The sequence below is a fragment of the Rhizobium mulingense genome, assembly GCF_029194105.1.
GTDB lineage: Bacteria > Pseudomonadota > Alphaproteobacteria > Rhizobiales > Rhizobiaceae > Rhizobium > Rhizobium mulingense.
The window spans coordinates 166390-222494 of record NZ_JARFVE010000008.1 but is presented as its reverse complement, the minus strand read 5'-3'; the positions used below and the strand labels follow the sequence as shown (position 1 = coordinate 222494).

General features: G+C 61.5%; 54 protein-coding genes and 2 pseudogenes (2 of these 56 only partly in view). 24 read left to right on the top strand and 32 right to left on the bottom strand.

The features are described from left to right. Positions 1-2033 carry the 5' portion of a putative monovalent cation/H+ antiporter subunit A gene (locus PYR71_RS20005; RefSeq protein ID WP_275620593.1) on the bottom strand. 334 nt of this gene lie to the left of the window's left edge, so the window shows 2033 of its 2367 coding nt (coding positions 1-2033); its start codon is at positions 2031-2033; its stop codon lies beyond the left edge, outside the window. Between the two features lie 127 nt (positions 2034-2160). Further along, a complete protein-coding gene (locus tag PYR71_RS20000; RefSeq protein WP_183915364.1) occupies positions 2161-2376 on the bottom strand; it encodes a hypothetical protein in 216 nt (71 codons plus the stop codon). 186 nt (positions 2377-2562) lie between these two features. Here PYR71_RS20000 and msrB point away from each other — a divergent pair, with 186 nt between their 5' ends. The 3 genes and pseudogenes from msrB (at position 2563) to PYR71_RS19985 (ending at position 4249) form a co-directional block, all read left to right on the top strand. Then, positions 2563-2976 (top strand): peptide-methionine (R)-S-oxide reductase MsrB, encoded by a 414-nt coding sequence (gene msrB / locus PYR71_RS19995; RefSeq protein WP_183915366.1) that lies wholly within the window; start codon positions 2563-2565, stop codon positions 2974-2976. 53 nt (positions 2977-3029) lie between these two features. After that, a pseudogene (locus tag PYR71_RS19990) lies at positions 3030-3559 on the top strand (GNAT family N-acetyltransferase). Between the two features lie 390 nt (positions 3560-3949). After that, positions 3950-4249 (top strand): DUF982 domain-containing protein, encoded by a 300-nt coding sequence (locus tag PYR71_RS19985; RefSeq protein ID WP_275620671.1) that lies wholly within the window; start codon positions 3950-3952, stop codon positions 4247-4249. A 973-nt stretch (positions 4250-5222) separates the two neighbouring features. Here the strand turns inward: PYR71_RS19985 and ftsH are convergent. The 7 genes and pseudogenes from ftsH to PYR71_RS19945 all read right to left on the bottom strand — a co-directional run bounded on the left by ftsH (position 5223) and on the right by PYR71_RS19945 (position 11157). Continuing rightward, positions 5223-7054, bottom strand: a pseudogene (gene ftsH / locus PYR71_RS19975) (ATP-dependent zinc metalloprotease FtsH). Between the two features lie 13 nt (positions 7055-7067). Next, positions 7068-8453 carry a DegQ family serine endoprotease gene (locus PYR71_RS19970; protein WP_275620591.1) on the bottom strand — a complete coding sequence of 462 codons (1386 nt, stop codon included), beginning with the start codon at positions 8451-8453 and terminating at the stop codon, positions 7068-7070. 87 nt (positions 8454-8540) lie between these two features. Beyond that, positions 8541-8906 carry an SPW repeat protein gene (locus tag PYR71_RS19965; RefSeq protein ID WP_275620670.1) on the bottom strand — a complete coding sequence of 122 codons (366 nt, stop codon included), beginning with the start codon at positions 8904-8906 and terminating at the stop codon, positions 8541-8543. Positions 8907-8909: 3 nt separating this feature from the next. Beyond that, entirely contained in the window at positions 8910-9254 is a 345-nt protein-coding gene (locus PYR71_RS19960; protein WP_275620590.1) for a DNA-directed RNA polymerase subunit omega, read from the bottom strand. A gap of 9 nt (positions 9255-9263) precedes the next feature. Continuing rightward, entirely contained in the window at positions 9264-10013 is a 750-nt protein-coding gene (locus PYR71_RS19955) for an NADH dehydrogenase ubiquinone Fe-S protein 4 (RefSeq protein ID WP_275620589.1), read from the bottom strand. Positions 10014-10083: 70 nt separating this feature from the next. Beyond that, positions 10084-10593 carry an Hsp20/alpha crystallin family protein gene (locus PYR71_RS19950; RefSeq protein WP_183915374.1) on the bottom strand — a complete coding sequence of 170 codons (510 nt, stop codon included), beginning with the start codon at positions 10591-10593 and terminating at the stop codon, positions 10084-10086. Between the two features lie 90 nt (positions 10594-10683). Continuing rightward, a complete protein-coding gene (locus tag PYR71_RS19945; RefSeq protein ID WP_275620588.1) occupies positions 10684-11157 on the bottom strand; it encodes an Hsp20 family protein in 474 nt (157 codons plus the stop codon). Between the two features lie 215 nt (positions 11158-11372). Between PYR71_RS19945 and PYR71_RS19940 the strand changes: the two genes are divergently transcribed. Beyond that, positions 11373-11594, top strand: a complete 222-nt coding sequence (locus PYR71_RS19940; protein WP_183915376.1) for a hypothetical protein — start codon at positions 11373-11375, stop codon at positions 11592-11594. 38 nt (positions 11595-11632) lie between these two features. On the opposite strand, the gene PYR71_RS19935 is transcribed toward PYR71_RS19940, so the two are convergent. The 5 genes from PYR71_RS19935 to groES all read right to left on the bottom strand — a co-directional run bounded on the left by PYR71_RS19935 (position 11633) and on the right by groES (position 17547). Next, positions 11633-13843, bottom strand: a complete 2211-nt coding sequence (locus tag PYR71_RS19935; protein ID WP_275620587.1) for an amylo-alpha-1,6-glucosidase — start codon at positions 13841-13843, stop codon at positions 11633-11635. A gap of 15 nt (positions 13844-13858) precedes the next feature. Beyond that, a complete protein-coding gene (locus tag PYR71_RS19930; protein ID WP_275620586.1) occupies positions 13859-14953 on the bottom strand; it encodes a glycosyltransferase family 4 protein in 1095 nt (364 codons plus the stop codon). A gap of 84 nt (positions 14954-15037) precedes the next feature. Then, positions 15038-15457: a hypothetical protein gene (locus PYR71_RS19925; protein ID WP_275620585.1), complete on the bottom strand. Its 420-nt coding sequence runs from the start codon at positions 15455-15457 to the stop codon at positions 15038-15040. A 94-nt stretch (positions 15458-15551) separates the two neighbouring features. After that, on the bottom strand, positions 15552-17180 hold the full coding sequence (gene groL / locus PYR71_RS19920; RefSeq protein ID WP_275620584.1) for a chaperonin GroEL: 1629 nt from the start codon (positions 17178-17180) through the stop codon (positions 15552-15554). A gap of 52 nt (positions 17181-17232) precedes the next feature. Beyond that, a complete protein-coding gene (gene groES, locus PYR71_RS19915) occupies positions 17233-17547 on the bottom strand; it encodes a co-chaperone GroES (protein ID WP_064706626.1) in 315 nt (104 codons plus the stop codon). A 279-nt stretch (positions 17548-17826) separates the two neighbouring features. On the opposite strand from groES, the gene PYR71_RS19910 reads away from it, so the two are divergent. Further along, complete coding sequence (locus PYR71_RS19910) at positions 17827-18099, top strand: usg protein (protein WP_275620583.1); 273 nt, start codon at positions 17827-17829, stop codon at positions 18097-18099. Positions 18100-18149: 50 nt separating this feature from the next. On the opposite strand, the gene PYR71_RS19905 is transcribed toward PYR71_RS19910, so the two are convergent. The 4 genes from PYR71_RS19905 to PYR71_RS19890 form a co-directional block, all read right to left on the bottom strand. Further along, a complete protein-coding gene (locus tag PYR71_RS19905; protein WP_183915385.1) occupies positions 18150-18848 on the bottom strand; it encodes a pentapeptide repeat-containing protein in 699 nt (232 codons plus the stop codon). 183 nt (positions 18849-19031) lie between these two features. Then, complete coding sequence (locus tag PYR71_RS19900; protein WP_275620582.1) at positions 19032-19574, bottom strand: GNAT family N-acetyltransferase; 543 nt, start codon at positions 19572-19574, stop codon at positions 19032-19034. A 111-nt stretch (positions 19575-19685) separates the two neighbouring features. Further along, a complete protein-coding gene (trhA, locus tag PYR71_RS19895; protein ID WP_183915389.1) occupies positions 19686-20354 on the bottom strand; it encodes a PAQR family membrane homeostasis protein TrhA in 669 nt (222 codons plus the stop codon). A gap of 156 nt (positions 20355-20510) precedes the next feature. Continuing rightward, a complete protein-coding gene (locus PYR71_RS19890) occupies positions 20511-20930 on the bottom strand; it encodes a universal stress protein (RefSeq protein WP_275620581.1) in 420 nt (139 codons plus the stop codon). Between the two features lie 213 nt (positions 20931-21143). Between PYR71_RS19890 and PYR71_RS19885 the strand changes: the two genes are divergently transcribed. After that, positions 21144-22097, top strand: a complete 954-nt coding sequence (locus tag PYR71_RS19885; protein ID WP_416340340.1) for a VOC family protein — start codon at positions 21144-21146, stop codon at positions 22095-22097. A 7-nt stretch (positions 22098-22104) separates the two neighbouring features. Here the strand turns inward: PYR71_RS19885 and PYR71_RS19880 are convergent, their stop codons facing one another. After that, positions 22105-22488, bottom strand: coding sequence for a hypothetical protein (locus PYR71_RS19880; protein WP_183915396.1), 384 nt, complete (start codon positions 22486-22488; stop codon positions 22105-22107). 216 nt (positions 22489-22704) lie between these two features. On the opposite strand from PYR71_RS19880, the gene PYR71_RS19875 reads away from it, so the two are divergent. Next, complete coding sequence (locus PYR71_RS19875) at positions 22705-23871, top strand: AI-2E family transporter (protein ID WP_275620579.1); 1167 nt, start codon at positions 22705-22707, stop codon at positions 23869-23871. A gap of 18 nt (positions 23872-23889) precedes the next feature. After that, positions 23890-25182, top strand: a complete 1293-nt coding sequence (locus tag PYR71_RS19870; RefSeq protein ID WP_275620578.1) for an NAD(P)/FAD-dependent oxidoreductase — start codon at positions 23890-23892, stop codon at positions 25180-25182. A gap of 76 nt (positions 25183-25258) precedes the next feature. Here the strand turns inward: PYR71_RS19870 and PYR71_RS19865 are convergent, their stop codons facing one another. Continuing rightward, positions 25259-26047 carry a polysaccharide deacetylase family protein gene (locus tag PYR71_RS19865; protein WP_275620577.1) on the bottom strand — a complete coding sequence of 263 codons (789 nt, stop codon included), beginning with the start codon at positions 26045-26047 and terminating at the stop codon, positions 25259-25261. Between the two features lie 91 nt (positions 26048-26138). Further along, on the bottom strand, positions 26139-26528 hold the full coding sequence (locus PYR71_RS19860; RefSeq protein WP_183915405.1) for a DUF930 domain-containing protein: 390 nt from the start codon (positions 26526-26528) through the stop codon (positions 26139-26141). Between the two features lie 242 nt (positions 26529-26770). On the opposite strand from PYR71_RS19860, the gene PYR71_RS19855 reads away from it, so the two are divergent. Beyond that, entirely contained in the window at positions 26771-28879 is a 2109-nt protein-coding gene (locus PYR71_RS19855) for a S9 family peptidase (protein WP_275620576.1), read from the top strand. 43 nt (positions 28880-28922) lie between these two features. Beyond that, the gene (locus tag PYR71_RS19850; RefSeq protein ID WP_275620575.1) at positions 28923-29444 is read left to right on the top strand and encodes a DUF1697 domain-containing protein; all 522 of its coding nucleotides are present in this window, start codon (positions 28923-28925) and stop codon (positions 29442-29444) included. Here PYR71_RS19850 and PYR71_RS19845 read toward each other — a convergent pair. Continuing rightward, the gene (locus PYR71_RS19845) at positions 29441-30118 is read right to left on the bottom strand and encodes a TetR/AcrR family transcriptional regulator (RefSeq protein ID WP_275620574.1); all 678 of its coding nucleotides are present in this window, start codon (positions 30116-30118) and stop codon (positions 29441-29443) included. The genes PYR71_RS19850 and PYR71_RS19845 overlap by 4 nt on opposite strands. Before the next feature lie 222 nt (positions 30119-30340). Here PYR71_RS19845 and PYR71_RS19840 point away from each other — a divergent pair, with 222 nt between their 5' ends. Then, positions 30341-31288 carry a homocysteine S-methyltransferase family protein gene (locus PYR71_RS19840; RefSeq protein WP_275620573.1) on the top strand — a complete coding sequence of 316 codons (948 nt, stop codon included), beginning with the start codon at positions 30341-30343 and terminating at the stop codon, positions 31286-31288. Between the two features lie 264 nt (positions 31289-31552). Here the strand turns inward: PYR71_RS19840 and PYR71_RS19835 are convergent, their stop codons facing one another. Next, positions 31553-33007 (bottom strand): MFS transporter, encoded by a 1455-nt coding sequence (locus PYR71_RS19835; protein WP_275620572.1) that lies wholly within the window; start codon positions 33005-33007, stop codon positions 31553-31555. A gap of 236 nt (positions 33008-33243) precedes the next feature. On the opposite strand from PYR71_RS19835, the gene PYR71_RS19830 reads away from it, so the two are divergent. Together PYR71_RS19830 and PYR71_RS19825 are read left to right on the top strand one after the other, a co-directional pair. Beyond that, on the top strand, positions 33244-34746 hold the full coding sequence (locus PYR71_RS19830; RefSeq protein ID WP_275620669.1) for a protein adenylyltransferase SelO: 1503 nt from the start codon (positions 33244-33246) through the stop codon (positions 34744-34746). 177 nt (positions 34747-34923) lie between these two features. Continuing rightward, positions 34924-37263 carry a glucose/quinate/shikimate family membrane-bound PQQ-dependent dehydrogenase gene (locus tag PYR71_RS19825; RefSeq protein ID WP_275620571.1) on the top strand — a complete coding sequence of 780 codons (2340 nt, stop codon included), beginning with the start codon at positions 34924-34926 and terminating at the stop codon, positions 37261-37263. A gap of 535 nt (positions 37264-37798) precedes the next feature. Here the strand turns inward: PYR71_RS19825 and bla are convergent. The 3 genes from bla to dmeR form a co-directional block, all read right to left on the bottom strand. Beyond that, entirely contained in the window at positions 37799-38689 is an 891-nt protein-coding gene (gene bla, locus PYR71_RS19820) for a class A beta-lactamase (protein ID WP_275620570.1), read from the bottom strand. 88 nt (positions 38690-38777) lie between these two features. Further along, the gene (dmeF, locus tag PYR71_RS19815) at positions 38778-39782 is read right to left on the bottom strand and encodes a CDF family Co(II)/Ni(II) efflux transporter DmeF (protein ID WP_275620569.1); all 1005 of its coding nucleotides are present in this window, start codon (positions 39780-39782) and stop codon (positions 38778-38780) included. Between the two features lie 17 nt (positions 39783-39799). Further along, on the bottom strand, positions 39800-40072 hold the full coding sequence (dmeR, locus tag PYR71_RS19810; protein WP_275620568.1) for a Ni(II)/Co(II)-sensing transcriptional repressor DmeR: 273 nt from the start codon (positions 40070-40072) through the stop codon (positions 39800-39802). Between the two features lie 279 nt (positions 40073-40351). On the opposite strand from dmeR, the gene PYR71_RS19805 reads away from it, so the two are divergent. Together PYR71_RS19805 and PYR71_RS19800 are read left to right on the top strand one after the other, a co-directional pair. After that, positions 40352-40846, top strand: coding sequence for a GNAT family N-acetyltransferase (locus tag PYR71_RS19805; RefSeq protein ID WP_183915424.1), 495 nt, complete (start codon positions 40352-40354; stop codon positions 40844-40846). Positions 40847-41013: 167 nt separating this feature from the next. Next, positions 41014-41643 (top strand): glutathione S-transferase family protein, encoded by a 630-nt coding sequence (locus PYR71_RS19800; protein ID WP_275620567.1) that lies wholly within the window; start codon positions 41014-41016, stop codon positions 41641-41643. Positions 41644-41710: 67 nt separating this feature from the next. On the opposite strand, the gene PYR71_RS19795 is transcribed toward PYR71_RS19800, so the two are convergent. The 3 genes from PYR71_RS19795 to PYR71_RS19785 all read right to left on the bottom strand — a co-directional run bounded on the left by PYR71_RS19795 (position 41711) and on the right by PYR71_RS19785 (position 44364). Continuing rightward, complete coding sequence (locus PYR71_RS19795) at positions 41711-42625, bottom strand: cytochrome c (protein ID WP_275620566.1); 915 nt, start codon at positions 42623-42625, stop codon at positions 41711-41713. A gap of 220 nt (positions 42626-42845) precedes the next feature. After that, entirely contained in the window at positions 42846-43286 is a 441-nt protein-coding gene (locus PYR71_RS19790; protein ID WP_183915430.1) for a c-type cytochrome, read from the bottom strand. A 196-nt stretch (positions 43287-43482) separates the two neighbouring features. Then, a complete protein-coding gene (locus PYR71_RS19785; RefSeq protein ID WP_275620565.1) occupies positions 43483-44364 on the bottom strand; it encodes a LysR family transcriptional regulator in 882 nt (293 codons plus the stop codon). A gap of 96 nt (positions 44365-44460) precedes the next feature. Between PYR71_RS19785 and PYR71_RS19780 the strand changes: the two genes are divergently transcribed. Together PYR71_RS19780 and PYR71_RS19775 are read left to right on the top strand one after the other, a co-directional pair. Beyond that, positions 44461-45129 carry a DsbA family protein gene (locus tag PYR71_RS19780; RefSeq protein WP_275620564.1) on the top strand — a complete coding sequence of 223 codons (669 nt, stop codon included), beginning with the start codon at positions 44461-44463 and terminating at the stop codon, positions 45127-45129. 244 nt (positions 45130-45373) lie between these two features. Beyond that, positions 45374-46279 carry an MBL fold metallo-hydrolase gene (locus PYR71_RS19775; protein WP_275620563.1) on the top strand — a complete coding sequence of 302 codons (906 nt, stop codon included), beginning with the start codon at positions 45374-45376 and terminating at the stop codon, positions 46277-46279. An 83-nt stretch (positions 46280-46362) separates the two neighbouring features. On the opposite strand, the gene PYR71_RS19770 is transcribed toward PYR71_RS19775, so the two are convergent. After that, the gene (locus PYR71_RS19770) at positions 46363-47397 is read right to left on the bottom strand and encodes a LacI family DNA-binding transcriptional regulator (protein WP_323115748.1); all 1035 of its coding nucleotides are present in this window, start codon (positions 47395-47397) and stop codon (positions 46363-46365) included. A gap of 152 nt (positions 47398-47549) precedes the next feature. On the opposite strand from PYR71_RS19770, the gene PYR71_RS19765 reads away from it, so the two are divergent. The 6 genes from PYR71_RS19765 to PYR71_RS19740 all read left to right on the top strand — a co-directional run bounded on the left by PYR71_RS19765 (position 47550) and on the right by PYR71_RS19740 (position 53615). Beyond that, a complete protein-coding gene (locus tag PYR71_RS19765) occupies positions 47550-49124 on the top strand; it encodes a sugar ABC transporter ATP-binding protein (protein ID WP_275620561.1) in 1575 nt (524 codons plus the stop codon). Next, positions 49124-50134 (top strand): ABC transporter permease, encoded by a 1011-nt coding sequence (locus PYR71_RS19760; RefSeq protein WP_275620560.1) that lies wholly within the window; start codon positions 49124-49126, stop codon positions 50132-50134. Before PYR71_RS19765 ends, PYR71_RS19760 begins: the two co-directional genes overlap by 1 nt. A 101-nt stretch (positions 50135-50235) precedes the next feature. After that, positions 50236-51159 carry a sugar ABC transporter substrate-binding protein gene (locus PYR71_RS19755; protein ID WP_275620559.1) on the top strand — a complete coding sequence of 308 codons (924 nt, stop codon included), beginning with the start codon at positions 50236-50238 and terminating at the stop codon, positions 51157-51159. 107 nt (positions 51160-51266) lie between these two features. Continuing rightward, positions 51267-52271 (top strand): Gfo/Idh/MocA family oxidoreductase, encoded by a 1005-nt coding sequence (locus PYR71_RS19750; protein ID WP_275620558.1) that lies wholly within the window; start codon positions 51267-51269, stop codon positions 52269-52271. Then, a complete protein-coding gene (locus PYR71_RS19745; RefSeq protein WP_275620557.1) occupies positions 52268-53227 on the top strand; it encodes a sugar phosphate isomerase/epimerase family protein in 960 nt (319 codons plus the stop codon). The genes PYR71_RS19750 and PYR71_RS19745 overlap by 4 nt, the downstream gene beginning before the upstream one ends. Before the next feature lie 103 nt (positions 53228-53330). After that, positions 53331-53615 (top strand): MurR/RpiR family transcriptional regulator, encoded by a 285-nt coding sequence (locus PYR71_RS19740; RefSeq protein ID WP_275620668.1) that lies wholly within the window; start codon positions 53331-53333, stop codon positions 53613-53615. Positions 53616-53667: 52 nt separating this feature from the next. Here the strand turns inward: PYR71_RS19740 and PYR71_RS19735 are convergent, their stop codons facing one another. Further along, on the bottom strand, positions 53668-54303 hold the full coding sequence (locus tag PYR71_RS19735) for a LysE family translocator (RefSeq protein WP_183915450.1): 636 nt from the start codon (positions 54301-54303) through the stop codon (positions 53668-53670). A 130-nt stretch (positions 54304-54433) separates the two neighbouring features. On the opposite strand from PYR71_RS19735, the gene PYR71_RS19730 reads away from it, so the two are divergent. After that, positions 54434-55126, top strand: coding sequence for a helix-turn-helix transcriptional regulator (locus tag PYR71_RS19730; protein ID WP_275620556.1), 693 nt, complete (start codon positions 54434-54436; stop codon positions 55124-55126). 396 nt (positions 55127-55522) lie between these two features. Here PYR71_RS19730 and PYR71_RS19725 read toward each other — a convergent pair whose 3' ends face one another. Beyond that, positions 55523-56105 carry the 3' portion of a metallophosphoesterase gene (locus PYR71_RS19725; RefSeq protein WP_275620555.1) on the bottom strand. 263 nt of this gene lie beyond the right edge of the window, so 583 of the gene's 846 nt are visible here — the last part of the coding sequence; its start codon lies off the right edge, out of view; it ends in the stop codon at positions 55523-55525.

Sequence of the window (56105 nt, the reverse complement as noted above, 5' to 3'; positions counted from 1 at the left end):
GAGAGCCGAAGCCTGGTCATGACGAGGGCGAGGATGACCACCGAAAGCGTTTCGACCATGAACTGAGTGAAGGACAGGTCCGGCGCACCAAACAGCAGAAAGATGACGGCGACGGCAAAGCCCTGGATGCCGAGCGAGACGATCGCCGTCAGCCGGTCGCGGGCGACGAGCACGGCGGCAAGGCCGAACGCGGCGATCAGAAACACCGCCCATTCATACAGCCTGACATCTGTCGGCCAGGCGGGAAGGTGCGGCAGTTCGCCATAGAGGATCGGGGGAATGATGAGGATGGCGGCGAGGCAGAGGAAGGTGCAGGCGACATAGATCTCCAGCCGCCCCGGCTGGACAAAGCGGATGAGGCGGCCGGCGAAACGGACAAGGCCCACCATGGCAAGGTCGAAACCATGGTCCGGCCCGCGCCCGGCCGCGCGCAGAAAAACCGCCATCCAGAAACGCGCCCGATCGAGCTGCCAGTAGACGCCGATGCCGAGCAGCACGGTCAGCAGCGAAAGGGCCAAGGGCAGGCCGATATGCGGCGCCAACGAAATGGAAATCTCAACCGGGGTCCCGCGGATCGCGGCTGCGATCGGCGAGGACAGAGCGACATGGGTGAAGCTCGCAAAAACCGCCGACAGCAGGCCGAGGATGGCGAGAACGGCCGGGCCGAGCCAGAGCAGGACGGGCGCCTCGTGCACGGCTTTCGGCATCTGCGCCGGCCGGCCGAGGAAGGGTTTCAGCGCCACGGCAAGGGCGACGGCGAGCATCAGCGCGTTGCCGAAGACGGCGATCGCCGTGAAGGTGATGGCGCGGATGTCGCCGCCGGCGAGCGCTGTATAGATCTCCTCCTTGGCAAGAAAGCCGAAGAAGGGCGGCAGGCCGGCCATGGAAAAGGCCGCGGCAAGGGCGATGATCCATGTCAGCGGCATCGCCCGCCTGAGGCCGCCGAGCCGGGTGATGTCACGCGTGCCGGTTTCGTGATCGATGATGCCGGCGACCATGAAGAGCGCCCCCTTGAACAGGGAATGCGCCACCAGATAGAGCGCCGCCGCCTCCACCGCATGGTCGGAACCGAAGCCGATCAGCATGACGAGCAGGCCGAGCGAGGAGACGGTGGTATAGGCGAGCTTGAGCTTCAGGTCGGTCTGGCGGATAGCGAGCGCGGTGCCGACCACCAGCGTCAGCCCGCCGAAGAAAGGCAGAAGGATTTCCCAAGCGGACGTTGCGCCCATGACTGGATTGAGCCGCATCAGCAGATAGACGCCGGCTTTCACCATGGTGGCCGAGTGCAGGTAGGCCGAAACCGGCGTCGGCGCCTCCATGGCGTTCGGCAGCCAGAAATGAAAGGGAAACTGCGCCGACTTGGTGAAGGCGCCGCCGAGCACCAGAATGAGGGCCGCGAGATAGAACGGGCTTTCGCGCAGCATATCGCCCAATCCGATCAGCTGCGACATCTGCGTGACGCCCGACATGTTCCAGAGTATGAGCAGGCCGGCAAGCAGGCAGAGCCCTCCTCCGCCGGTGACGACAAGCGCCTGCAAGGCAGCGCGACGGGCCGCCTCGCGCTCGTGATCGAAGCCGATCAGCAGGAAGGAGGTAATCGACGTCAGCTCCCAGAAGATGAAGAACATCAGGAAGCTGTCGGACACCACGATGCCGAGCATCGCGCCCATGAACAGAAAGATGAAAGAGAAGAAGCGGCCCTGATCCTTATGTCCCCGGAGATAGGCGCCGGCATAGAGCACGATCAGCGTGCCGATGCCGGTGATCAGCAGCGCGAAAGCCAGCGACAGCCCGTCGAGGAACCAGGAAAAGGAGAGCTGGTAGCTCGGCACCCAGGCATAACCGCCGGTTACGATCTGACCGCGCGCGACCTGCGGAAGCAGGCGCAGAAAATGCAGGAAGGCAAACAGCGGAGCGGCCGCCAGCAGCCAGGCGCCATTTGCGCCGAGGATGCGGATGACGAAGGGAGCGGCAAGAGCGCCGGCGAGCGGCAGACACAGGGCCAGAAATGTCAGAGCCGTGACATCGGCCATGTCTCCTCCTCTACCAGCCAGACGGAAATCCGATCTCAAATCGGCTCGTCTTCTGACTTAGGCGAAACGGCAGGGCGTCTCAAGCGATTTCGGTCGCAGCAAAGGCGCGCTGTAATTTTCCAAGCCCTCAGGCCATCGATCGGGAAAGACGCGTCAGCAGCCGGACGGCGCAGCCGTGCAGGACGAAGGCCAGAAGCGTCAGCGGCCACAGCAGGCAAGCGATCAGCCCGGCGAGACGATGGAACGTCAGGCCGTCATGATTGGCCCAGCCTTCCAGCATCGTGATCGCGATGGCGACCGCGGCCACGAGACCGTAGAGCAGGACGATTGCCGCTTCAAACACGAATGTTTCCTCAATGCACGTAACATTAACCCTAACAGAAAACCCTTAATAGATGTAAAAGAAACGTCTTCCCTGAATTTCTGCATGTCGCGATTCTAGTGGCGCGGCGCCGGAGGCTTGATGAAGCAAGGCCGGCGCCCCACATTTTCTCACAAACGGAACGCCCCTCGCCGAAAGGAGCACGTCATGTCCGAAACTGCAACCACCGCCAAGATCAATAAAACCGATGCCGAATGGAAAGAGCAGCTGACGCCGGAGCAATACCGCATCACCCGCCAGCACGGCACGGAACGCGCCTTCACCGGCCCCTACTGGGATTCCTTCGAAATCGGGCTTTACCGCTGCGTCGGCTGCAACGCGCCGCTCTTCCGCTCCGACACGAAATTTGATGCCGGCTGCGGCTGGCCGAGCTATTTCGAAGCCGTGTCGCCCGATGCGGTGACCGAGCATCGCGACACGACCTACGGCATGGTGCGCACCGAAATCCGCTGCGGCACCTGCGACGCCCATCTCGGCCACGTCTTCCCCGACGGCCCGCCACCGACCGGCCTGCGCTATTGCATCAACGGCCACGCCATGGTGTTCGAGCCGGGGAAATAGGCGCTCGCTTCCGGAAATCGGCGAGCATGCGATCCCGCAGGCAGGAGAGGCAGATGGCGCCCGACATCATCCTTCATGCCGACCGGCTGATCCTGCGGGAAATCACGCCTGCCGATCTGCCCTATCTCCACCGCATTTTCGGCGATGCCGAATGCATGCGTTATTACCCTGGGATAAAAAGCTACGACAAACCGCGCGCTGGTTTCAGCGTCTCGCCTTCGACAGCTATAGCAGCCACGGTTTCGGCCTCTGGGCGGTGACCGACCGGCAGAACGGCACATTGCTCGGCGATTGCGGCATCACGCTGCAGGAAACGTCCCGAGGGCTGGAGCCCGAGCTCGGCTATCATCTACGGCGCGATTATTGGGGCAAGGGCTATGCAGCGGAGGCGGCGAGCGCCTGCCGCGACCAAGCGCTCAATACGCTGGACCTGGAACGCATCGTCTCGATCGTCAGGCCGGATCACATCCGCTCGCAACGGGTCGCTGAGCGAGTGCATCAGCGGCGGGAAACATTCTTCAAAGCTGCTGGCCCCGATGACGGCAAGGTGGAATTCCACCTCCATATTACGGAGAAGGCGTAGGGCGTAGCAGACAAGGCCGATCTGCGCCTGTTCGAACGGGGGGACAAGGAGACGCCGATCCCTAGAATTGGCTCGCCCGGCAAGAAAGGAAAGTGCGTCATCAGTTGAGCATCGTTCAACTCGACCGCGACGTTTGCAGCCGATGTCATTGCACGACCTTGCGCAAGGATCGACGCGATGTCGCTTCAGATACGACCTCGGTGCGCGCTTCTGGTTGGAAAATCCGCCAATTTTCCCTTCATTCCTATTGAATTGAAAGCCTGCAACGACCAATTAATCTACCGCCAGCCGAGCACCGCCTAAGAGGCCGCCGCCTCATCGCTGATCGCAGCTTGGAGGCCGCTTGGCACAGATTGCTCGTTCAACATCGCGGTAGGGAAGGAGCGAATGATGAAACCCGATGTGTTCAAACAGCCTGTCACAATTTTTGTCGGCCTTGGATTTCCAGCAGAAGTCCGAACAGTCATGGAAGCGTATCGGCATCTTGCCGAATGGCCGGCGACACTCAGAGATGCGGCCCATTCGATTGCCCTCAAGGCCTGCACTGCCGCACTCCGCGGCGAAATCGAGGTGGAAACCGCCCGTGGTCCGTTCGTCGCGTTTGCTGAGAAACACGATTTGCTGGCGCCGGAGAGCGCAGCCTCGATGACGTCGCTTTCGCAGCGGAACAAGGAACCGCACGTTCGTTGAAACCTTCGGGGCATGAGTTCCCAGCTGGCCGATTGGCCCGCGGTGTAGAAACACTACACCCAGCGGGACGGCAGCGCGTTAACATCACGAGCGGGACGAGTTACTCTGAATGTCGCCCCCAGGGACCGGGCAAAAAAGAACGGGCTCGGGCACCCGAGCCTGTTCACACTGGACAAATGCGCAGATGCTGCCTTCGGCGAGGACAGCGACCACAATGCCGCCAATCGCATGCGCCCACATGGCTGCCGTCACGGCCGAGAAGCCGGGAATGATGACCAATGCAACTTGCGGGGCGCGCAGGCCCCGCGACCCGTCCGACTCCGTTTCGGGCGGTCCGCCTCTTTTTATTTGATCACACCAGGCCTTCCACGATTGGCGACCCACTATGGCGTGGGCAAACCTTAAAACCCGACGCGAGGATTATTTCCTGCACATCAGGCCGGTGAGCCTAAGAGACCCCGACGCGCGAGTGACGCTCCGCGTGTCGGGGAATAGCAAGGGGGGTGTTTTCTAGGGCAACAACATCGGATCGCCTTGTGATAGATCTATGACAACACACGTTATTTTGCAATTCATATTATTTTTGAAGTATAGTTTCCTCTCTGCACCAAGGCTCAGGCGGTTGCTTTCGAAAGTGTGCGGTTTAAGACAAAAGCTCTGACGCGGATAATAAAAGTAAAACTGTCTCTTGTTCTTTGGTATTGAAGACAAGGCCGCTCAGCGCTCTGTTGCTATCACCCCATGCATCCAATTCTCCTGTGCGTTGAGCGGCCGCTTGATCTGTCGTGCGTGATAAAAGCGTACGTACCCGCAGTGCTGCAATGGTTTATACTTATCTCTGAGGCTAGACCTGCGTTAGCTCAAACACCTTCGAGCTCATTTTTACCTCACTGAAAACGGTGGTGATCAACAAGGATGGGCAAGTCGAAGGTCCACGACGGAAACACAATACCAAAACAGATCCGTTTGTCATTCAAGCGAGCTGATCAGCAGGTTCGGCCGGAACCAGAAGCGACTTCAAGTCGGTCTCGCTGAAAGTCTCTTTTTCGAGAAGAAGCCGCGCCGCCCGCTCCAGTGTCTTCTTTCGCGCTTCAAGCAATCCGACCGTTCTATCGAAAGCCTCATCGACAATTCTGCGGATCTCTTCGTCAATCGTTGCTGCGGTCTCGTCGGAATATTCGTGTTCCTGTGGGCCGTAGAAAGGCTGGTCGGTGGAGAGTAAGGAGCGTCGGTCCTTCTCCAACGCCACATGGCCAAGCTTTTCGGTCATGCCATAGCGAGTGACCATCGCGCGAGCGATGTCGGTCACCTTGACCAGATCGTCCGCGGCGCCGGTTGAAAGATGACCATAGATGATCCACTCCGCCGCGCGGCCGCCAAGCAGGACCGCCATCTTATTCTCGAGCTCCTCGCGGGTCATGAGAAATCCTCGGTGGGGCGTTGGATCGTGTAGCCGAGCGCGCCGATGCCGCGCGGAATGATGGAAACCTTGTGGACTTGATCGACGCCTGGCAGCGCCATGGCAACGAGCGCATGTCCCATCTCGTGATGAGCGACGATTTCGCGCTCTTTCGGATTGAGCAGCCGGTTTCGCTTTTCGAGGCCGGCTATGATGCGCTCAACCGCGTTGTTGAAATCTTCCATGGCAACCGCATCTGCCTTGCGCCGGGTGGCCAATAGCGTCGCCTCGTTGACAAGATTGGCGAGATCGGCGCCCGTGAAGCCCGGTGTCAGCGCGGCGATCTTCTCTACTTCGACTTCCGGTTCCAGCTTCGTCTTCGTCAGATGCACCTTGAGGATCTGGATACGGCCCGCCTTGTCGGGGCGGTCCACCAATACCTGGCGATCGAAGCGCCCCGCCCGAAGGAGGGCGGGATCGAGGATTTCCGGCCGGTTGGTCGCCGCGAGCAGCACGAGACCGGTAGAAGAATCGAAGCCATCGAGCTCCACCAGAAGCTGGTTCAGCGTCTGCTCCTTCTCATCATGTCCTCCCGCCATCGGGCCAATCCCGCGAGCACGCCCCAGGGCATCAAGTTCATCGATGAAGATGATGGCCGGCGCCTTGGCACGCGCCTGTTCGAAAAGATCGCGGACGCGAGCGGCACCGACGCCCACGAACATTTCGACGAATTCAGAGCCGGAGATCGAAAAGAAGGGTACGCCAGCCTCACCGGCGACCGCTTTCGCCAGCAGGGTCTTGCCGGTGCCGGGTGGGCCGACCAGCAAAACACCCTTCGGCATGCGGCCGCCAAGCCTGCCGTAAGCTGCCGGGTCCTTGAGGAAATCGACGATTTCCTTGAGTTCTTCCTTTGCCTCATCGACGCCGGCTACGTCATTGAAGGTCACGCCGGTGTCGGATTGGACGTAGATCCTCGCTTTGCTCTTGCCAATCTGCATAAGGCCGCCGCCGATCCCGCCGCCCATGCGCCTCAGCATGAACATCCAGACGCTGGCGAAGAGAGCCACCGGGATGAGCCAGGACAGGAGATCACGCAAAAAGGTGCTTTCGATCTGGCCGGCTACGATCACGCCGTGTTGTTGAAGCTGCTGAGCGAGATCCGGCTCCACACGGGTCGTCACGAAATATGCATTGTCGTTCTGCGGCTGCTTGTAACGCCCCTGGATAAATCTGTCAGAGACGGCAACTTCGGCGATTTTGCCGTCACGCAGGTCCGCTTCGAACTGGCTGTATGGAATGCGCGCCACCTGCGTCGCCGTTGCAAAGAAATACTGGATCGCCATCAGGATGAAGAAGGCGGCGATCCAATACCAGATGTTGAATTGCGTTTTCTTGTTCATCTCCATGCCGCCGCTCCCGTCACCGGATGACCAACAGCAAGTGGCCGCCATCGCGGATCAATTCAAGCGCCACGATGGCTGGATTCTTGGCAACGGCCCGTCGTAGGTCGGCGACGGAGGCAACCGGAATCCTGTTCACCGCGACGATTATATCGCCAGGTCGAAGGCCGGCGCGAGCGGCCGCGCTGCCAGACGCCACGCTCTCGATCACCACGCCGAAGCCGCCAAACTGAGATCCAGCCTCGGATGCATCTCTCATTTTGGCGCCTTCGAGCAGCGTTCCGGAGACGTCTGCCACGACCTTGTCCTCGGCCGCGATCGTGACGGCGATCACCTGCTCGTCATCGCCACGCTTCACCGTCAGACTGACCTTGCTGCCCGCGGGCGTGAGCCCGATGCGGTTCCTAAGGTCGGTCGAGCCATGGATGGGACGCCCGTCGATTGCAGTCACGACGTCTCCGGTCTTCAGTCCGGCGCGTTCGGCCGCGGAACCCGGTTCGATATTCGCGATAAGCGCGCCTCGCAGGTCGCCGAGTCTGAGAGCTTCAGCCAAGTCCGGCGTAAGATCCTGGATGCCGATGCCGAGTCTACCGCGCTCGACCTTGCCATGGGCGATCAGCTGGTTCATCACCGTTGCGGCCATGCTGCTGGGAACCGCAAAACCGATACCGACGTTCGCGCCGGCGGGGCTGAGGATCGCCGTATTGACCCCGACCAGCTTGCCGTCGAGCGTCACCAGCGCGCCGCCGGAATTGCCCGGATTGATCGAGGCGTCGGTCTGGATGAAATCCTCATAGCCCTCGATGTTCAAACCGCTACGTCCAAGTGCGCTGACGATGCCGGAAGTCACCGTCTGGCCGAGCCCAAATGGGTTGCCGATGGCGACGACATAGTCCCCAACCTTTAGCGCATCGGAATCTCCGATCTGGATCGCCGTGAGGTTTTTTGCGTCGATCTGGAGCAACGCGATGTCGGTATCCTTATCACTGCCGATGAGTTTTGCGGGCAACCGGCGTCCCTCCTTCAGCGTGACGGAAATTTCAGCCCCGCCATCGACGACATGATGGTTGGTGAGTACATATCCTTTCGAGGCGTCGACGATCACTCCGGAACCGGCACTCATCCTGGCCCTCTCCTGCTGCTCCGGCAGATCGAAGAAGGGGCGGAAACTCGGATCGTTATAAAGAGGGTTGCCTTGAGTCGTTGTCTTTGAGACGACTGCTATATTGACCACGGCCGGTGTGACTTGTTCAAGCATGGGAGCCAGCGTCGGCAAGCGGGAGGAAGAAGCTGCCGATGATCCCGCTGTCTCCGGGGTGGCCGGCGTGACCGTTATCAAAATGGCGCCAAGGGCAAAAGCAATTGAGGTTACAGTCCCGCGGATCCTCGGGGCGAGATCTGACATGGTTTGCTCCTTGAAATGGTTTCACCATTCAACGGGCTGTTTAACAAAGAAGCGGGCCGGGGGTTCCCCGACCCGCTTTCGGTTGGGTTAAGCGGTCGACAGCGGATGGTTATGGCTAAACCAGATGCTGCCGGCGGCAAGTACCGCGACGACGATGCCGGCCACCACATGCACCCACATGGCTGCGGTGACGGCTGTAAAGCCAAGCGCCCATGGTGCGACCACCGCCCATATGCCGAGCACAAGATTGAGCCACTCCTCTGTCTCATAAAAGGCGTAGAGGGCTGCGGCGGCGATCAAGACGATGGCCGCACCGACGATCCAGGCGTTCCAGGCGGCGTAGGTTTCACCCGTGAAACCGAGCAGCCAGGGTGCGAGGAAAAGCGCCAGGCCGGCGACGATATTGACGATATCGAAAGCCATCCGGTTTTCGCTCGACGTAGACTTCAGCATCATTCATTCCTCCTTTCCTTGGTTGGCATCATCAGTGAACCGCCTCCGGCGGATCGGAGGCGGGTGCGGCCGCGGCATGCCTGCCACCGCCGCGAAGCTGGATTGAGGGTTCGCGCGGAGGATGCGCTTTGCCTCTGCTGGTTCGATCAGAAACAAGGCGAGTTCACCCGGCAGAAAGCTGCTCTGTGCGATCTCGTTTAGTGCGATTACGCTCGCGGTAGCGCGCGGCATTTCAAACCTCGGCTCCGCTCCTCGATTGAGTGAACGGCTGCGCGCCGCCGCTGCCACCGCCAGTGCGAACCTGTTCGCCAGAACTCTCTTGCAGTCGAATACAATCAGGGGATCCATGGCTGTACCTCATGCTGCGTTTTGCTCAGTCGCGAGCTGAGGATCCTGACGCTGGACATCCCGTTCTAGCGCCAGCAGTGCCTGGTCGACCTCTTCGAGGCGCGAAGGCCGATTTTTCTCTGGCATGCCCTCGTTGGTCGCTTGATCGATCAGGTACTCGGTCCAGGCCCAGTTCATCAAGATCGAACGCTTCTCCTCAAGCGACAGCGTTGAATCCCGAACGACCTCCATGGGCGCCGACCCTGTCGCGAGACCAGAAGCATCGTTGCGGCTGGACGCCTCGTCTAATGCCTGTTCATAACTCTCCTGAAGGTCCGTTAGGCCAAGCCGCTCCAACGTCGCGTCGGAGAAGGCGTGAGACGCCCGGTCCGATCGCGCACAGGTTTTCCGCTTCGACGGAACGGCCGCCTTGCTCGCCAGACACTCAACGATGTATGTCAGGCCCTGGCGTTCGGCGTAGCGGATTGCGGATTGAAGCGTCGGAAACTCCAGCTCCACCTGGGGGAGTGTGTCAGTACTACCCGTGTAGCCCATCAGCGGCTCGATGAACGGCGCTTTGCGGCGTTCAAAAGCAAGCCGCCAACCTGTCGTTCGCGCATGGCCCGATGTCATTGGGGAGCGCGATGGCTTGAAGATGCGGGCAATGGCATCCTCGGGAAATACGGAGCGCCCGAAGGTCAGAGATTTCCGCCGGTTATCATTCGAGGGCCGTATATCGGCCGTACCTGAATGATGCATCTCCCTAATAAACTCGATCATTTTATCCCTCCTTGTTGGCGAGGAATGCCGGCGGCCGCCTCAAGGCCGACCGCCGGGTGGTGTGGACCCATTAGCTCTTTATGGCGATCCGTTTGACCTGTGACTGAGCCTTTTCGGTCTTAGGCAAGCTTACGGTCAGGACACCGTTCTTGAAGGTGGCGTCGACCTGGTCTTCCTTGACCTCGGTGCCGAGCGGGATGCGCCGCTCGAAGCGGCCATAGTAGCGCTCGGAGAACTGCTTCTCCTTGTCTTCCGTTTCCGAACGCTTCTCACCCTTCAGCGTCAGCACGCCGTCATTGAGGAAGACCTCGATGTCCTTTTCCTCAAGACCGGGTACTTCGGCCGTCACCTTAATTTGCTTGTCGGTGTCGGAGATTTCGACACTCGGCCAGCCGGCGCCAAAGCTGCTGGCGCCTCGCATTGACGGCAGCCCGGAGCCGAAGCCACGGAAAACATCGTCGAACAGCCGATTGACTTCGCGATGGAGTGACAGGAAGGGATCGCGGTCATCATCGCGAAAGAGAGTCTGAACCTGGTTGCCGTTGTTGCGACCCCAGGGAATCAAATCACGGACACTCATGGTTTTACTCCTTTCTGGTAGTTCTTGGGCAAGCTGTGCGTTTGGCGCCAGGCTATTCCTGGCGCCACGTTCGCCTGCTGCCGGCGAAGCTCAGGCCGCATGCTTCCCGGCCTCGATTTGTTTCGGCTGCGCCTTCGCCATTGCCTGACCCGTTTCGATTCCGATCTGGCGTGGCTTCATCTCTTCAGGGATTTCGCGCTTGAGATCGATGGTCAGCAGACCGTCGACAAGCCGGGCATCCGCGACCTTCATGTAGGCGGCGAGGTCGAACCGACGCTGGAACCGTCCGGCAATACCGCGATGCAGGTATTGAACATCTTCGCCGTTGGCCTTCTGCCCCGCGACGATGAGCATGTTCTGCTCTTGGGTGATCGCCAGCTCCTCCCGTGAGAAGCCCGCTACTGCCATGGCAATACGGTAATCATCCTCGCCGGTTTTGACGATGTCGTAAGGCGGCCAATTGTCGATTGTTTCGGCGCGGCTTGCAGCCTCCAGCGCGTTCAACATCCGCTCGAAGCCGATGCTCGACCGAAACAGGGGAGCGAAATCGAGGTTTGTCCTCATAGCCATATCCTCCTTGCAAGCAACATGGATACAAGGAGACGCCAAGAGCGACCGGCGTCTCCTGGACCTTTGTGTCGATCCCTATTTGGCAATCGACAATAGTTATATAATTCAGTGCCTTACCAATACAAGAGGATCGAATTCCTCAACCAGAAAATTGATTTTTTAGAAGGCGCCACCATATCTGGGCGAAGCTTGAGCGAGGAGCAATAGCTATGACAATGACTTCAGAAGATGTCATCGCTGTCCTGGGGCCGGCCGACAAAATGTTTGTGGCCGAGGTCATCGCGACAGGTGCGACGCGGGCCGAACTTGCCGAGGCATTTGCATGGGCCAACAACGACGAGGCCTTGATGGGTGAGGGCCGGCATCTGCCGACAGGCAGGGTTGCCGTGCTTGTTGATCTGCTGAGATCGGATGAAGAGGAACTGGAATAGGAAAGGCGGATCACCCGCCTTCCCTAAACTACGCTTCATCAGGCGGTGGTGAGCACGCGGACATCGCCCTGTCGATTGATCACATCGACCACGACCTGGTGTCTCGACCGGCGGATAGCGACATCAGCGGAGCCATTACCGATCACCAGCCGTCGCAGGGTCACCTCGTCGAGGAAAGAAGGAAGTCGCGGCACGTTGAAGCTGATTTGCGAGTTGTTCGGGTCGAAATCCAGGCCCAGGCAGGATTGCAGCAGAGACACGGGTGCTGCTGCCGCCCATGCTTGAGGCGAGCAGGCGACCGGATAAGAGGTCGGTCCCCGTGCGCGCTGACGTGGCAGGCCGCAGAGGAGTTCGGGGAGCCGCCGCAGGTCGATATAAGTGGCGGCGGCAAACAGCCCCTCGAAGATTTGCGCCGCCTCGGCGCGATAGCCGTAGCGGGCGAGGCCACTGGCTATCAGTGCATTGTCATGGGGCCAGATCGAGCCATTATGGTAGCTCATAGGATTGTAGCGGGCTTCGGTGGAGGGAATGGTTCGGATCCCCCAGCCACAGAAGGACGAGGCACTCATCAGGGTGCGGGTCACCGGTGCGACCCGTTCAGGATAAGCAATACCGGTGTACAGCGCATGGCCGGCATTGGAGGATCGGACCCGGCACGGCCGTTTATCCCCGTCGAGAGCCAACACATAGGTGGCAAGTTCCTCATCGAAGAAGCTCATGTCAAAGGCGCGACGCAGCCCCTCCGCCCGTGCGAGAAAGCTCACCGCGCGTTCCGGCTTGCCCGTCCGCCGGAAGATTTCGGCAGCACTTTGCCAAGCGCCATAGACATAGGCTTGGACTTCGGCAATTGCGATCGGCCCCCTGGCCAATGTGCCGTCGGCATGGAAGACCGAATCGTGGCTATCCTTCCACGCCTGATTGATCAGTCCTTCTTGCGTCAGCCTCCCATATTCGACGAAGCCGTCGCCATCGCGATCTCCATGTTCGTCGATCCAAGTCAGTGCCGCTTCGAGATTCGGCAGGAGACGGTCGATGGTCGCGAGATCACCGGTTCGCTGGAGATAGGCGCCAGCCAGCATCACGAACAGCGGCGTCGAGTCGATGCTGCCGTAGTAGCGCCGGAATGGAACCTCGCCGAGTTCGGCCATTTCGCCGCAACGCACTTCGTGCAGGATCTTGCCCGGCTCGGCGTCTGAGGCAGGGTCAATGTTCGTCGCCTGGTTGGCCGCCAGGTGGCCGAGAACCCCGCGCGCGATCTCCGGATCCAGCCAAAGTGTCTGAAGCGCCGTGATCAAGGCGTCGCGGCCGAAGACGGTGCTGAACCAGGGAATGCCGGCATAAGGATAGGGGCCTTCCGGCTTGTCGGTGATCAGCATGTAGAGGTCCGAAGCGCTGCGCCGCGCGACTTCGTTGAAGATCTCGTTGGAGGTTGTAATCGACGCCGCGCGCGAGGTAGAGGCGCGCAACGCACGGCGCGCATCCCGCAATGCCAGGAAGAAGGAAAGGCGGCTCAGTCGGTCGGCGGAGGTCCCGTCGCAGCCGATCTGAATGAATAGCGATTTGGTCTCGTGCGGCTTTAGATGGAGATCGAAGGTGACAAGATCGCTCCGAATCTCGGCCGGTTCCGGCATGAAGGAAAGTCGTGTCGACCGCTTGCGATCGTCCAGACCAATATAGGAAAGCAGGATCCAATCCTGTTCCACGACGGCGGGAAGATGGTGCCCTCGCCTTGCCCTTGCGGTTCCGCGGACTTCGAAAAGATCCGCGAAATCGGCGCTGAACGCAATCTGGATTCGGACATGTTGCCGCCGCTCGTCATAGTTCCTCACGGCCAGCCGTTCATAACAACAGGCATTCCAGAGAAAGCGCGACCTGCGCAGATGTATGAGGTCATGCCCGAGAACCAGCTTTCCCTTCTCATCGAACTGATCCGGATTGGTGAGATCGCAAGTCAGCGTGGCGTTGTCATCCCGCAGAGTCGACGACAGAAGCATCGGCCGCTGTCCGTTGATCGTCAGATAGAGATGCGAGAGATAACGGGTATCCCGGTGGAAAAAACCTTCCGGGCTGCCGGGACCGGAAAGGGCATCGCCGTTGTGATCGAAGAGGGCGAAACAGTCGCCGTGCTTCAAGGTACGCGGCCGGCGCTCCTGCAGCGAAGCGGCGGCCGGAATGAAGAACTGAGCGACCGGCGCTGTCAGTCCTGGAGATGCTGTGGCGGAACTGCTCTCCGCAGACACGTTCGACATGTCTCCTCCCTAACGTCAGGCGACAGCCTGCAGGTCGAGCGCCTGCCCGTTGGACCGGCGTATCTGCGTGGCTTTGATACGAACGCCCGGCAAGTTGCGATAGATGTCGAGATAGTCGCAAGCCATCCGTTTCGCGGTGAAGCGCTTTTCGAATGCAGCCCGCACCTTACGGCGATCGAGCCGGAGCGCCCATTCGACATTTTCAACCGCCTCGGTGACACTGTCGACGAGGATGCCGGAGACGCCATTGTCAATGACCTCGGGAACCGAGCCACAGCCGAAAGCGATCACCGGCGTGCCGCAGGCCATGGCCTCGATCATCACCAGCCCGAATGGCTCCGGCCAGTCGATCGGGAACAGCAGAGCGCCTGCATTTCCAAGGAAGTCAGCCTTCTCAAGCTCATCGATCTCGCCGATAAATTCCACATGCGGATGACTCTTCACCATCGGCTCGATCACGGATTCCCAATATGCCTTGTCGACATTGTCGATCTTTGCAGCGATCTTCAGCGGCATTCCGACCTTTGCCGCGATCTGGATCGCGCGGTCGGGGCGCTTCTCCGGAGAGATACGGCCAAGGAAGGCGAGATAGTCGCCTTTCGGGCTCTCCGTGAAAGGAAGAAGGTTGCTAGGCAAGCCGTGATAGACCGTTCCGCGCCAGTCGACCGGCGGCATCGGGCGGCGCTGGTCATTGGAGATCGACACCAGCGGAATTCCCGGGAACGCCGTATAGAACGGCTTCAGATCCGGCAGGTCGAGTCGCCCGTGCAGCGTCGTCACCGTGCGGTCGGCGAAATCGCGGATCAGCGGGAAATGCAGCAGATCGATGTGGAAATGCAGCACGTCGAACTCATGCGCCCGCCGACGGATCTCCTCCAGCATCACGACCTGATGCGGCAGATGGTCCCTGACTGTCGGGCTGAGCCGCAGCGCGACGTCCGCACATCGCACCAATCTCGCGTGGGTGACGGAATCGCCGCTGGCAAAGAGCGTAACCTCGTGTCCCTGAGCGACGAGTTCCTCGGTAAGGTAGGAAACGATCCGCTCGGTCCCCCCGTAGAGCTTCGGCGGAACGCTTTCGGCGAGCGGTGCAATCTGAGCGATCTTCATCGGCAAAACCTCCTCAGTTGAGCAAAGAGTCGTCGGCAAAAATCCCTGCGTCCTCGAGAGGCACAGGGCGGGCCAGACGGAGGGTCAGGTTTCGAACAGCGGTCGACGCCGTCCTCCGCTCCAGTAGCTGCACAAGCCAAGGCCGGGAAGCCGGCGCGCGGGCGGTTTTCGACGGCGGACCCTATGGCGATCCAGGGAAGCGGACGTATCCTGCCTCGCGGATGGTCGATCGCCATTATCCAAAGCCTTCAGCGCTTCAAGGATCTCGTCATAGGATACAGCTCTTTCAGCCCCGGGGCAAAGGCGGAGGGCTGGTGCGGATTCGACTGCGAAGATATCGGATGCCCATGAAGCGAGAATGGCCCGCTTCTCGTCGTTGTCGATCTCGGCGGCAAGCACGTCACGCGGGTGACCGAAATGCTTCGCCGGATGGAGCAGATGCGCCGCGCTTATGGCTGCCACGGCATTCTGCTGTATGGAATTGCTGATGTTTTCCTTTCTCATAGCTTGGCTCCATTGATGTCGACCGATGGAACTTGTTTAATTCGATAGTGCGTAGAACGGCCCGCCCCGATGGCAGGGCGGGCCAAGCGACCGCTTAGAAGTCCATGCCGGCACCAGCCGGCATTGCCGGAGCGGCATCTTTCTTCGGCTTCTCGGCGATCATGGCTTCCGTCGTGACAAGCAGGCCGGCCACGGAGGCGGCATCCTGTAGCGCCGTACGCACCACCTTCGCCGGGTCGATGACGCCCTGCGCATATAGGTCGCCATATTCGCCGGTCTGGGCATTCCAGCCGTAGGAGAACTCGCTCTTCTCCCGCAGCTTGCCGACGATGATCGAGCCTTCCGCGCCGGCGTTTTCGGCGATCTGGCGAACCGGTGCCTCAATTGCCCGGCGAACGATGTCGACACCGACGCGCTGGTCGGCATTGGCAGTCTTGATAGCGTCGAGCGCCTTGACAGCACGCAGCAGCGCCACGCCGCCGCCGGGCAGAATGCCTTCCTCGACCGCGGCGCGGGTTGCGTGCAGCGCATCGTCGACGCGATCCTTCTTTTCCTTCACTTCGACTTCCGTCGAGCCCCCGACGCGGATGACGGCAACGCCGCCGGCGAGCTTGGCAAGCCGTTCCTGCAGCTTCTCGCGATCGTAGTCCGAGGTGGTCTCTTCGATCTGGGCGCGGATCTGAGCGGTGCGACCGTCGAGTTCCGCCTTCGAACCGGCACCGTCGATGATGGTGGTGTTTTCCTTTTCGATTGCCACCTTCTTGGCGCGGCCGAGCATATTCAGCGACACATTCTCGAGCTTGATGCCGAGATCTTCGGAGATGACGGTGCCGCCGGTCAGGATGGCGATATCTTCCAGCATGGCCTTGCGGCGGTCGCCGAAGCCCGGCGCCTTGACGGCAGCGATCTTCAGGCCGCCGCGCAGCTTGTTGACGACGAGCGTTGCGAGCGCTTCGCCTTCGACGTCTTCAGCAATGATGAGGAGCGGCTTGCCGGACTGGACGACGGCTTCGAGAACCGGCAGCATCGATTGCAGATTCGACAGCTTCTTCTCATGGATCAGGATATAGGGATCCTCGAGCTCGACCCGCATCTTGTCCTGGTTGGTGACGAAATAGGGGCTCAAATAGCCGCGGTCGAACTGCATGCCTTCGACGACTTCGAGTTCGGTTTCCGCTGTCTTGGCCTCTTCGACCGTGATCACGCCTTCGTTGCCGACCTTTTCCATCGCTTCGGCGAGGTAGCGGCCGATCTCGGAATCGCCGTTGGCTGAAATGGTACCGACTTGCGCAATTTCGGAATTGTTGGAAATCTTACGGGCGTTGGCCTTCAGTTCCCCGACGACGGCTTCGACGGCAAGATCAATGCCGCGCTTCAGGTCCATGGGGTTCATGCCAGAGGCAACCGCCTTGGCGCCTTCCTTGACGATTGCCTGGGCTAGAACGGTCGCCGTCGTGGTGCCGTCGCCGGCGAGATCATTCGTCTTGGATGCAACTTCACGCAGCATCTGGGCGCCCATGTTTTCGAACTTGTCTTCGAGTTCGATTTCCTTGGCGACGGAAACGCCGTCCTTGGTGATGCGCGGCGCGCCGAAGGACTTGTCGATCACGACGTTGCGGCCCTTCGGGCCGAGCGTTACTTTCACCGCGTTGGCTAGCACATCGACCCCACGCAGCATGCGTTCACGGGCATCGCTATGAAATTTGACTTCTTTCGCAGCCATTCTGTCACTCCTTCAATAGGCAGCTTTTTTTGACTAATGCGCGGAATTCGCCTCAGGCGGCGATCTTTTCGGCGGCCTGGGCTTCGATGATGCCCATGACATCGCTTTCCTTCATGATCAGCAGGTCCTCGCCGTTGATCTTGATCTCCGTGCCGGACCATTTGCCGAACAGGATTCGATCGCCGACCTTCACGTCGAGCGCCTGGATCTGGCCGGCATCGTTGCGCGCGCCGGGGCCGACGGCGATGACCTCGCCTTCCTGTGGTTTTTCCTTGGCAGTGTCGGGGATGATGATGCCGCCTTTGGTCTTTTCCTCGGAATCGACCCTGCGGACGAGAATGCGATCATGAAGCGGTCGGAACGACATGTTTTCCTCCAATGGACAAACAATAACGATATTGTTCCCCTGGCCGGACCGGATGACCAGTCCGGGCGGGTGCAAAACCCCGATTGAGCGTTCTGCGCGCAATGATCTGGTTTTGCGGTTTTTCCATTTCAAGAGGGCGTCATAAAAAAATCAGCACTCGTTCGAAGTGGCTGCTAACATACTGGAAAGGAACAATAAACAGGGGAGTCGCGTTGAGAATCCGTTGATGGCCGCAAAATTTTGCGCCACTTTTCGAGCGTCATGAAACGGAGATGAAGCATGCCATTTTCATCAGATCTGGGACGTCAGCTGGACGGCTACGGGCTGACTACCGCGCATATCCTCTATCGCATTCCCGATTTTGAATCCGTGCTGCAAACCTATATCTGGCAGGATTACGACCTCGCCCCGGATTTTCCGGAGATGCATAAGTTTCTCGATTTCTGGCGGTCCACCCTCGACGGGCCGCTACACTCTGTTCGCTACACCCACCAGCGGCTGATCGGACCTAACGAATGGCGCCGGGTCATGGGCGAGTTCAAACTCCACTAGTTCGATGCCGGCATCCAGCGCAGCCGACATGAGCCTGCGATCCGGAGCGCTCACTCGTGTTCGGCAGGGCATGGCCAGGTTGCCGGCGCCGAGAGGCCGGGCGGCAGCTTGGTCGAGGTATCGCCACAGGCGAGCTCGATCTGCGCCTGTTCGAGTCCGGCGGCAGCCGAGAGGTCCAGACCTTCGATGCGGGTCAGGAACATGAAGGCGCGGTCGAACATTGCCGGACCTTCGATAGTGGCGTTGGAGAGATCGGCGCGGGAGAGATTGGCGAAAGAGAATTTCACCCCCGTCAGCACCGCCTTGTCGAAATCTGCGCGGCCGAGTTCGGCCTTTTCGAAGCTCGCACCGGAGAGCCGGGCGCCGGCGAAATTGGCGCGCTGCAGCTCGGCGCCGGCAAAGGAAGCGCCTTCGGCGGCAATATTGGCGAAGCTGGCGCGATAGGCTTCGACCTTGGCGAAGTTGGCCCCTTCGGCATGTGAACCTTCGAGCGAGGCGCGCACCAAAGTCGCCTTCTCCAGATTGGCGGATTTGAAATTCCCGCCGCTGAGATCGGTCAGCGAGAAATCGGTGCTGAAGAGATTGGCGCCTTCGAGATCACTGCCCTGCAGCATCAGGTTCTTCTTCGAGCATTCCTGCCAGTCGAGTTTCGGTGAGGCCGTGCTGCCGCAATCGGCGGCGCGCGTGGAGATCGGAGCGGAGGCGAGAAGAAGCAAGGCAAGGAGGCCGAGCGGCGTATGCATTACCATTGAACTGTTGATCTCCATGACGCTTCACGCCGCCTCTCGCGAAGCAGGCGGCCTCTCATTTCTACACAGCTCAGAATACAATAAAAAGATGGCGAACGCGCTGGCAATGATTTGCCGTTTCACTCCGTCCGAAGCGCTCATCCGTGCCCAGGCAGGCAGCCAGACTCTGCCCAGCCAGGCCGATCAGTCGGCCTTGCCGGGCAAGCCGGTCAAATCCGCCTTGCCGGGCAGACGAAGCTCCATGCAGGTGAGATCCAGCCAGCGGCCAAACTTCGTGCCGACCTCGGAAAATCTGCCGGCGATGCGGAATCCGAGCTTCTCGTGCAGGCGGATCGAGGCGGCGTTCTCAGCCTCGATGCCGGCGATCATCACGTGGATATCGGCGGCAGCGGCACGCGCGATCAGCGCCCGCATCAAGGCCTCACCGATACCGGCGCCGCGGCTATCCTTGTCGACATAGACGGAATGTTCGACCGTATGGCGGTAGCCCTCGAAGGCGCGCCAGTCGCCATAGGAGGCGTAGCCTGCGACCTTGCCCGACATCTCGGCGACGATGACGGGAAAGCCGCGCGCCTGGCGCGCGCTCAACCATTCCTGCCGGTTTTCGAGATCGACGAGTGTCTCGTTCCAGATCGCCGTCGTGTGCTCGACGGCGTGATTGTAGATCTCGCGGATTGCGGAAAGATCGGCTTCGGTGGCGTCGCGAAGGAGGACGGCGTCTGTCATTGTTGGTCCGGTTCGATTGGCTGTCAGGGGTGGCATACGCCGCGGTGCAAAACATGTAAACGGCAGATGGCGGAGACGCCGCTTGCGGGATAGCTGCGCCCAGGCAGCTGCTCAGAAACCCTGCGCCGGCAGGCTGAAACAGGTGAAGACGGCCGAATAGTGCACGGCGGCGGCGATGACGACGAAACCGTGCCAGATGGCGTTCTGGAAGCGCAGCTTCTCCCAGACATGAAAGATGACGCCGAGCGAATAGAGGACGCCGCCGATGACGATCAGCAGCATCGAGGCGGACGGGATGCGCGCGGCGACAGGCCCGGCCACCAGCACCCCGCTCCAACCCATGGCGAGGTAAAGCAGGATGGCGAGACGGTCGTAACGGCCGGGAAAGACGCATTTCAGGACGATGCCGACGGCGGCGAACAGCCAGATCGCCACCAGCATGAACAAGAGCAGCGGATCGTCGGCGCCGCGTTGGAGGAAGGGCGTGTAGGTGGCGGCGATCAGGACGAAGATCGCCGAATGATCGAAGCGGCGCAGGAACCATTTGGTGCGAGAGACCGGCCAGATATTGTAGGAAAAGGAAATGGCAAGCGTCAGCACCAGTCCGACGCCATAGATCCAGGCGGCGGCGAGCGCGCCGTAGGAGCTCCAGACCGTGGCGTAGAAGATCAGCACCGTGGCGCCGATCAGCGCCAGCACGAGGCCGACGCCGTGGACGATGCCATCGGCGATCAGTTCATACCTGTCGTAAGCCCAGCGAATGCCGTTGAACTCAGCCATGCGCGCCAATCCATTTCGTCCCCGGCCTCGATGGTCGCACCGAACGGATGGCGGCGCAACAGCGGCACATCGCGGGCGCGGTAAATCTTCGTGACAGGTCACTCGGCGCCTGCCGCGCTTTAGGCGCGGCGAGCGGAGAAATGGGAAAGCGCGCGCTTAGATCTTGTGCCGTTCGACCAGCACCGAGCACTTGGCATGGCGCACGACGCGGTCGGCCGTGGCGCCGATGAAGTAGTTGGAAAAATCCGGCACATGCGAGGCGAGGATGATGAGGTCGGCGCGATGGCTTTCGGCGGCCGCAATGATGGCCTTGGCCGGCGGGCCGTTGCGGATTTCGACTGTTGCCGCGACTCCGGTTGCGGTGACCAGCGCCTGCAGCCTGTCGCGGCCGTCCTTCATGGCGTCCTCGAGCATATCGGCCGGCAGTTCGATCGCGACATAGGTCGGCACATCCTCGACGACGTTGAGTGCAACGATCTCGCCACCCTCGTCGAGCAGCGATGCGGCCTTGCGGAGGATATCTTCTCCCCTGCCGGGACCGCCGAGCGCGATCGCCACGATGATCTTCCTGTACATGGCTTCCCTCCATGACTGAGATGCATGAGCTTCTTCTTAAGAAGATATGGACGCATTGACCTTGATCAAGTCGGCGGAACACGTCAGCGAAAGCAAATCAGCGCAAGCGATTGTCAACGCTTGCTCAACGCTTCATCCTCAAAAACGAGGCTTCTGTGAACAATGGCGATGGGCCATATAGGGATCAGGTACAGCCGAGAGGATATCAGGCGCATGAACCGGCGACACTTTCTCGGGCTTGCCACGGGCGGCATGGTTGCCGCCACCGCCGGTGCGCCTTCGATTTCTGAGGCAGGAGAATTATCCATGACGACCGAAACATCCTATGCACTGGCGCGGCCTGCCTATATCGACCAATCGCATCTCGTCGTCAGCGACCTTGCTCTCGTGTCCGGCTTCTATCAGGCGATGCTCGGCCTCAAGGTTATCGAAAGGAGCCCAAGCGGCGAAGTTCTCGGGGTCGGCGCTCTGCCGCTGCTGACGCTGACGACCGCTGGGAATGCCGCAATCGCGCCGCGCAACGCCGCCGGGCTGTTTCACACCGCCTTCCTGATGCCCGACCGCACCGAACTGGCGCGCTGGCTGCGCCATGCGGCGCATAACAACGTCGTTCTCGACGGTGCTTCCGACCATCTCGTCAGCGAGGCGATCTATCTTTCAGACCCGGAAGGCAACGGCATCGAAATCTATGCCGACCGGCCGCACGAAGGATGGAAGTTTCATCAGGACGGCATGGTGGAGATGGCGACGCTGCGCCTCGACCTGCAGGCGCTTTACGACAGCGCGCCCGAGGATCGCTGGGACGGCATGGCTGAGGGTACGGCGATCGGCCATCTGCATCTGCAGGTCGGCGATATCCCGCAGGCCGACAGCTTCTACCGCGACGTGCTCGGCCTCAAGCTGATGGCCCGTTATCCCGGCGCAAGCTTCTTTGCAACCGGCGGCTATCATCACCATCTCGCCGCCAATATCTGGAACAGCCGGGGTGCGGCCCCGCGCGCCGACAATATGACCGGGCTTTCGGATTACAAAATCCGTTTCAACGACAAGGCGACCCTCGATGCGGCGGTCTCGAAGCTTGACGCGCTGGAGATCGACAGCGAGAAGCGCGACGGCGGTGTCTTCCTCAGGGATCCCTGGGGCATCGGCCTGACGCTGTCGGCCTGAACTCCATCTATTGAACCTTTTCGGTTCCGGATGGCGTCGTCACCCCGGTCGGTCCGCCACCGCTTCCGCTCGGCGTGGGGTCGCGGTCCGTCGCTTCGGGCGGCCGTGAAGGGCCGGAGGCCGGGTCATCGTTGAAGGTGCCGGGGCCGGACGGCTGCGCATTGATCGGATCCGGCTTCGTCGATGCTGTCGCCGTCGGATCGTTATTGGTGGGATCGGGCCAAATCGCCACGCTTACGCCGGCAATGATGAGGACCGCCGCACCCGCCAAAAGGGCGGTCCAACCCCACCATCGCCTGCGATCGGCGGCTTTGAGCTTCGTTTCGTCCGCATAAGGGGGATTGGTCGAAAAGCTCTCGGTGACCTTCGTCTGATCGCGATCTGCAGTCATGAGCTATCTCCTTCAGAGATCGAACGTCCGCGACTGCGAGGTTGTTCCGGCGGCCGGATCAAATCCAAGCGGTGGTCGATGAAGGCGGAGGTCTCCTGCTGATCGCCACTGCGGCAAGCCGAGGGACATCTTTCGACGTCGCATGACCCAAGCGGAACCGGAACCGCATCAGTGCGTTTTCGTGGCGAAGCAATGGGGCTTCGGGGACCTCACCGCATGGGCATCGCCAACGGCATCCGCAAACAAGCAAGGAAGATCGCCATCGGCGAACGCCGCACCAGCGCCTGGGCGCAGTCATTGCGCGAGACGGCGGAGGAATTGCCTCCCCCGCCGGTGCATCGGCTTGAAAAGGACGGGCTTGATATCAGCATGGCCTGGGCGATCATCGGCATCTTCGTCATACTCGGCCTTGCCGCCGTCTACATGATGTCGTTGATCCTCATCCCCATCACCCTTGCCGTCGTCGTCGGCATGATCCTCGGCCTGGCCGCGGAAAATCTCGGCAAGATGGGCGTGCCGCGACTCGCCAACGCTTTTCTTTTGTCGAGCGGCGTCGCCCTTGTCATCGCACTGCTGGCCAACTCGCTTGCGGGTCCGCTGGCGACACTTGCCAATGAAGCGCCGGCCTTCGTCGAGCGGACGATCAGCCGCATTATGCCCTACCTGGAGCGCATCGAATGGTTGCACATCACGCCGGCGACATTCGAAAGCGGGCCGATGTCGATCGGCGCGCTGCTCGAGAACACCGGCAATGTGCTGCATTTGGTGACCACAAGCCTGACGCCGGCGCTGGTGCAGGGGCTGATCTTCTTCGCCGCGCTGCTGCTGTTCCTCGCCAGCCGGGTCAATCTGCGCAAGACGATCATCATGACCTTCCGCACCCGCACGCAGCGGCTGGCAGCGATCCGCGTCATCAATGCCGTCGAGCAGGTGCTCGGCTTCTATTTCGCCACAGCCTCGCTGATCTATGTCGGGCTCGGCGTCGTCATGACAGTCATCGCCTATGCGAGCGGATTGTCAGCACCGGTGCTGTGGGGCTTCTTCGCCTTCCTGTCGAGCTTCATTCCCTATCTCGGCATCACGCTGATGACGCTTTCCGTCGCCATCGCCGGCATCATCACCTATGACGGCTTCATCGTCGGCCTGATGCCGGCCGCCGCCTTTTTCACCGTGCACCTCGTCATGGAAAACCTGATCTTTCCGGCGGTGATGGGACGGCGACTGGAAATCAACCCCTTTGTCGTCTTCATCGCCATCCTGTTCTGGACCTGGATGTGGGGCGCCGTCGGTGCAATGCTGGCTTTGCCGCTGTCGCTGATCGTCATGACTGTTATCGAGGAATTGCTGATCGAGGAAAGATCGCAGCCGCAATTGCCGAAGTGATCAAGCGAGGAGACATCAGTGGCATCCGATCTCGCACTCGACGAGTCCGACCATGAGCAGATGGTCAGCGGCCGTTCGTTCTGGGGACGAACCGGCATACGGCCGGCATGGCAAGCGATCGGTGATAGCTTTTCCACCGATGTCGCGGTGATTGGCGGCGGCATCACCGGCGCGCTGGTCGCAGAGCACCTTGCAGCGCGCGGCTTCTCGGTTGTCATCATCGACCGGCAGGAGCCGGGTTTCGGCAGCACCGTCGCCAGCACGGCGATGCTGCAATGGGAAATCGACAGTACGCTCAGCGAGCTGGAGACCTGGTACGGCTTTGAGCGCGCCGCCGGCATCTATCGCCGCAGCGCCGCGGCCGTCGCAGGCCTTGCCAAGCTGATTGCCGCAAACGACATCGCCTGCGGCTTCCGGCCGCGCAACACGCTTTATCTCGCTGCCAACCAGGAAGGCGCCCGCGACCTGCTGGAAGAGCGCCAGCTGCGGCGCCGCGCCGGCCTTCCAGGTGTCTATCTCGAACATCCCGATCTCTTCACCCAGTTCGAGCTCGATCGCGATGGGGCAATTTATTCGCCAGGTTCGGCGGAGGCCGATCCGCTGCTGCTCACCTGGGCGGTGATCGCGATGGCCCTTCGGCGCGGCGCGCAGCTGGTCAAGGCTTCGGTGACCGCTCTGCACAGCGAAGGCGATCAAGTCACGGCCGAAACCGACGGCGGCCCGGTGATCGAAGCGCGGCATGTCGTGCTGGCCACCGGCTATTCGATGCCGGGTCTCGACATGCCGAAGCTGCACCGGACAAGCTCGAGCTGGGCAGTCGCCACCGTGCCGCAGGACCCTGCGACGTTCTGGCGCGACAGGGCGTTGATCTGGGAGGATAGCCATCCCTATCTCTACATGCGCACGACCGCAGACAACCGCATCGTCGCCGGTGGTGAAGACGACGGCACTGTCGATGCCGCGGTGCGCGAGCGGAAGCTGCCGGCCAAGACCCGGGCAATCCAGGAAAAAATGAAGCGGCTCTGGCCGAGAGCGGACGCCCGCATCGCCCATGCCTGGGGCGGAACCTTCGGCGAAACCGCCGACGGCCTGCCGCTGATCGGCCCCGTGCCCGGAATGCCCCATGTGCTTGCCGCCTATGGCTACGGCGGCAACGGCATTACTTTTTCCTATCTCGCCGCGCAGATGATCGGCGCGATCATTGCCGGGATTCACCGCGACTGGTTCGAGGATTTCGCGCTCGATCGGGATGGACCGGGGCTGCGGCGATTTGGGGAGGATCGGCTGCGGGTTGGGAGTGAGTTGAGGTAGAGGCTTTGTATTGGCTGCTGTGCCGAGCAAGCCCCCGGCAGGGCAGAGGGACTTGCACAGCATAACCCTCGCGGAACTACTCCGTCGTCTTGTCGTCGCCCATATCCTCCACATCATCCAGCCGGACGAATTCCGTGCCCCTCATCTTCAGATCGACCAGCGCCTTCGCCACCCCCTCGCCGGCAGCATGGGTCGGCTGGTTGATGTGGGAGATGACGACGTCGCCGTCTTTGGCCGAGGCGATGCGCTTTTCGGTGATCACGGCGCCGAGCAGCGAGCCGCCGTCGCCGTTCACCGAATAACCGGCGATGCGATAGCCGAGGGCGCGGATTTCGCCGATGGCGGAAAGGTCATATTTGGCGGTCGAGCCGCGGAACCAGTGCGGTGCGGGAATGCCGGCTGCGAGCATGGCGGCAGCGCCGCCTTCGACTTCCTGTCGGACGGCCTGCGGCGAGCCGGCGGACGCGATGCCATAGACCAGCGTAGGCGTATCGACGGCGGGAATGTGGTTCTCGCCGTGATTTTCGAGTTCGAACAAGTCGGGGTTCTGCAGGAAGACGGCGAGCGCAGCGGGGTTGCGCTTCAGCCAGCGGGCGGTGACGAAGATCGTCGCCGGGATGCGCTCGCGCACCAGGGTCGACAGGATGCGCTCGTCCGCCTGGCCCATGCAGGCGTCGAAGGTGAGCGCAATGCGGGCATGGCCTGATATATTGGAGCGGGCAATATGCAGATGCGGCTCGACGAGTTTGACCGCCAGGTTCTTCACGACCGGAGCGGCGGCCGCCGGCAGCGGCGGCGTTTCGGCCGCGCAAAGCGTGGAGAGGCCGGCCAGAAGAAACGCCGAAACAAGAAAGATACGGTTCATGGAAGGACTTCTACGATTCCATCGGCCGAGTTTAGCGACGGCACTCGTCCACCGCCATGCGGCCGGTCAGCGCAGCCAACGGGACAGGCGATCAATCGTAGAGATAATATTTATCCCACTTCTCGCGCGGCACCTTGTCGCCGATCTGGTAATCAAGCTGGCGCACGTTGATATGCTGCGGACCGGTGATGCAGGTGTAGGAGAGATGGTACCAGTCGCCCTTGCTGCGGAAGACCGCGCCTGGCGCCTGCAGCGAATTGTCGCCGGCGATCGGGTCCTTGAAGGTGTAGGCGATCACCTTGTCGGGCTTGAAGCCGGTGCTGTCCTGGTTGATGCGGCTCATCGCCTCGGTGTCGCAGCTCTGCTCCAGACGGGTCGAGGGATCAAGTTTTTCCAGCTGCTTCTTGATGGCGGGGTCGACCGCAAAGGCGGGGGCAGCAAGGCCGAGGAGGGATACAAACAGGAGCAGATGTTTCGGCATTGAAGAAAAATCCCTTGCTGTTGTCCAGTCTTCACCCTGCCGCAGGCAGCTTGCCGGGGGCTTGGCACGTGTAAATTTCGATCTGCGATAGCGGACATTCTTAAATATTGTGGTGACATCAAGGCAGGGCGGACCGAGCCGCCCCATCGCCTGTGGAAGGTCACCTCGCCCCTTGGCGCTTGATCCGGAACCGGTGCGCCTCTATCTCTTGCCAACCCGACATTCCCACCGGAGCCAATTCCTTGTCCGTTTTCAAGAACCTGCCGACCCCGCCCGCCGCGCCGAAGAAGCCCGTCTCCGATACGCGCCACGGCATTACCCGCACGGACGATTACGCCTGGCTGCGCGCCGACAACTGGCAGGCGATGTTCAAGGATCCATCGATCCTCGATCCCGAGATCCGCCGGCATCTCGAAGCTGAGAACGCCTATATGAATGCGGCGATGGAGGACACCAAGCCGCTGCAGAAGGTGCTGTTTTCCGAAATGCGCGGCCGCATCAAGGAGGACGACAGCTCAGTGCCGGTCAAGGACGGCGCCTATGCCTACGGCACGTCCTACGTGACCGGCGGCGAACAGCCGCGCTATTTTCGCATTCCTCGCGATGGCAATGTCGCCGATGAGACGATCCGCACGGTGCTGCTCGACGGCGACAAGGAAGCATCAGGCAAGGCCTATTTCCGCCTCGCCGGCCTCGACCATTCCACCGACCACGGCCGCGGCATCTGGGGCTATGACGACAAGGGGTCGGAATTCTTCACGCTGAAGGTGCGCGACCTTTCGACCGGCCAGGATCTCGACGACGTGATCGAGAATACCGGCGGCGGCGGCGTCTGGGCGCCCGACGGCAAGAGCTTCTTCTATTCGGCGCTCGACGAGAACCACCGGCCCTCCAAGGTGTTCCACCACATTGTCGGCCGGCCGCAGTCGGAAGACCGGCTGGTCTATGAGGAAGCCGATGCCGGCTTCTTCATGGGCGTCGGCGGCTCGCTGCTCGACGATTTCATCTATATCGACATTCACGATCACGAGACTAGCGAATACCGGCTGCTGTCGACCAAGAATCTGACCGCCGAGCCGAAGCTGGTGGCGGCGCGCCAGGAAGGCATCGAATATTCGCTGACCGAGGGCGGCGACGTCTTCTACATTCTGACGAATGACGGCGGCGCCAAGGATTTCAAGATCATGGAAGCGCCGGTCGATAATCCGGGCAAGGAGAACTGGCGCGAAGTCGTGCCGCATAAGCCAGGCACGCTGATCATCAGCCACATGGCCTATGCCCGCCATCTCCTGTGGCTGGAGCGCAAGGATGGGCTGCCGCGGATCATGATCCGCGATCGGGCGACCGGCGAGGAACATGCGATTGCCTTTGCCGAGGAAGCCTATTCGCTGGGGCTTTCGGGTGCTGCGGAATACGACACCGATGTCATCCGCTTCTCCTATTCCTCGATGACGACGCCGTCGCAGCTCTACGACTACAACATGGTGACGCGCGAGCGCACGCTCTTGAAGACGCAGGAAGTGCCGTCGGGCCACAATCCCGAAGACTACGTCACCCGTCGGGTCTTCGCCCCCGCCTGGGATGGCGAGACCGTGCCGGTCACCCTGCTCTACCGCAAGGACACGCCGCTCGATGGCAGCGCCCCCTGCCTGCTCTATGGCTACGGCGCCTACGGCATCACCATTCCGGCCGGCTTCAACACCAATTGCCTGTCGCTCGCCGACCGCGGCTTCGTCTATGCCATCGCCCATATCCGCGGCGGCAAGGACAAGGGCTTTGCCTGGTACGAAGACGGCAAGATGGACAAGAAGACGAACACCTTCAAGGACTTCGTCGCCGCGGCCGACTATCTGAATCAACAGAAGTTCACCTCTTACGCGAAGATCATCGCCGAGGGCGGCTCGGCCGGCGGCATGTTGATGGGCGCTGTCGCCAACATGGCGCCGGAAAAATTTGCCGGCATCATCGCCGCCGTCCCCTTCGTCGACGTGCTCAACACCATGCTCGACGACACCTTGCCGCTGACGCCGCCGGAATGGCCGGAATGGGGCAACCCGATCGACAGCCGCGAAGAATACGAGCAGATCGCCGCCTATTCGCCCTATGACAATGTCGGCGCCAAAGCCTATCCGCCGATCCTGGCGCTCGGCGGCCTGACCGACCCGCGCGTCACCTATTGGGAGCCGGCCAAATGGGTGGCGAAGCTGCGCGACAAGACCACCGGCGCGGCGCCGATCCTGCTCAAGACCAACATGGACGCCGGCCATGGCGGCGCCTCGGGGCGTTTCCAGCGGCTGGAGGAGATTGCGTTTGAGTATGCGTTTGCGATCAAGGTGGCGGGGAAGATGTAAAATCTTCAGGGCCGGCACGGTACAGCGGCCAAGGGAGAAAAAAATGCACGTCTACGTCGCTCTCCTCCGCGCCGTGAACGTCGGCGGCACCGGTTCGCTGCCGATGGCCGAGCTGAAGGTGATCTGCGAAGGCCTCGGCTTTGCCGATGTGAAGACCTACATCCAGAGCGGCAACGTGCTTTTCCGCTCGGATGAATCCGAAAAAGCGGTCGAGGCGAAGCTCGACGAAGCCCTCGGGCAAAAGATGGGCAAGCGGCCGGGCGTGATGGTGCGTAGCTGGAAGGAACTTAGCGACATCATCGCCAACGCTCCCTTCCCCCATGCCAAGCCGAACTTCCTGCTTGTCTACTTCCTGCCCGAAAAGACGCCCGGCGATGCGCTGGACAAGATGGTGGCGCCCGACGGCGAGGAGGCGAAGCTTGCCGGGCGGGAAATCTATGTGCATTATCCCAACGGCTCCGGCCGGTCGAAGCTGAAGCTGCCGGCGCTGAAGCCCGGAACGTCCCGCAACCTCAACACCGTGCGCAAGCTCGCCGAAATGGCGGCCGACATGGAGGCCGGCTAAGTCTGGCCGCCGCCGGCGGCGCCAAAGGCCTGCGCAGGCCTTGCGACGGCAAGGGGCTGCTCGACAGCCGGCTGGAAGAGCAGGCGTACGAAGGTCCTCAGCATCAGCACCTGCTCGGCCAGCGTGTTCGGCTCCTTCAGTGTCTTCGACAGCACGATGCCGCCTTCGAGGACGGAGGAAACCATGTCGGCGAGCTGATCGACATCGACGGGCTCGCGCGGCGGATAGACATCCATGATTTCCCTCAACATACGGCCGAAGCGGCGACGCCAGGCAAGCACCGCGTTCCGGTTCGTTTCCTGTATCTCCCGGTCGAACAGCCGCTCATAGTAGCAGACGGTCGCCACGAGGCAGCCGGGGTGGCCGTTGGGCAGGTCGGAGAGAAGTTCGGAAAGCAGCTTCAGGCCGAGCAGGAAGGATTGCAGAGGATCGTCCATGAGGTCGCGCGCGCGGCTGAATATCTCGTCATAGATGCGCTCGTCGTTTTCGATGTAACGGTTGAGCAGCGCCTTGGCGAGTTCGTTCTTGTCCTTGAAGTGATAGAAGAAGCCGCTCTTGGTAATGCCGGTTTCGGCGATCAGCTCCTCGATGGAGGTGCCGCCGAAGCCCTTCTGCAATACCGCCGCTTCGGCCACATCGAGAATGCGGGTCCGGGTTTCCTCTCCCTTTCGCATTTCCCCCTCCTGTACCCGCGGTACAGTTTCGAGCGCCGAAGGTTCGCATCCGCTTCGGTTCCGGGTAGCATCGGCTGATGCCAAGCGATTGATTTCAATCCGCTAAAATCGAAATTTCCGCCAGTATACCTCAAGTCGCCTAGTTTGGCAGCCGATTAAGCGGCAGAACTTTACTCATCGACGGCCGCCATTTCAGGCGCCGCGACGGGAGAGACCACAACAATGGCAAAGTACAGACATAGTTTACCGCAACTCAAAGGCGGCACCTTCCTGACCGATGGCGGCATGGAGACGACGATGATCTTCCAGGAAGGGATCGCGCTTCCGCATTTCGCCGCCTTCGTATTGCTGGCTTCCGAAGATGGCCGGAACCGCACGCGGAACTACTATCGCCGCTACCTCGACATCGCACGGCGGCACGGTACCGGCTTCGTGCTCGACACCGCCACGTGGCGGGCCAATCCCGACTGGGGGCGAAAGCTCGGTTACACCCGCGAAGCGCTGAAGGCGGCGAACGAAGAAGCCGTCGAACTGCTGGCCGGCTTGCGCAGCACCTATGAGCAGCCGGGGCAGCCGATCGTCATCAGCGGCGCCATCGGCCCGCGCGGTGACGGCTACAAGGCGGGCATGATGAGCGCCAACGAAGCGGAGGACTACCACGCCTTCCAGATCGAAGCCTTCACCGGCACGGAGGCGGACATGGTGAGCGCCTTCACGTTGACGAATATCGACGAGGCGATCGGCGTGGCGCGTGCGGCAAAGTCGTTCGCCATGCCCTGCGCCATATCCTTCACGCTGGAGACGGACGGCAGGCTGGTGACGGGCCGCAGCATTCAGGACGCCATCGAGACGACCGACATGGCGACTGGCGGAGCACCGGTCTACTACATGATCAACTGCGCGCATCCGACGCATTTCGAAGGCGCTCTCGATCATGGCAGCGCATGGGTAAAGCGCATTTCCGGCATCCGCGCCAATGCTTCGACCATGAGCCACGAGCAGCTTGATAACAGCGAGACACTCGATGCCGGCGATCCCGAAGATCTCGGGCGGCGATACCGCAAGCTTCTCGATCGCATGCCCGAGCTGCGCGTGCTCGGCGGCTGCTGCGGCACGGATCATCGCCATGTCGCGGCCATCTGCGAGGCATGCCTGCCGCAGGCGGCGTGAGCCCAAGAGGGAGGACAGGAGGATGACGATGGTGGGAGCGGAGTCGCGCCGGCGAGGCTGGCGCGGGCTGTGGCTTAGAATCACGGGGCGGCGCGGGCGCGCCGAGCCCGAGGCGATGGTGGAGGTCGCGTTGCGGGATATCGATCTCGCAGCCTTCGGCGGGCCGAGCGCCTACGGGCTCGAGGCCGACCGACGTGAGGGCCGGCGCATGCGGCGCAAGCCACCGCGGGGGACCGTCTGCTTCTGATGAGAGAAAAGGCGGCGTCAGCCTTCGGCGGCGGCGCCTTCCGTCCGTTTCGCCTTATAGCCGCTGATTTCCTCGCCGGCGGTCGGCGAGAAGCGCAGGTTCCAAAAGGTCGCGGTGATCGAGATGAGGGTGACGACGATGAAGGCGGTGGAGAAATCGCCGAGCGACGGCGTTTCGACCTCGTTGAAGGCCATCGAGCCATGCAGCGCCAAGGCGCCGATGCAGATGCCGAGCGACAGCATCAGCTGCTGGAAGGTGGTGTAGAAACTCGTGGCCGAGCTCATCCGCTCCCTGTCGATCTCGTCATAGGCAATCGTGTTGTAGGCGGTGAACTGGAATGACAGGAAGAAGGCGCTGAGTATCAGGACGATGAAGATCAGCGGCATCGGCCAATCCGGCCGGAAGGCGGCGCAGAGGCCGTAGCCGATCGTGCCGAGAATGCCGTTGAGGACGAGGCTGCGGCGGAAACCGAGCCGGCTGAAGACGAACTTCGCCATCGGCTTCATGGCGAGAGCGCCAAGCGCGGTGGCGATGACGATCTGGCCGGCGGCGGCGGCCGACAGGCCGAAGCCGATCTGGAAGAGCAGCGGCAGCAGGAAGGGCTGGGCGCCCTGGGTGATGCGCGTCAGCGAACCGGCGATGACCGAGGTGCCGAAGCTCGGCACCTTCATCAGCGAGAAGTCCATGATCGGCGACGGATGCCGGCGGGCATGCCTCAAATAGGCGGTGCCGAAGATGAGGCCGATGGCGATCAGGAAGATGGAAAAGGCGCCCTCGCCTTCGTGGCTCGACATTTCGAAGCCGAAGAGCAGCGAGCCGAGCGAGATGCCGGAGAGCACGAAGCCGATCGTATCGAACGGGCCGCTCGCCTTGCCCTTCACTTCATCGATATAGATCGACACGAAGGTCATGCCGATGATGCCGATCGGCACGTTGATGTAGAAGATCCAGCGCCAGTCGAGATAGGTGACGAAGAAGCCGCCGAGCGGCGGCCCGACGATCGGGCCGATCAGCGCCGGCACCAGCAGCCAGGACATGGCGCTGACCATATCCTTGCGGGCGACGCTGCGCATCAGCACCAGGCGCCCGACCGGCATCATCATCGCGCCGCCGAGGCCCTGCAGCAGCCGCGCCAGCACCAGGAACGACAGCGTTGGCGCCAGCGCGCAGAGGATGGAGCCGATGACGAAGACGGCGATGGCCGCGCGGAAGACGGTGCGGGAGCCGAAACTGTCGGCCATGCGGCCGCTCGCCGGAATGAAGATCGCCAGGCTGAGGAGATAGGAAGTGAGCGCAATCGACATGGCCGGCGCGCTGACGGCAAAATCGCGCGCCATGGTCGGCAGCGCCGTCGCCAGCACGGTCGCATCGATATTTTCCATCAACATCGCACTCGCGACGATCATCGCGATCACCCGGAAATTGGGCGCGGCGCGCCGAACCATCGGCGCCTGGTAAATCTGATCCGACATCGTCCGGGATCACTCGCGGTGGCGCGGCGGAGCACAGGAAGCAGCAAGGCCGCGGGGGATGACATGGCTAACGCCAAGGGGAGACGATCTGCTATACGCCTGTGATCATGGCGGCGCTATGTCCTTTATGGCAAAGCAGCTTTGACGAGCGGGAAAAGCAGATCACGTTTGCTTGCATCGGCCTCATGCTTCGTGAAGAGCTTGCGCCGCACGCCACCCGGCCCTACCTATCGATTATGACCTCCGCCCTCGAGAAAAACCGGCCCTGTGCGGCCTTCGCCTTCGATAACAGCTATGCCGGCCTGCCGCAGCGCTTCTTTGCGGCGCAGATGCCGACGGCGGTGGCGGAGCCTTGGCTGATCAAGCTCAACGAGCCCCTCGCCGCCGAGCTCGGGCTCGACGTCGAGGCGCTACGGCGCGACGGCGCGGCGATCTTTTCCGGCAACCTCGTTCCGGAAGGCGCACAACCGCTGGCGATGGCCTATGCCGGCCATCAGTTCGGCGGCTTCTCGCCGCAGCTCGGCGACGGCCGGGCGATTCTGCTCGGCGAGGTGATCGATCGCAGCGGCAGGCGCTTCGATATCCAGCTGAAGGGCGCCGGACCGACGCCCTTCTCGAGGCGCGGGGACGGGCGGGCAGCCCTCGGGCCGGTGCTGCGCGAATATATCGTCAGCGAGGCGATGTTTGCGCTCGGCATTCCGGCGACGCGGGCGCTGGCGGCGGTGACGACGGGCGAGCCGGTTTACCGGGAAGAGGTGCTGCCGGGCGCCGTCTTCACCCGGGTCGCGGCCAGCCACATCAGGGTAGGCACCTTCCAGTTTTTTGCGGCGCGGGGCGATACAGACGGTGTGCGTGCACTCGCCGATTATGTGATCGACCGGCATTATTCCGCGCTGAAAGAGGCGCAGGAGCCTTATCTGCGCTTGTTCGAAGCCGTCTCAGAGCGGCAGGCCGCACTGATCGCCCGCTGGCTGCATGTCGGTTTCATCCACGGTGTGATGAACACGGACAATATGACGATCTCCGGCGAGACGATCGATTTCGGCCCCTGCGCTTTCATGGATACTTACGATCCGGCGACGGTTTTCTCGTCGATCGACCAGCATGGCCGTTATGCCTATGCCAACCAGCCCGCCATTGGCCAGTGGAACCTTGCACGGCTCGGCGAAACGCTGCTGCCGCTGATCGACGCCGACCCCGACGGGGCGGTCGACAAGGCGAATGCAGTGATCCGGGCCTATGGCGAACGGTTCCAGGCGCATTGGCTGGCTGGCATGCGGGCGAAGATCGGCCTTGCCGGCGAAGAGGAAGGTGATCTCGATCTGGTGCAGGCGCTACTGTCGCTGATGCAGGCGCAGGGGGCTGATTTCACCCTGACCTTCCGCCGACTGTCGGACCTTGCCGGCGACGAAACCGCAGAGCCCGCCTTTGCCGCAAGTTTCCGCGAGGCGGAGGCCGGCCGTACCTGGCTCACACGGTGGCGCGAGCGACTGTCGCGCGATCCGCAGACGGCCAGCGAGCGCGCCACCGCCATGCGCGGCGTCAATCCGGCCTTCATTCCGCGCAATCACCGCGTCGAACAGGCGATCGACGCGGCGGTCGAAAACGGCGATTTCTCGCCGTTCGAGGCGCTGCTGACGGTGCTCGCCAGACCCTATGACGACCAGCCGCATTTTGCCGCCTATAGTGAGCCGCCGAAGCCGCATGAACGGGTGCTGGCAACCTTCTGCGGGACGTGAGCGACGTTAAAGCCTGCGTCCGTTCGAGCCGGCTGCCGTCATTACTACAACCGAGCCGTGATTTTACCCTGCGGCAAATGCGGCCGTTGAAAGGCATCTCTCTCGCGCTATCTGGCTGATCGGCGGGGCTCTTCCGCCCTTCCTTCACCCCAGCGAACCTCTGCGGGAGACAGCCTAATGGCGATCGTCATCACCTCCATCCTCTTCATCATCGTCGGGCTGGCGCTCGGTGGTGGCGGGCTCTGGCTCGTCACGCTCGGTGGCAGCGTCTTCTATCTGTTCGCCGGGCTGATGTTCCTCATCACCGCCGGGCTGCTTCTGATGCGCAAGGCGGTGGCGCTCTGGGTCTATGCGGTGCTCGTTGTTGCGGCGCTCGCCTGGGCGATCTGGGAGGTCGGTTTCGACTGGTGGCAGCTCGGACCGCGCGGCGGCATCATCATCCTGCTCGGGCTCTGGCTGCTGACGCCGTGGATCCGCCGGCCGCTCGGCTTTCGCAGCCCGACGGGCATCACCTACGACGCCACCCCCTGGCCGCTCGCCCTACCGGTCATTCTCGCCATCCTCGTCGCCCTCTATTCAATGACGACGGATCCGCATGATCTCGCCGGCGACCTGCCGAAGGATCAGGTCGCTGCCAGCCCAGCCTTCGGCGGCAGCGTGCCGGATGGAGAATGGCATCAGTACGGCCGCACGCCGTTCGGCCAGCGTTATTCGCCGCTCGACCAGATCACCACGGAGAATGTCGCCACGCTCAAGGAGGCGTGGCGATACCAGACCGGCGACGTCAAACGGCCGGAGGATATCAGCGAGACCACCTATCAGGTGACGCCGCTCAAAGTGAACGACACGCTCTATCTCTGCACGCCGCATAACTGGGCGATCGCGCTCGACGCCAAGACCGGCAAGCAGAAATGGAAATATGACGCCAATTCCGGCATGAACCCGAACCGGCAGCATCAGACCTGCCGCGGCGTCACCTATTATGCCGATCCCGATGTCGCCGCCGGCCAGCCCTGTGCCGAGCGCGTATACCTGCCGACCTCCGATGCCCGGCTGATCGCGCTCGACGCGGCGGACGGCAAGGTCTGCACCGGCTTTGCCGATCAGGGCGTGCTGCATCTCGAAACCGGCATGCGCTTCAACCCGGCCGGCTATTATTATTCCACCTCGCCGCCGGTCGCCGTGGCCGGCAAGATCATCATCGGCGGGGCAGTCAACGACAATTATTCCACCGAGGAGCAGTCCGGCGTCATCCGCGCCTTCGACATCAAGACCGGCGCGCTGGTGTGGAACTGGGATTCCGGCAATCCTGATGTGACGACACCGATTGCCGAGGGCCAGACCTATACGACCAACTCGCCGAACAGCTGGTCGGTCTTCAGCGTAGACGAGGCGCTCGGCATGGTTTACATCCCGCTCGGCAATCAGGTGCCCGATCAGCTCGGCATCAACCGCAGCGACAATGTCGAGAAATTCTCCTCCTCGATCGTCGCGCTCGACATCGCCACCGGTCAGCTGCGCTGGGTGCGCCAGACCGTGCATCACGATCTCTGGGATATGGACGTGCCGGCCCAGCCGGCGCTGATCGACCTGACCAAAGAAGACGGCAGCGTCGTTCCCGCCCTCGTCGGCCCAACCAAGCAGGGCGACCTCTATGTGCTCGACCGGCGCAGCGGCGAGCCGATCATCCCGGTCAAGGAGATCCCGGCGCCGGATGGAGCGATCTCCGGCGATCATACCGCGCCGACGCAGCCGATCTCCGACCTCACCTTCTCGCCCGAGCCGCTGAAGGAAAAGGACATGTGGGGCGTGTCGCTGTTTGACCAGCTCGCCTGCCGCATCGAGTTCCACCGCTACCGCTATGAGGGCCGCTACACGCCGCCGTCGCTTCAAGGCACGATCGTCTATCCCGGCAATTTCGGCACGTTCAACTGGGGCAGCGTCGCGGTGGATCCGGAACGCCAAATCATGTTCGGCATGCCGACCTATCTCGCCTTCACCTCACGCCTGGTGCCGGCGGCCGACATTCCGCCACGCGGCCAGGATGAAAAGGGCAGCGAGCAGGGGCTCAACCGCAACGACGGCGCGCCCTATGGCGTGTTCATGGGGCCCTTCCTCGGGCCGCTGCAGATCCCCTGCCAGGCGCCGCCATGGGGCTACGTCGCCGGCGTCGACCTGCGTACCGGCAAGATCGCCTATATGCATAAGAACGGCACCGTGCACGACATGACGCCACTGCCCCTGCCCTTCAAGGTCGGCGTGCCCGGCATCGGCGGACCGATGCTGACCAAAGGCGGCGTCGCCTTCCTCGGGGCCGCGGTCGACAACTACCTGCGCGCCTATGACGTGACGAGCGGCCGGGAACTCTGGCAGGCGCGGCTTCCGGCGGGCGGCCAGGCGACGCCGATGACCTATACGACTGATGACAACAAGCAATATGTCGTCATGGTCGCCGGCGGCCACGGCTCTGTCGGCACCAAGCCCGGCGATTATGTGATCGCCTATACGCTGCCGTGATGGAGGAGGAACCGCACCCTGGTTTCGGAAGGACCTGCGGCCGTGGGTCCTCGGGTCAAGCCCGAGGACGACGGAGGGTGGCGGAGCGTATGCGGCAAGGATCGCAAGTGGTTTTGAAGGAATCGCCATCTTTGTTTGCGTAACTCCCACTCAAAGCCGCCCGCATTTTGCTGGAATTCCTCGGGACGTCCCGCTTCCTGCTAATCGCATCCTCCACCCTCCGTCATACTCGGGCTTGACCCGAGTATCCATGCCGCCCGCTCGAGTTGCTCGGCTACGGTTGCCTTTGTCATCGTGAACGCTAGCGCAGTGCTTGCGGCCGTGGGGGGGGGGGGGGGGGGGGGGGGGGGGGCGCGGGCGGGGGGGGGGCGGGGGGGGGGGGGGCGGGGGGGGGGGGCCCCGCCCCCCCCCCCCCCCCCCACGGAGGTGGAGGGACCCGATTGGCAAGGGGCGGAGCCGCCTGGACCAATCCTCATTCCCTATGCAACCAACTAGTAAGCCCCCCCACAGCGAACCGGACAGTTTCGCATTCCGCTCAAACCATCTCGACAATCATCCGCCCAACCTCGGCAAAGACCGGGTTGAGGTCCTTCACTGGCGCGGTCGCTTCGGCGACATAGACGGCGGCGACGATCGGGCCGCGGTCGGGGGGCCAGATGACGGCGATGTCGCCGAGCGAGCCGTTCGGACCGGTGCCGGTCTTGTCGCCGACTTTCCAATCCGCCGGCAGGCCGGCCCTCAGCCGATCCTTGCCGGTCGTGCTTGCGACCAGCCAGGCGATCAGCCTGTCCGAGGACGCCTCGGTCAGCACCGAGCCGAGGGTCAGATTGCCGAGCGTGTCGAGCATCGCATCCGGCGTCGTCGTGTCGCGCGGGTCGTCCTTCCGGCCTTCGTTCAGCGTCGGTTCGGTGCGGTCGAGACGCGTCGTGCCGTCGCCGATCGAGCGCAGCCAGTCGGTCAGCCCGGCCGGCCCGCCGAAGCTTTCGAGCAGCAGGTTGCCGGCGGTATTGTCGCTGAGCGTCACCGCCGCATCGCAGAGTTCGGCGATCGTCATGCCGTCGGCGCCGGCGTGTTTTTCGCTGATCGGCGAATAGTCGACAAGCTTGTCCTTGCCGAAGGTCACCCGCCGCTCGAGTTTTTCCTCACCCTTGTCGACCCGGGCCAGCACGAAGCCAGCGGCCAGGGCCTTGAAGGTGCTGCACATCGGAAAGGCTTCGCTGCCGCGGTAGCCGAAGGAGATGCTGGTCTGGGTGTCGAGCACCGAGACGCCAAGGCGCCCGCCGGTGCGTTTTTCCAGCTCGGCCAGGCGGCGCTCGACATTGTCGTCGCCCTCCTCGCTCTTCTCCTCGGCCCTGGCGGGAAATGTGAGCGCAGGCAGGCACAAAGCCGAGCCGATCAGCATGCGGCGGGTAAGACTGAGATCCATGAAAATCCTCCGGCGGTGAGGAGGACAGAGTTAAGGCGCGATTGCGGCGGCATCTCGTCATCGCGGCAACGAAGTGGTCCGCACCGGATCATGCGGCGCGTCGCGTCACCTCGACCGTCACATGCGACAATTCCGAGAGCGCCGAAAGCCGGGCCTTGTAGAAGGCCGGCTCGCGCGGGCTGGGGGTGACGACGGCGACGATCGCGGCGTGATGGCCGGGTCCGACCTGCCAGACATGCAGGTCGGTGATCCGGTCCTCCTCCGTCTCGATCGCCTCGCGGATTTCGGCCGGCAGCGTCTCGCCTTGGGGCACGACGTCGAGAAGCACGCCGCCCGAGAATTTCATCAGGCTCCAGGACCAGTTGGCAATGACCAGGCCGCCGACAATGCCCATGATCGGATCAAGCCATAGCCAGCCATAGAGGCTGCCGAGCGTCAGCGCAGCGATGGCGAGAACGGAGGTCATGGCATCGGCGACGACATGCAGATAGGCGGCGCGAATATTGTTGTCGCCGTGCTTTGCGTGATTACCGTGGGCGTGGTGATCGCGGGCGTGGTGATCATGGGTATGATGGCCATGGTGATGGTGGTGATGATGATGCGCGTGATGACCGTGCTCGTGGCCGCCGCCGGCCAGCAGCCAGGCGCTGGCCAGATTGACGGCAAGGCCGACCACCGCCACGGCGATCGCCTGGGCAAAGCCGATCGGCACCGGATTTGCAAGACGCAGCCAGCTTTCCCAGGCCATCAGCAGGGCGATCAGCGCAAGAATGATGGCGCTGGCAAAACCGGCGAGATCGCCGAGCTTGCCAGTGCCGAAGGTGAAGCGCGGATTGCGTGCCTGCCGGCGGGCAAAGAGATAGGCGAGCGCCGAGATCAGAAGAGCGCTGGCATGGGTGGACATGTGCCAGCCATCAGCCACCAGGGCCATGGAGCCGTAGACCGTGCCGGCGGCGATTTCGGCCACCATCATCACCGCGGTCAGGCCGATCACCAGCCAGATCCGCAACTCGTTGCGCTGATGATCGGCGCCGAGGAAGACATGATCGTGTTCGAGGGCGGTCATTTGGGCTTTCCCGATCCCGGCATTCATTCAGGCTCCTTCTCTCATCAGCGGATATAGGTTCGCAACACTTCCGAAATTTCCTCGACTGCCTCGGCCCTTGCCGCGTCACCGGCGGCATTAAGCACATGCTCGCGCAGATGATCGTCCAGCACCTCGCCGGTCAGACCGGTCAAAGCGCCGCGGATCGAGGCGAGCAATTGCAGGATTTCGCCGCAGGGGCGTTCAGCCTCAAGCGCCCGCTCCACCGCCTCCATCTGCCCCTTCAAGCGGCCAATGCGGGCGATGAGCTTCTTTTTCTGCAGGATGGTATGGGACATAATCGGCCTTTTATAACATAGGGGGGTATCCTATCAAGGACACCGGGCAACATCAATGACCGTGGCAGCGTTTAAGCGCCACGCTCCAACGCCATTGACAAATGCACGGTTTGCGGCGATTGATGCGCCATGATCAAAAACGCGCACCAGAGCCGCTCGTATTTTTGGCTGTACCTGTAAAGGGCGGCCGGACAGATCATATTGTCAACAAGCCGCCGTCAGGCGGCTTTGTTGTATCGGCAGCGTCCTGACGGCAGACCATTAAAGGACGCGAAGACCATGACCGAAATCGAAGACAGCGAAATTTCACTGATGCGGCCATCGGTGGTGACCATCCGCACCGCCAAGCCGCGCGACCTGCCCGAGCTCAACGAAATGATCGCCCTGCTTGCCGCCCATCACGGCGATGCGTCCGGCACCACGCCGGAGCAGCTGGAGCGCGACCTGTTCGGCCCCCTGCCCTGGATTACCGCACTCGTCGCCGAAACCGGCGAAGGGCTCATCGGTTACGCCATCCTCGTGCCCCTCTACAGGGCGCAGGAGGGAAAACGCGGCATGGACCTGCATCACCTCTTCGTGCGCGACGGCCATCGTGGCCATGGCACCGGCCAGTTGCTGGTCGACCGGGCCCGCGAGACAGCGCGCAATGCCGGCTGCGGCTACCTCTCCGTCAGCGCCGCAACCGGCAACGTGCTGGCGCATCGCTTCTACGAACAGATGGATTTCACCGCGCGGCCGGTAACCGGCATGCGCTACATGCAGTCGATCGCCTAGGTTGGCCAGATCGAAGGTCCACATTCCTGGCTCGGCGGGCGGGAGCGGGTCAAGCTTGCCAGTTGGAGCGGCGCGCATCTATTCAGATCAGGATGGGGCTCGAATCGAGTCGGACGGGCCCCGCTTCAATACTGCTGATACTTTATCGAATCGCGTTAGGAGCTTTCATGGCTGATTTCAAACTTCATTGCTTCGCTCTCTCCGGAAACTGCTACAAGGCCGCACTCTTCTTTGCGCTTGCCGGCATCGAATGGGAAAGCATTTTCGTTGATTATCTGGGCGGTGAAACGCGTACTGAAGAATGGCGACAGACGATCAACGAACAGGGCGAAGCGCCTGTGCTCGAACATGGGCATACGAAGATCAGCCAATCGGGGATCATTCTGGACTACCTGTCGGAAGTGACAGGCCATTATGGAGCCAAGACGGCCGAAGAACGGCGCGACATCATGCGCTGGATCCTCTTCGACAACCATAAATTCACCAGCTATTACGCGACGCTGCGATTCATCTACGGCCTCCAGAAGAGCGGCGAGACGCCGGTCGTCGAGTTCTTAAGGCTGAGGGCTAAAGCTGCCTATGCGATTGTCGACGAACACCTGGCCCACCGGGCATTCATGGTCGGCGAGCGGCTGACGATCGCAGACCTTTCTTTGGCGGGCTACGTCTTCATGCCGGAGGATACCGGAATCGATCACAGCGCCTTTCCGGCTATCGCGGCATGGAAGGACCGTATCAGCAGCATGCCAGGCTGGCGCCACCCCTATGATCTCATGCCAGGTCCCACTTCCCTATAAACAGAGGAAGATCGACTTTTCGGATGCAGCGGCCGCAAAAGCCGCTGCACACTTTGCGGGACATGCTTCAGCGCCCCGGCAGTGCCTTCAGATAGGCGGCGATCGCTTCCCGGTCGCCGGCCGGCAGGCGGGCGATGTTCTTCTGGACATCGACCATCGAACCGCCGACAGAATCGAAATCGGGCGTGAACCCGGTTTCGAGGTAGTTGGCGATATCGGCCTCGCTCCAGCTGCCGATGCTCTTCGAGGCCGGGGTAATGTCGGGTATGCGCCCCTTGCCTTCCGGATTGGGCGCGCCGGCGAGCCACTGATCGGCTTGGAACCCGCCGAGCGCATCGCGCGGCGTATGGCATTCTCCGCAATGGCCGGGGCCTTCGACAAGATACTGCCCGCGCTTCACCTTGTCGTCGCTCTTGGCGAGCGCCACTCGCGGCTGATCGTTGAAATAGAGGAATTTCCAGCCGCCGAGCGCAAGCCGGATGTTGTAGGGGAACGGCAGCTCATGTGGGGGCGTGACGTTGGCGCTCTTCGGCAGCGTCTTCAGGAAGGCGAAGAGATCGTTGACGTCCTTGTCGCTCATGCGCGCATAGGAACCATAGGGAAAGGACGGGTAGAGATGCTCCCCGCCCGGGCCGACGCCGCGTTTCATCGCATTGCCGAACTGGGCGAGCGTCCAGCCGCCGATGCCAGCCTTCTCATCGGGCGAAATGTTCGGCACGTGGAAGGTGCCGAAAGGACTCCTCAGCGCCAGACCGCCCGACAGCGTCAGTTTCGCATCGCCTTCGGAACCGGGGGCTGAATGGCAGCTGACGCAGCCGCCCGCCCAGAACACCATCTCACCGTTAGCCGGGTCCGGCGCGCCGAGCCCTGCCCAATGGCTTTCCGGCAGCGGATCGGGCGCGGTGATGAGATAGAAGGCGCCGCCACCGAGGACGGCAACGCCAATCAGACAGAGCAATAACCGGATGAACCCGCGGACCATGCGCCGCCTCCCCTTTTGCCGATGCTTCCGCCGTCGGTCCCACATAAGGCGATCCGCGCCGGCGGCAAGCCGGGCACGGATCGCGGATTCAGAGCGTTCCATTTCCCGCGCGCCACGCGGCACCAGGCCGCGCACCTTTGCTGGAATTGCGGTCTCTTCCTTCGCTACCCCAGACGCCAAACCGCTTTACAATTTTGCTGGAATTGCTGTGGGCGGCCTATCAATCCTTGATACGATAGGCCTTGTGACAGCCGCCGCAATTGGCGCCGAGCGTATTGACAGTGGCGCCGACGGCTGCGGCGTCGGCCGGAAGCTGAGCGAGCGCAGTTTCGGCGTCCGTGGATAGCTTTGCGGCGCGCGCTTTGAAGTCATCCATGTTCTCCCAGACCTTGGGGCTGACCTCGGGATCGTTCATATCGCTACCCGGCTTGAACTGATCGGGGAAAACTTTCGCGGTGGCGGCAATCGTCGTCAGCGCCGTCTTTACCGTCTCGGCATCGTAGGGTTTCTCGCCCTTGGCGACAGCGGCCAAGGCGCCCGCCGAACCGCCGATCTTCTTCATCAGCGCAATGCGCGAATCATGTGTACCGTCGGCGGCGGTCACCGAACCGAAGGCTATTCCCGCCATCGCTGCGGCGGCAGCTACTGCTTTCCAATTCATATGTTCCTCTCCAATTTCTGAAGGCCAAGGCGGCCGATGGCCAATCTGCACCGGCAGCATGACAAAATCCATGCGTCGGGGCAGTCACGTTTTGCCGTACCATCATAAAAACGATGTGATAAACGGCGAACAGACCCAGGGCGAGCCGGGTGCTGGTCCGGCCGACACGTTACGGGTTATCCCAAACTTGACGGCCCTATATATCCGCCAGTCTTGTTGCCAGAAAGTCGATGAGGACTCGTGCAGCCATTGGCAGGTGCTTTCGCGAAACATAAAGAGCGTGGATGCCAAGTGTGCTCGGCTTCCACTCCGGCAAGACGACAACCAGCTGACCTGTCCTAACCTCCTGATCGGCGGCAAAACGCGGCAGCATTGCGATGCCGAGACCGGACAGAGCGGCACGGCGCAGGGCGACAGCGTCATTGGTCTGGAAGGTTCCGTCCACCGACATGACGATCTGAGATTCGAAACTCTTCAGTGACCATTCCGTCCCCCCAAGGTGGGTATAGGTGAGGCACCTGTGGTCGTCGAGATCCTCTGGTGTTGAGGGAACTCCGTATTCCTGGAGATAGCGCGGCGAGGCGTAGAGCAGCGACGAGCACTGTCCCAGCCGTTTCGCGATCAAGGATGGGTCCAGGCGATTGGCGATCCTTATCGCCAGATCGATGCGGTCCTGCACGAGGTCGATCGTCCGATCGGAAATCTGTAAATCGACCTTGATGCGCGGATAGACGTCGGCAAAATCTGAAAGAAGCGGAATGAGCTGCGCTTCTGCGAGGATGCTGGGTGCCGTCACCCTCAGAAGACCGTGCGGAGTCTCTGCGTGATCTGCGACTTCCGTCACTGCGTCGGCAACACGGACGATTTCCCGACACATTTCAAGAACGCGTTCGCCCGCCGATGTCAGGCTGAGCTGTCGCGTCGTGCGGTGGAGGAGCCGCGTTCCCGACCAGTCTTCCATGGCCGCGATGTAGCGCGAGGCCATCGCGCGGGACATGCCCAATTCTTCGGCTGCAGCCGAAGCGCTGCCGCGCTCGACAGTCTTCAAGAGCACTTTCGCCGCAATGATCCGATCCATCTATTCGCTCGATTTATGCAACATTCTGTCGATCATCGTGACGTGTATCTTTGATATGCGCAACATTATATCTCTCTCAAACACAGGGAGACCGTAGTGACCACCGAGATTGAACTTCAGTATTTCTTCGATCCCTTCTGCGGCTGGTGTTACGCAAGCGCTCCAGCGCTGGCGGGCCTTGCCGACCAATTTTCAGATCGTTTGAGGATGCTTCCCTCCGGCCTTTTCGTCGGAGGAAGGCCGATCTCGTCGATCGCCGATCACGCATGGCGCAACGACCAGAGGATCCAGGCTCTGACCGGACAACGCTTCTCAAGGGAATACCATCAGAACGTCCTGCTGGCACCGAACGGCATTTTCGACTCGGGACCCGCGACGTTTGCGCTCACCGCACTTGGAGAGCACGCCGCGACGCTTGAGCCTCGTTTCCTGCATGCGATCCAAATCGCCCGCTATGTCGAAGGGCGCGACACTTCCAACGTTCACGAGGTGGCGACGGTCGCAGTTCAGGTGGCTGCCGTGCATGGCATCGATCTGACTGCCGAGATCTTCGCCGAGAGGCTCCGGAACGACCCCGATCTTCGTGCCCGTGCGCTGGAGCGGGTGGAGGATGCGCAGCGCCGGATGGACATGCTCGGCATTCGCGGCGTTCCGCAGCTCGTCGCCCTCATCAACGGTCAGGCCCACGTGCTCAGCAGCGAGGCGCTCTATCAAGGTCCGGCTCGGCTCGTTGCGGCGCTCGATGAGCTCTCTGCAGACGCATGAAACCCCAATCCCAACCAGGAGTATCATCATGAAAATTGCTCTTATCGGAGCCTCCGGCCAGGCCGGCTCCCGCATCCTGTCCGAGTTTGCCGACGTCAGACAACGGTTGACCGTCGGCTACTAACCCGATCTTCCAAATTTCAACCGCCTACTGCAGCGTGGCCGACATCGTCAGGGTGTCGACCGCCGGACCCTCCTGCCTTTGAGGACAGGACGGTTCGCCCCACAACCAGGTGAAAAGAATATGATGAACAGACGCACCACCCTCAAGACGATCGCCGCAGCCGCGGCTCTCATGATCCCGCTAACTACGTCCGGTGTCGCGCAGGAGAAGTCTCTCCTATCGTGGAAGGCGTTCAGGGCCACCGAAGCGGGCTTTCTACGCGCTCCGGTCCTTGTCACCGGGAAGGCGGAGGCCGTACTCATCGACTCGAGCTTCAGCTATTCGGACGGCAAGGTCGTCGCCGATGCCATCAAGGGCAGCGGCAAAAACCTGACCACGATCTATATCACCACCAACGATCCCGACTACTATTTCGGTCTCGCACCCGTCCATCAGGCCTTCCCTGATGCCCGAATCCTCGCAGCGCACGATACCGTCGACCTGATGCGGGAGAAGGCCGAAGGCAAGATCAAGGCTTGGTCGCCTGTTCTGGGCGACAACGGTCCCAAGTCGGTCTCCGATCTCAATTTCCCGGAACCGAGCGACATTGACACGCTGACAGTCGATGGCGAGAAGCTCGAAATTGTCACCGCGCCAGGGCTCAAGGATCGCGGCCGCTATATCTGGGTGCCATCGCTCCGCGCCGTGTTCGGAGGCGTCCCTGTCTTCGGCGGCATGTATCCCTGGGTCGCCGATCTTCCGACAGTCGAGGAACGGCAGGCCTGGCGCGCAGCTCTTGACGACATCCTCGCCCGCAGACCCGAGATCGTCGTACCAGGTCACGGCACCTCCACCTGGCCGACGGATGCGTCCGCCGTCAGCTACACGCGCGATTACCTGATCGCATTTGACGCCGAGGCAGCCAAGGCCGCAGACTCCAAGGCATTGATCGCAGCTATGAAGAAAATCTATCCCAACGCTGCCATGCCGATTTCGCTGGAATTGGGGGCGAAAGTCGCCAAGGGCGAAATGACCTGGGGTCAGTGACAACAGCGGAGAACTCGCGGCTAAAGCGCGTCGTACCCAATTGATTCGTTCGACGCGCTTTAACTCCTATTTTCATCGAAACTTCAAATATTGGTGGCAGTGTAAAATTCAAACGGGACAATATGCTGCGACACGGTTGGCGATCGGCCAGCATCGAGAGCCTCCGCCATTGCCCGCACCAGGGTCTCTCCCAGCAGCTTCGCCGGATGAGACAGGACGACCCTGATCAGCCCCTCGGCAAGACCGGCTCTCGTTTCATTGGTGAGCTCGTGTGCTATGACCACCAGGCGTTTGGCTGCCGACCCACCATCCTCCCGCAACGCTCGCATTACCCCCGTGATGCCGCCGCCGGCCACGTAGAGGCCGACCCAGTTTGGCTCGGTCTGCAGAAGGCGGCGCGTGGCCTCATAGGCAATATCGGGCTCTTCAAGGGTTGCAACCGTCTCCAGCATCTGGAAGCCCGGCGCGCTCTCCCGGAAGTATGATCGAAAGCCCATTTCGTTCAGCTCTTGGGCGAGATATCGGTGATTCCCGACGAAAACAGAAACCTTCCCGCCGTCCTTATTCAGCCCGGCTATGAACCACGCGGCCGTGCGGCCCTTTTTTATGCAGTCGTTGCCGACATATCCTGCGCGAGAGGCGGTGGATATGTCGGAAATCATGGTCACAACAGGAATGTTCTCTGCTGCAAGACCATCGACGGCGTGGTTCACCTGCGGGTGGTCGGAGGTGATCATTCCAATGACGTCGGCTTCGCGACTGAGAGCGTAGATCGCCTCGGCAGCCTTGTCGGGCGCAAGATCGTCCATGAATCTGACGATGGCCCTTCCATGGGCGTCGGGAAACGCTTCGGTCGCCGCAACGAGAATGTCGCTCCACATTTGATAAAGCTTGCGGTGAGACTGCTTGAGAAGAAAACCGAATTTGATCACCGGCTTGTCGTGCTCGAGTCGGCGAGCGATGGCCGTCACCCCGTGAAAGCCGATCTGCCGGGCGGCGTTCAGAACCCGCTCCGCCGTCTGCGGACGCACGGGATCGCGGCCGTTCAGCACGCGATCGACGGTTGAAATGCTCACATTCGCGGCTTTTGCCAAGTCAGGGATCGTTGGGCGAGACATACCGAACCTTTCAAATCTTGATGGTATTTATGAGAGTTTTTGGGAGACCGGTTCGTTGACACTTTGCGGAATTTTCGCGATTTCATCTTCCAGCAAAAGCCAGTTTGGCAGGAGGGCTTGGGAGAGCTCTCTCATCTGGAGGAAATACTCTCATGTCTGCGACCTTGCAAAAGGCGGCGCCGCTTTCGGGCGGCGAAGGCCGTCGCACGCCTACCGATAACGGAGCCGGCTTCGTTCTTGAAATGCGCTCAATCACCAAGGCCTTCCCTGGTGTTCTCGCGCTCGATGGCATGAGCCTGAAGGTTCGTGCCGGTACCGTCCATGTCCTCGTCGGGGAGAATGGCGCGGGCAAGTCGACGCTCATGAAGATCCTGAGCGGCATCTACGCGATCGATGGCGGAGAGATCTTTTTCAGGGGCGAAAAGCTTGATCATCAGAGCGCTGCGTCCGCGCTGGAGCGAGGGATCTCGATGATCCACCAGGAACTCAGCCCGGTGCTCGACATGACCATCGCCGAAAACATCTTTCTCGGCCGCGAACCCACTTATAGCAGGACGGGTGTTTTGTCCCGATTCGTCGATTTCGATCGCATGAACTCGGACACCCAGGCGCTCCTTGATCGCCTGGGCCTGACATACAGCCCCCAAACCAAGATGCGCGAGCTGTCCATCGCTGCGATGCAACTGATCGAGATCGTCAAGGCGATTTCGCGCGAGGCCTCTCTGGTGATCATGGATGAACCGACGTCGGCGATCAGCGATACGGAAGTCGCGATGCTCTTCAGGCAGATCGCAGACCTGAAAGCGGCAGGCGTCGCGATCATCTACATCACCCACAAGATGGACGAGATCTTCCAGATCGCCGACGACATTACGGTGATGCGTGATGGCCAGTTCGTCGCTGCCGCCCCGGCGAGCGAATACGGGCCGGCAAAGCTGATTTCGCAGATGGTCGGCCGCACGATCTCCAGTATCTTTCCGAAAGAAGAAGTGCCGATCGGCGATATCGTCCTTTCCGTCGAGAACCTCTCTCGTGACGGCTGCTTCGAAGATGTCAGCTTCGAGGTGCGTGCCGGCGAGATCATCGGCCTTTCCGGGCTGATCGGCGCCGGGCGGACGGAGGTCGCCCGGGTGATCTTCGGCCTGGACGCGGCGGACGCGGGCGTCGTCCGCCTGAACGGAAAACCGCTAAAGCTCAGGTCGCCAAAGGACGCCATTGCCGCCGGTATCGCCATGGTCTCGGAAGACCGAAAGGCGGAAGGCCTGGTGCTTTGCCGGTCCGTCGGCGAGAACATCTCGCTCGCGAACCTCAAAAAATTCGCATCCAACCTCTTCATCAGCGAGCGGCAGGAAGAGACAGCCGCCCAGCGCATGATCAAGATGCTCCAGATCAAGACGCCCGACACGGCAATGATCGTGGAGAACCTCAGCGGCGGCAATCAACAGAAAATCGTTCTCGCCAAGTGGCTGCTGGGTGATCTGAAGCTGCTCATTCTCGATGAACCCACACGCGGCATCGACGTCGGGTCCAAATCCGAAATTCACCGACTGATGACCGAGTTCGCTCGTCAGGGGCTCGCGATCATCATGATCTCATCCGAGCTGCCCGAGATCCTCGGCATGAGCGATCGCGTGGTGGTGATGAGCGAAGGCCGGGTCACCGGCGAACTGACAACAGACGAGGCCACTCAGGAAAACATCATGCGCCTCGCCACGGGAGGACATTGATGAGTATCGAACGCGCAGACGCGGCCGTTAAACGAGAAGACCACGGCATTCCAGGCTCTCGGAACATGCGCTTTTCCCAGATCTACCGGAAGTACGGCACGCTCCTCATCTTCGCCGGAATCTGCATCCTCGCCTCGATTTTGAGCCCGACGTTCCTGACGGAAGCCAACCTGACCAATGTCTTGCGTCAGGTCGTCGTGGTGAGCCTTCTCGCATGCGGCGTCACCTTTATCATCATTCTGGGACATATCGACGTATCGCTGGGATCTGTTCTCGCGCTCTGTGGTGTCATCGCCGCGAGCGTGATGGCAATCACCGGCAGCGTCATCCTCGCGGTCGTCGCCGGCGTAGCAGTCGGCATGGTGACCGGCATCATCAATGGCTTCGTCATCACCTTTTTCCGTATCCCGTCGTTCATCATGACATTGGCAATGACGACGGTCGCACGCGGCGCAGTGCTGCTTTATACGGGTGGCTCGCCCGTGACGGGCTTGGGCGAGTTCAGAGTGATCGGGCAAGGCTCGCTTGGGCCAGTACCGATCTCCGTGCTCATCCTCGCGATCGTCATCGTCCTCTCCTGGATTCTGCTCAACAAGACCAAGTTCGGCCGGTACGTCTATGCGGTCGGCGGCAATGAGCGTGCCGCTCGAGCTTCCGGCATCAATCCGGACAGCATCGTGGTGAAGGCCTTCATCTTCAACGGCATTCTGTGCGCCGTCGCAGGCATCGTCCTCATGTCTCGCATCAATTCCGGTCAGCCGGCCGGCGGCGTCGGCTATGAATTCGACGCGATCACCGCGGTGGTCGTCGGCGGCACCAGCCTGATGGGCGGCACCGGAACCATTACCGGGACAATCATCGGCTCGATGATCATCGGCGTCATCAACAACATGCTCAATCTCATGAATGTCAGCTCGTACTGGCAGCAGATCATCAAGGGTCTGATCATCGCGATCGCCGTGATCCTCGATGTCTGGACCAAGTCTGCCCGCAGCAAGAAGAAGGCATGACCGATGTTCTTCGGCGGGCTAGCGCCTGCTTCCGAACCACCTCTTTGTCGGCGGGGATTTCCCGCATCCGGAATGAACCTGAAACTCAATGGGAGGACCCTATGAAAGCCATTTCCAAACTCGCTCTCGCCTGCGCCATATCCCTTGCCGCCGTCTCCACCGGCGCCGCATTTGCCGCAGACAAATTCGTCGTCGGTTACGCCAACATGGCGGATACGGATGTCTTCGTCATGGCGCGCAAGAATGCCTTCATCGAAGCGTCGAAATCCGATCCGGCAGTCGAAGTGAACTTCTCCGACGCCAACAACGACGTCAGCAAGCAACTCGATCAGATCGACAACTTCATAGCGCAGAAAGTCAACGCGATCGTGGTCGTGCCGGTTGACTATCAGGGCATCGTACCGGGCGTCGAAAAGGCGAACCAGGCTGGCATTCCCGTCATCGCTCTCGGCATCCAATCGGCAGGCGGCAAATACACGTTCGTCGGCTCGAAGAACATTGATGCCGGCCGTCTTCAGGGCGAATTCATGAAAGAACACCTGCCCAAGGGCGCCAAGATCCTCTACCTCGAAGGCACGCCGGGGCTTTCACACACGCAGGAGCGCAAGAAGGGCTTCGAGGATGCGCACGGCCGCTCCGACGTAACCACCCTCGCCAGTCTCTCGGCAAACTACGACCGGGCTGAAGGCATGAAGGTTACGGAAGATTGGATCCAGAGCTTTCCGAAGTTCGATGCAATTGTCGCGGCCAACGACCAGATGGCGCTCGGCGCGCTGGAAGCACTCCAGGGTGCCGACCGCCTCAAGGGTGTGATGATCTCCGGTGTCGATGGCACGGCCGATGCTCTGAATGCGATTAAGGCGGGCACCATGTCGCAGACCATCTTCCAGGACGCCGCAGGCCAGGCGAAGGCCGCCTTCGAGGTCGTGGAAGGCCTGAAGAAGGGGGAGGATGCGCCGGCCGAAAAGCTGGTGCCGTTCGCTTCGATCACCAAGGACAATGTTAATCAATACGCAAAGAAGTAAGCCCTCCCAAGGGTGCGTGCCGGGTGGGGTTCCCGGCACGCATTTCACACGAGGAGGCGCAATGCTTGCCGCAAATCGCTGGTTCTCAAACGACAGGAAATATCGAAATGACAGTAAGGATCGCCGTCATCGGGGCAGGACTGATGGGAGCCGATCATGCGAAGATCGTCGCGGAAGATCTGCCGGGGGCGAGCCTCCAGGTCGTTTGCGACATGGATGCGGACCGCGCCCGGAAGGTGGCGGACGCCCACAGCGCTCACGATGTCGATTCTGACCCCGACCGGGTCGCCGCTCGTCCTGATGTGGACGCAGTGATCATCGCAAGCCCCGATTTCACGCATGCACCCCTGTCGCTGTCCTGCATAAGAGCCGGCAAACGGGCTCTTTGTGAGAAGCCGCTGTCGCAGTCCTCGAACGAATGCCTGGAGATCATGAAGGCGGAAGAAGCCGCGGGATCGAAGTTCATAATGCTCGGCTTCATGCGCCGCTTCGATCAATCCTATGTCGAAATGAAGCGGGCTCTGGCGCATGGGGCAATTGGCCGCCCCCTGATGATGCACAACTTTCATCGCAATGTCGCGACACCCGCGTCGGACTTCACCGGAGCGATGGCGATCACCAATTCCGCCCCGCACGAATTCGATGTCGTCCGACATGTCCTCGACACCGAATACGTCTCGATCTCCGCCTTCCAGCCGAAGCGCTCCGACGCGCTGGTCGCACCGGTCTATATGGTGCTCGAAACCGCCGATGATCAATTGGTCAATATCGAGATCAACAACAACGCGGCCTACGGATACGACGTCCGCGCGGAATTGGTGGGCGAGAAGGCGACCATCGCCATGAACGCCATCAACTACACCCGCGTCGACCGGGAGCTCGGCCAGAGCACAAGCTACGAAGCGGATTGGCGCGGCCGCTACGCCGAAGCCTATCGCCGCCAGAACCGCGCGTTCGTTCGGTTCGTCGAAACCGGAGTGTTCCCGCACATCGCGTCGAGCAGTTGGGACGGATACTGCGCCGCAAGGGTCGCCGAAGCCGGCGTCAGAGCCTTGAACGACGGCCGCAAAATCCCCGTCGAAATGATTGCCAAACCGGAGTTTTACGCATGAAGCTTGGATTCGTATCAGACAGCCTTGGCAGCCTGTCCTTCGAAGCGATGCTGGATCACGCTCAAAGGCTGGGCGTCTCGGGCGTCGAGGTCAATACCTGCGGCTGGTCTACGGCGCCGCATTTCACTCTGTCGACAATCCTTCGGGAAAAGAGCGCGCAAAAATCGTTCCTGGGAGCCTTCGCCGACCGCGAACTGGAAGTGATCAGCCTGAACGCCAACGGAAATCCCCTGCATCCGACCGATCTTGCCCAGGGGCAGGGTCTTGAGGATACGATCCGTGCAGCGGGCGCGCTGGGCATCAAGACCGTCTGCGCGATGTCGGGACTTCCAGCCGGGAATGCCACCGATACGATGCCGAACTGGGTGGTCTCCTCGTGGCCGCCGGAGACGCAGGCGATCCTTCGCTACCAGTGGGAGGAGAAGCTCCTCCCATACTGGACCAAGATTGTGGCGCTGGCGAAAGATCACGGTGTGGAACACATCGCGCTGGAACTGCACGGCAATCAGTGCGTCTACAATGTCCCTTCGCTGCTGAAGCTGCGCGAAGCGGTTGGCCCGGTCGTCGGCGCTAACCTGGACCCGTCGCATCTCTTCTGGATGGGTGCCGATCCTCTTGTCGCCGCAGAAGCGCTCGGCGAGGCCCTATACCACGTTCATGCCAAGGATACCCTCCTCAATACGGCGAAACAGGCCGTCACAAGCCTTTTGGAAAACGGCAGCCTGATGAACATCCCGGCGCGCAGCTGGTCCTACATAACGCTGGGATTTGGCCATGGCGAAGAATGGTGGCGACAGTTCTGCTACAGGCTGAAGATGGCCGGTTACGACGGCTGGCTCTCGATAGAGCATGAGGATGTGCTTCTGAACAGCCTCGAATGGCTGGAGAAGTCCGTCTCCCTTCTACAAGGCGTAATGCCGGTCGCTGCCAGCGATTTCAGGCTGCAAGCGATTTAGTCGGAGCGAAACGCGTCCACTTCGCGCATCTCATGTGAGGCGCCACCTCTGGGCAGGCTTCGACCGAGATTGCGTGAAGGGGGCTCTTTTGAAGGCGTTTGCAATGCTAAAGGATCGGAACTCTCCTCCCTCAACACTGCAAGAACTGAAGCACCAGATCGCCCGCAGGCAGCTGGTGTTTCCCGTCAGCCTTGAACGGGTCGCAAGGGAGATCCTGGAAAGACCTGACATAACGGCCTTTGAAAGTGCTGCCGCGGTTGCGCGCAGGTGCCGCGTTTCTCCTGCAACGGTCCATCGGCTTGTACGGCACATCGGGTTCGAGACATTCGGTGAGTTTCGCGCAATGATCAGACAACATCTCTGCAGCACTGCCGCAAGCCATCACTGAAGATGCAGCGACGGTGCTCGGCGATCGGGCTGAAGTGGCAGGACTTCAAGGCTCAGGCGCTTTTCCAACCCTGCCAGAGGCTAAGCGCTGATACCGCGACCAGGAGCAGCCCGGCGCAGCGGCCGACAAAGGCCGTGGCGTCGGGATTGGCGACGAGAAGATCGCGGCTGCGGCCGGCGGTCATCGCCAGCGTGCCGTATATGGCGAACTGGGTCGCGATCGTCATGGCGCCCATGATCAGGCCCTGCATCCAGACCGGGCCATATTCCGGTTTCAGGAACTGCGGATAGACGGCGAACATGAAGATATAGGCCTTGGGATTGACCAGACAGGTGACGGCGCCCTGGCGGAAGGCGCGCCAGCCGGAGCGCGCCGTGCTCGGCCCCACCGCCTCGACGGTGATCGAGCTGCGCATCAGCGAAATGCCGATCCAGATCATATAAGCAACACCGGCAAAGAGCAGCACATTGAACAGCTGCGGGAGCATGGTGACGAGCAGACCGACGCCGGCCGCACCATAGGCCGAATGCACGGCGCCGCCGGCCATGATGCCGCCGGTCGCGGCCAGTCCACGCCTGATGCCGCCGGTCAGCGAATTGGCGAGCACGAAGAGCATGTCCATGCCCGGCACGATGATGATCCCGAAGAGAAGCGTGAAGAAGAGCCAGAGATTTTCATGGTAGTTCATGTCAGTTGTCACCTTGTCGCTGCATGGGTCACTTTGAAAGACCCTGATTGATTTCAATCCGATAGGCGGCTCTATACGCAAACCCAACTGACAGTGTATTGTCAGGAGCGTAAGGGATGGGAGAGGCAAAATGCGCAAGGCCTCGCGGCTTTTCGAGATCATTCAGATCCTGCGGCTCGCCAGAAAACCGATGACGGCGGCTGCGTTGGCCGAGACGCTCGAAGTGACGGTGCGATCGATCTATCGCGACATCGCCGCCCTCCAGGCGATGCGCGTGCCGATCGAGGGCGGGCGCGGCATCGGCTATATCATGCGGCCCGGCTTCGACCTGCCGCCGCTGATGTTTTCGATCGAGGAGATGGAGGCGATCGTACTGTCTCTGGCGCTGCTCGAACGCACCGCCGACGAGGAGCTGAAGAAGGCGGCGCGCCGGGTCAACCAGAAGATCGCCGGGGCCGTGCCGGCACCGCTGCGCCAGGCAATGGACACCAAGGCGCTTTATGCCTGGGGCTCGACCGCGCAACCGGCCGGCTTCGATCTTGCAATCGTGCGCCGGGCGATCCGCGACGAACGCAAGCTGATGCTCGCCTACCGCGACGAACTCGGCCGCGGAAGCGAGCGGACGATCCAGCCGATCGCGCTGATCTACTATTCGCAGACCGCCAATATCGTCGCCTGGTGCGAGTTGCGCCAGGCGATCCGCAATTTCCGCAGCGACCGGGTGGAGCACTGCACGGCAGCCGAGGATTTCTTCAAGGGTGACGGCGACAGGCTGCGGGAACTCTGGACGAGTGGCTGGGCGGAGAAGGCTGTGGCGGGGTGATGGACAGGCGTTTGTGCGAACAAGCCTGACAGCGCTTGAGGCACGAGCAGGAGGTCAATGTCATGCGACTCCAGAGAGCGTCTTTCACAGGCTTCAGCACCAGGCTCCTGACACGCCGGACCCAGCGGACTGCCGACCGTTGCCCCAGCCTCCGTCATCCTCGGGCTTGACCCGAGGATCCACGCCGACCTCCAGCAGCAGCAGGCATGGATCCTCGGCTCAAGGCCGAGGATGACGGAGGATGAGGTTGCGTTCCGACAAACTCACCGTTGGCGGGTTGGGCGCTTCTTCGGAGAGACACCCCGAATATCTCGGTCAATTTCTGTTATAAAGCCGGTAAAGGCCGACCATAACGTAAGGAGGAGTTGGCCAACTTCTATCGGCAGTCCACCCCGCCTAATAAACCAGCGTCCGACTCTCTTCCCGGTCGAAGCCGCGGATTTCGAGACGATCGGGGTAGACTTCGACGATGGCGAAGGCGTTTTCGCTTTCGGTATCGACCACGCCCTTGAAATTGACGAAGTGGCAGGCGCCGGCCATGCCGTAATTGCCGACGTGGTCGTGACCGTTGAGGTAGGCGACGACGTTGTCGTGCGAGGCGAGCAGCGCGACGATGCGCTCGCTATCCCACATGCCATGTTCACTGGGCGGATGCACGGGATAGTGATTCATGACGATCACCTTTTCGCCCGCCTCGCTCGCTAGCGCGATTTCATCGGCCAGCCAGGCGAACTGCGCGTCGCTCAGCGCGGCATTCCAGCGATGCGCATTCCTGGCGCCGTTCTCCTCCAGTTCGGCCAGCATTTCAGCAGCAAGGGCGCGATTTGGATGGCCTTCGGGCGGCGCGAAGGTGCTGACTTCATTGCCGTCGAGCACGATGAAGCGCCAGCCGTGGCGGGAGAAACTGTAATAGGGCGACGGCATGCCGAGACGTGTGGCGACTTCGGACAGATGCCCCGCTGAGACGGAGAAATCGTGG

What these genes read in the sequence shown, in the direction of transcription:
- PYR71_RS19760 (WP_275620560.1), top strand. Translation starts at nt 49,124, where the DNA reads ATGAGTATCGAACGCGCAGACGCGGCCGTTAAACGAGAAGACCACGGC.
- PYR71_RS19930 (WP_275620586.1), bottom strand. Translation starts at nt 14,953, where the DNA reads ATGAAGATCGCTCAGATTGCACCGCTCGCCGAAAGCGTTCCGCCGAAG.
- msrB (WP_183915366.1), top strand. Translation starts at nt 2,563, where the DNA reads ATGTCCGAAACTGCAACCACCGCCAAGATCAATAAAACCGATGCCGAA.
- PYR71_RS19875 (WP_275620579.1), top strand. Translation starts at nt 22,705, where the DNA reads ATGGGCATCGCCAACGGCATCCGCAAACAAGCAAGGAAGATCGCCATC.
- groES (WP_064706626.1), bottom strand. Translation starts at nt 17,547, where the DNA reads ATGTCGTTCCGACCGCTTCATGATCGCATTCTCGTCCGCAGGGTCGAT.
- dmeR (WP_275620568.1), bottom strand. Translation starts at nt 40,072, where the DNA reads ATGTCCCATACCATCCTGCAGAAAAAGAAGCTCATCGCCCGCATTGGC.
- PYR71_RS19940 (WP_183915376.1), top strand. Translation starts at nt 11,373, where the DNA reads ATGACAATGACTTCAGAAGATGTCATCGCTGTCCTGGGGCCGGCCGAC.
- PYR71_RS19905 (WP_183915385.1), bottom strand. Translation starts at nt 18,848, where the DNA reads ATGGTAATGCATACGCCGCTCGGCCTCCTTGCCTTGCTTCTTCTCGCC.
- PYR71_RS19800 (WP_275620567.1), top strand. Translation starts at nt 41,014, where the DNA reads ATGGCTGATTTCAAACTTCATTGCTTCGCTCTCTCCGGAAACTGCTAC.
- PYR71_RS19805 (WP_183915424.1), top strand. Translation starts at nt 40,352, where the DNA reads ATGACCGAAATCGAAGACAGCGAAATTTCACTGATGCGGCCATCGGTG.
- PYR71_RS19850 (WP_275620575.1), top strand. Translation starts at nt 28,923, where the DNA reads ATGCACGTCTACGTCGCTCTCCTCCGCGCCGTGAACGTCGGCGGCACC.
- PYR71_RS19935 (WP_275620587.1), bottom strand. Translation starts at nt 13,843, where the DNA reads ATGTCGAACGTGTCTGCGGAGAGCAGTTCCGCCACAGCATCTCCAGGA.
- groL (WP_275620584.1), bottom strand. Translation starts at nt 17,180, where the DNA reads ATGGCTGCGAAAGAAGTCAAATTTCATAGCGATGCCCGTGAACGCATG.
- PYR71_RS19765 (WP_275620561.1), top strand. Translation starts at nt 47,550, where the DNA reads ATGTCTGCGACCTTGCAAAAGGCGGCGCCGCTTTCGGGCGGCGAAGGC.
- PYR71_RS19860 (WP_183915405.1), bottom strand. Translation starts at nt 26,528, where the DNA reads ATGCCGAAACATCTGCTCCTGTTTGTATCCCTCCTCGGCCTTGCTGCC.
- PYR71_RS19965 (WP_275620670.1), bottom strand. Translation starts at nt 8,906, where the DNA reads ATGCTGAAGTCTACGTCGAGCGAAAACCGGATGGCTTTCGATATCGTC.
- PYR71_RS19890 (WP_275620581.1), bottom strand. Translation starts at nt 20,930, where the DNA reads ATGTACAGGAAGATCATCGTGGCGATCGCGCTCGGCGGTCCCGGCAGG.
- PYR71_RS19835 (WP_275620572.1), bottom strand. Translation starts at nt 33,007, where the DNA reads ATGTCGGATCAGATTTACCAGGCGCCGATGGTTCGGCGCGCCGCGCCC.
- PYR71_RS19910 (WP_275620583.1), top strand. Translation starts at nt 17,827, where the DNA reads ATGCCATTTTCATCAGATCTGGGACGTCAGCTGGACGGCTACGGGCTG.
- PYR71_RS19985 (WP_275620671.1), top strand. Translation starts at nt 3,950, where the DNA reads ATGAAACCCGATGTGTTCAAACAGCCTGTCACAATTTTTGTCGGCCTT.
- PYR71_RS19750 (WP_275620558.1), top strand. Translation starts at nt 51,267, where the DNA reads ATGACAGTAAGGATCGCCGTCATCGGGGCAGGACTGATGGGAGCCGAT.
- PYR71_RS19955 (WP_275620589.1), bottom strand. Translation starts at nt 10,013, where the DNA reads ATGATCGAGTTTATTAGGGAGATGCATCATTCAGGTACGGCCGATATA.
- PYR71_RS19785 (WP_275620565.1), bottom strand. Translation starts at nt 44,364, where the DNA reads ATGGATCGGATCATTGCGGCGAAAGTGCTCTTGAAGACTGTCGAGCGC.
- PYR71_RS19735 (WP_183915450.1), bottom strand. Translation starts at nt 54,303, where the DNA reads ATGAACTACCATGAAAATCTCTGGCTCTTCTTCACGCTTCTCTTCGGG.
- PYR71_RS19880 (WP_183915396.1), bottom strand. Translation starts at nt 22,488, where the DNA reads ATGACTGCAGATCGCGATCAGACGAAGGTCACCGAGAGCTTTTCGACC.
- PYR71_RS19745 (WP_275620557.1), top strand. Translation starts at nt 52,268, where the DNA reads ATGAAGCTTGGATTCGTATCAGACAGCCTTGGCAGCCTGTCCTTCGAA.
- PYR71_RS19755 (WP_275620559.1), top strand. Translation starts at nt 50,236, where the DNA reads ATGAAAGCCATTTCCAAACTCGCTCTCGCCTGCGCCATATCCCTTGCC.
- PYR71_RS19950 (WP_183915374.1), bottom strand. Translation starts at nt 10,593, where the DNA reads ATGAGTGTCCGTGATTTGATTCCCTGGGGTCGCAACAACGGCAACCAG.
- PYR71_RS19840 (WP_275620573.1), top strand. Translation starts at nt 30,341, where the DNA reads ATGGCAAAGTACAGACATAGTTTACCGCAACTCAAAGGCGGCACCTTC.
- PYR71_RS19945 (WP_275620588.1), bottom strand. Translation starts at nt 11,157, where the DNA reads ATGAGGACAAACCTCGATTTCGCTCCCCTGTTTCGGTCGAGCATCGGC.
- PYR71_RS19790 (WP_183915430.1), bottom strand. Translation starts at nt 43,286, where the DNA reads ATGAATTGGAAAGCAGTAGCTGCCGCCGCAGCGATGGCGGGAATAGCC.
- PYR71_RS19960 (WP_275620590.1), bottom strand. Translation starts at nt 9,254, where the DNA reads ATGGATCCCCTGATTGTATTCGACTGCAAGAGAGTTCTGGCGAACAGG.
- PYR71_RS19825 (WP_275620571.1), top strand. Translation starts at nt 34,924, where the DNA reads ATGGCGATCGTCATCACCTCCATCCTCTTCATCATCGTCGGGCTGGCG.
- PYR71_RS19830 (WP_275620669.1), top strand. Translation starts at nt 33,244, where the DNA reads ATGACCTCCGCCCTCGAGAAAAACCGGCCCTGTGCGGCCTTCGCCTTC.
- PYR71_RS19770 (WP_323115748.1), bottom strand. Translation starts at nt 47,397, where the DNA reads ATGTCTCGCCCAACGATCCCTGACTTGGCAAAAGCCGCGAATGTGAGC.
- PYR71_RS19730 (WP_275620556.1), top strand. Translation starts at nt 54,434, where the DNA reads ATGCGCAAGGCCTCGCGGCTTTTCGAGATCATTCAGATCCTGCGGCTC.
- PYR71_RS19885 (WP_416340340.1), top strand. Translation starts at nt 21,144, where the DNA reads ATGAACCGGCGACACTTTCTCGGGCTTGCCACGGGCGGCATGGTTGCC.
- PYR71_RS19925 (WP_275620585.1), bottom strand. Translation starts at nt 15,457, where the DNA reads ATGAGAAAGGAAAACATCAGCAATTCCATACAGCAGAATGCCGTGGCA.
- PYR71_RS19795 (WP_275620566.1), bottom strand. Translation starts at nt 42,625, where the DNA reads ATGGTCCGCGGGTTCATCCGGTTATTGCTCTGTCTGATTGGCGTTGCC.
- PYR71_RS19970 (WP_275620591.1), bottom strand. Translation starts at nt 8,453, where the DNA reads ATGTCAGATCTCGCCCCGAGGATCCGCGGGACTGTAACCTCAATTGCT.
- PYR71_RS19845 (WP_275620574.1), bottom strand. Translation starts at nt 30,118, where the DNA reads ATGCGAAAGGGAGAGGAAACCCGGACCCGCATTCTCGATGTGGCCGAA.
- bla (WP_275620570.1), bottom strand. Translation starts at nt 38,689, where the DNA reads ATGGATCTCAGTCTTACCCGCCGCATGCTGATCGGCTCGGCTTTGTGC.
- PYR71_RS19865 (WP_275620577.1), bottom strand. Translation starts at nt 26,047, where the DNA reads ATGAACCGTATCTTTCTTGTTTCGGCGTTTCTTCTGGCCGGCCTCTCC.
- PYR71_RS19740 (WP_275620668.1), top strand. Translation starts at nt 53,331, where the DNA reads ATGCTAAAGGATCGGAACTCTCCTCCCTCAACACTGCAAGAACTGAAG.
- dmeF (WP_275620569.1), bottom strand. Translation starts at nt 39,782, where the DNA reads ATGAATGCCGGGATCGGGAAAGCCCAAATGACCGCCCTCGAACACGAT.
- PYR71_RS19775 (WP_275620563.1), top strand. Translation starts at nt 45,374, where the DNA reads ATGATGAACAGACGCACCACCCTCAAGACGATCGCCGCAGCCGCGGCT.
- PYR71_RS19900 (WP_275620582.1), bottom strand. Translation starts at nt 19,574, where the DNA reads ATGACAGACGCCGTCCTCCTTCGCGACGCCACCGAAGCCGATCTTTCC.
- trhA (WP_183915389.1), bottom strand. Translation starts at nt 20,354, where the DNA reads ATGGCTGAGTTCAACGGCATTCGCTGGGCTTACGACAGGTATGAACTG.